The organism is Pseudomonas sp. JUb42 (assembly GCF_024807945.1).
Taxonomy (GTDB): Bacteria; Pseudomonadota; Gammaproteobacteria; order Pseudomonadales; family Pseudomonadaceae; genus Aquipseudomonas.
Map to the genome: position 1 here is coordinate 1 of NZ_JANUFD010000021.1, position 57,142 is coordinate 57,142.

Sequence of the window (57,142 nt, forward strand, 5' to 3'; positions counted from 1 at the left end):
CGCCGTGCCTTCAAGCAGGCGTTTGGCAGGTCGATGCTGCACTACCTGCGCGACCGTCGCATGGAAGTGGCTCGTCAACTGTTGTGCGAACGCAAATGGCAGGTGGCGCAGGTTGCGTACCGTGTCGGCTACGCAGACCCGGCCAACTTCACCCATGCCTACAAGGCGCGGTTCGGGTATCCGCCGGGGATGGAGTGAGCGGCGTATTGAATCAACCGGGGCTAAGCCGACTTGTTTGAGCACCTCTGCGGCCACTTGGGACCCATCGTACAGCCGAACGACCTGTGCTGCAGCAGCCCGCCGTGCTCGAATTTCGTGAGTGCCATGGTCGTTTTTCGTGACTACTGGCTGTCTTTGAGAATGATGTGTGTGCTTGCTTGAAAAGCGATGTTGTCAGCGGTCGCATGGGTTTAAGGCTTATCCCGCAGAAGCGAGGCTGAATGATCTGGCTCAGTTTCAAACGCATTAAACCCTCGGTCGATTTCCTAGCTAATTACTGCGCCTGGCGAACACGCTTGCAGACGACGCCCAGCAAGAGCTGGCCGTGCAGCGTATATGTTGCCGAAACGCTACGGCGCTCCGCTTCGTCTGTAGCGTCGAGGCGACCATATTCAGGGCCTTCACATAAAGAGTCTTCCAACGCTCTAGGGCGAGCTCGATGCGTGCCAAGTCGGCGGCAAGGTCGGCCCAATCAACCAGCAAAGGCGCTGCGACGATGGGCGTTATCTCGGTCATGGTTACTTTTCCTAGCCAACGACGCATTGTTTGAAATTGGCCCAACCACTGACCGGGGAGGTAAAGAAATTGAGCGTTGCATCACCAAATCGAAAGAAGGCGTAACAGGCCATGACCAGCACTGCCACGGCAAAAATGATGGAAAGCAAGTCCCTGGTGGTGAAACGATTACGATTGTCAGCTTTGTGGGTCATGAGTCAATTCCTAGAACAGTTCAGTTACTGACAATGGGGCTTAGCTAATACTGCGGTAGCTGTGGCAGCCACCTGCGGATCGCCGCTTGCGGCCAATTTATGCAGCTCAGCAGTGCATGAGTCGCGGACAATTTCGGCAGAGTGATCCTGAGCAAATCGATTAACTGCAATCCCTGTAGGCGCATCAATTAGTAGGCCACCAAGAAACACACCGGCGACCAACGCTGGAAAGGGAATGCTGAAGACAACTGGTTCAAACTTACTCATGAAACATTCCTGCTCGACCTAGGGGAGCAAAAAGTGTCCCTCTCCTACGTCCTCGGCCCCGGTTTTTTAGGCCAGGGCTTGAGGGTGCATCTGAGCGCTTTCCTCGATCTAAGCGCGCTGATCGCGCAGGGCTGCCAACGCGGCATCGATCTTCGCGTCAGCCACCTCGAACTCAGCGGCCTCTTCGCTTCCAGGCACGAACGAAACCGACTCATTGATCAGAAGGATCCGCATGCGACCGTGCGAAGCTTGAGGTTGGGTGCGGTGAGAAATGAGGTTCAACTCGTCACTGATGACCGTCAGAAGGATTAACGACCTAGCCGCGCAAAGTGGTGCTTGAGGCTGGCGGTCAATCCTCATCGCGGTGGGCTGCCTGGTGATCGGCCCAATTACAATTTCATCCACGCCGCCCTGGCGCTTGAAACTGTGGATATCCTGCTCTAGACACTTCTCTGTTCCCGAGAGGCGCTCGCCGTTCTTTGTGGCGATCCAACAAGCACGGTACTTACCGTAAAGGGATCCTGAATAGTCCGCGGCAAGCACCTGCTCTACTTTCTCCTTTACTTGAGCGTTAAGCAGTAAAAAACCACGTCTATCAGGTGGCAAATCTATTTAGATCGTAAGCGTCCGCCGAAGTCACCTTGCACGACTTAGGCAGATACCCACTGATGCGGCAGCAGTTGCTCAATCTCACTCGCTCGCTGCGTCGGTAACCGCGCCAGCACATCTTTAAGATAGGCATACGGATCGTGCCCATTCATGCGCGCCGATTGGATCAAACTCATGATCGCCGCCGCCCGCTTGCCGCTGCGAAGCGACCCGGCAAACAACCAGTTGGAACGTCCAAGTGCCCACGGCCGAATCTGGTTTTCGACTGCGTTGTTGTCTATGGGTACAGCCCCATCCTCCAGGTAGCGCGTCAGCGCTACCCAGCGTTTAAGGCTGTAATCCAGGGCTTTGGCTGTTGCTGAGCCGTTAGGCACAAGATCGCGCTGGGTCAACATCCAGTCGTGCAGTGCTTTCGCCAATGGTGCTGCTTTTTCTTGCCGGACTCGCCAACGATCCTCGTCACTCATGTCTCGCGCTTGGCGTTCAACCTCGTACAAGCCGCCAATCGAGTGCAGCGCCTGCTCTGCCAACTGGCTTTTATTCGCCACGTGCAGATCGAAAAACTTACGGCGGGCGTGGGCCATGCAGCCGATTTCGGTCATGCCCTTCTCGAAGCCTGCTTTGTAGCCAGCAAAGTCATCGCACACCAGCTTGCCGTTCCACGTGCCGAGGAAGTTACGCGCATGCTCACCGGCCCGGCTCGGGCTGAAGTCATAAACCACAGCTTTAATTGCCGAGAACGGTGTGGTGCAGTAAGCCCAGACATAAGCGCGGTGAGTTTTCTTCTGCCCGGGCGCAAGCATTTGCACAGGCGTCTCGTCGGCATGGACGACTCGCTGTGCCAAGACAGCTTCTCGCAAGGCATCAACCAACGGTTGAAGCTGCACACCGGCCTGCCCAACCCATTGCGCCAGTGTTGAGCGAGGGATCGCTAAACCGGCGCGCCCGAAAATTTTCTCCTGCCGATACAGCGGCAAGTGGTCAGCAAACTTCGCCACCATCACGTGAGCCAGCAGGCCTGCGGTTGGGATGCCCTTGTCGATCACCTGGGCCGGTACCGGCGCCTGGATCAGTGTTTCGCACTGACGGCAGGCCCACTTTCCACGCACGTGTTGTTCGACGGTGAACACGCCTGGCGTGTAATCCAGCTTCTCGCTGACGTCCTCGCCGATGCGCTGGAGCTGGCAACCGCAGGAGCACTGGGTGTTTTCTGGCTCATGATGAATGACGGTGCGTGGAAACTGTGGCGGCAACGGCGTGCGCTTTGGCTTTTGGCGCGCCTCTGCTGGAGCTGGAGCGGGAAGCAGTGCCGTCAGCTCGGCGTCGATAGCCTCAAGATCGATGTTAAGCAGATCGTCGAGCAAGCTGCCTTGCTCAGGACTGATCTGCTCGCTGCGCTTGGCAAACCGGTGCCGCTTGAGGAGTGCGATCTCGTGGGTCAACTGCTCGATGATGGTGTCATCGCGGTGGCTCTTTCTGCCCATGGTGTCGACCTTCGACAGCAACTGCGCAGCGAGAACGCGCAGCTGGTCGGGGGTCATTTGGTCGAGGTTGGGTAAGGAAGTCATGCCGTGGATTTTACCAATGCAGACCGTCTGCGGCAGCAGGCTCAGACGTTAATTACAGCCTTTTAAAGGATCGTTATTGCACCGCCCGCGCCAACGCGCTGCCAATGCAGACCAAGTATCAGGGCCTGAAGTTGCTCGGCATCCAGCTCCAACTCGCTACCTTGTCGAATGCCTGGCCAGTGGAATTTGCCTTGGTTCAACCGGCGTGCCGCCAGCCAGACACCAATCCCGTCGTGCACCAGCACTTTCATTCGGTTGGCCCGTCGATTGGCAAAGATATAAGCGCAGTGCGGCTTCGCCGCACCGAACACCGTGACAACTCTGGCCAAGGCGGTCTCGGTGCCGGCGCGCATATCCATGGGCTCGGTGGCGAGCCAGATGGCGTCGATGCGGATCATTGAGTGAGGCCACGGATAAAACGGGCGCACCCGTCGGGATCGGCCAGTGGCCACTTCACGGTGAGGTTTTGATGGCCGAAAGGAACGTCGATACTGACGGACATGTGCAGATCGGCCTGGGGTGGGGATGGTAGTTTTATCGGAACAAAAGCGGGCAATGTTGTCGCCTCACAATCACGATAAAGAGGTATCCATTTGCGAACCAGATTGGCGTTGATGCCGTGGCGCAGGGCTACGCTGGCCATCGACATGCCAGGTTGCAGGCATTCCTGGACGATCTGAGCTTTAAAGGGCTTGGGGTAAGAAGTTCTCTGGCGCATGGCAATCCCGATGATAAGGGCGATGGTGTCCACGTATTTTTTAAGTGGAGAACATCGTCCTTATTGCAGGGATCGGGTAGGTGACTTCGCCGGACGGTTACGTTGTACCTGTTCGCGCCGCGTGTGCTGGAGTGGCTGGGCGTGTCCAGTTATTACCTGCCGCTGTTCTACGTCGACCTGATCGGCGTGAGCATCCAGGTGGTGTTCATGGCCCTGCTCAACGTATTTTTCTACCTCGACAAACGCGCCATCGCCTTGCAGCTGTGCCTGCTGTTCGTGGTCCTCAACACCGCCCTGACCCTGTTCAGCCTGCACCTGGGGCCGAGCTTCTTCGGCTACGGTTTCACCCTGTCGCTGCTGGTCTGCGTGCTGCTGGCGCTGCAACGCCTGACCATCACCCTGGATGACCTGGAGTACGACACGTTTATGTTGTCGAGGTAAATGCAGGTGCACTGAATTTTATGGGCGCGAACTTGTGGGAGCGAATTCATTCGCGAAGAGGCCAGTGCAATCGACGCATTTCTATCGTCTGGACTACCGCCTTCGCGAATGAATTCGCTCCCACACTGGCTTTTGTTTGTTGTGCGATTGGGCTTACAGACGCTTCTCTGCGGCCTGATAGACCTCTTTGTCACGTCTGGCGCCTACTGCAACGATGAGGATTTCAAGAACACCTTGATCGACCCTGTAGACGATCCGGGTGTCTCCAACCCTGATACGCCTGCATCCCGCCAGGCTGCCCCGAAGAGGGGTTCCCAGTTTGTCCGGCTCTCCATTTTCAATCCGTTCGGCAATAACCTTCAGGATTCGTGAAGCGGTCGCGTTGCCGAGGCAGTCAAAATCGTCTTGAGCGTCTGGATGGAACGTAACAACCCAAGCCATCCTTATTCCTTAGACGCGTATCGCGCTTGCATGTCACTCAGGGAGATGGCTTTGGTTTTATCAAAAGTACTGAGCCGTTCACGAGCGACAGCGTCTACGCGCAAATCATCAAGCTCATCCAATAGCTCCTGATAGGCGTCGACATTGATGATGACTGCTGCTGGCTCGTTGTCTTTGAAGATAACCAGGCGCTCTGTTGCTCGACTGGAAACTTCCTTCAGGCGAGCGCTAAAGGTTCTTACCATCGTAGTGACTGATACGGCTTGATCAGCTCGGTCCAGAAGCGCTGACATGTTTTTTCTCCAGCTCGGGATGCCATGGCACACAAATTATACGTATTTAAATACACATTAAAAAACGTATTATGATGCGTACTATAGACCAATTCCGATAGGTAGAAAAGCCAGCCTTCTGGCCAGCCTGTTTCTACAAGGTGGCCTCAGTCAATTAGCTAAAGCACCCAATCTTATTTTGCAATCGGATCCAACCCACTGGCCTTGATCGCCTTCGCCGCTTCTTGCGACGCAAGGAAATCCAGCAGTTGGCGGGCCTGTTCGGGGTGGGTGGTGCGGCTGACGATGCCACCGGCGTAGAGGGTCATCTGTTGGGCTTGATCAGGGATCAGGCCGACGATGTCGATGCCCTCCACCGGCTTGAGTTCGCTCAGCTGCTGGAAGCCGATCTGCGCCTCGCCACGGGCCACGACTTCACCCACGGGCGTGGCCGGAATCATCTTGCTCTTGTCCTTGAGGCGGTCGCCGATGTGCATCTGGTTGAACAGCACCCGGGACAGGTAAACGCCACTGGCGCTGTCCGAATAGGCGATGCTCTTGGCGTCGAGCAGGGTCTGCTTGAAAGCTTCCATGGTACTGATATCGGGCTTTGGATCACCGTGGCGGATGGCCATGGCGATATAGGATTTACCCAGTTCGACGCGGCTTTTCGGGTCGACCAGGCCGTCCTTGATCAGCCGGTCCAGGGCGCTGCTGACCATCAGCACCACATCGGCCGGCTCCTTGCGCGCCAGGCGGTTGGGGATGGCCTGGGGCGTGGCGCCCATGGACGGCGCGGTCTGGGCCACCAGACGCACGCCGGTGCGTTGTTCGTAGTCGGCACTCAGGGCCTGAAAGGCGGACATGATGCCGCCGGAGCTCAAGATGACCAGTTCGACGGGTTTCGGGGCTGTAGCGGCATTGACGAAAGCCGCAGGTACCAAGGTGATTGCAGCGCCGAGCAAAAAGGGAAGCAGTTTTTTCATGTGAACAAGAGCCTGACTGTGAAAGGAACGCGGGGGCGATTATGTGGCAAAGTCGCCTCGGGTGTACGGATATCGAAAATGCAGACAATAGCCGCGTTACAGAGCAAGGCAGCAGAGTCATTTCACTGAGCTAAGTTTCATGAAACCTGCGCCGCCCGTTCAGCGGTACGGGGTTTCACCGCTCGTCGCTTGTGGCCTCAGCCCACGGGCAGCGATGCCACACTGCCTGTAAAGGGGAATCGGACTCCCCGGCCCAGGACCTGCCAATGATCGATGATCATTTCCCAGGGGCCTCGTGCAGTATTCATGGTCGTTCGCGTGTAGATGAAAGTTCAGAGCGCCCGGTTTCACCCAGCCCGGCCGGACCCGATCCGGCGGCGGCAGCCATCCCCGCACTATCTCTCCCCGCCGACCGGACTGCCTCGTCAGGGCCGCGCATTGCCATTTTGTTATGCACCTACAATGGCGGGTCCTTCCTTGAGCAGCAGTTGCAGTCGATCCAGCGCCAGAGCTGGCCGAACTGGCAAGTGGTGGTGTCCGACGACGGCTCGAGCGACAGCACTCTGGACATTGTCAGGCGCTATCAACAGGCCTGGGGGCAGGAGCGATTGCGGCTATATGCCGGGCCTCGTCGCGGCTTTGCGCATAATTTCATGTCGCTCACCTGCCGCGCCGATATCGACGCCGATGCCTATGCCTGGTGCGATCAGGACGATATCTGGCGCGAAGACAAACTGCAGGTCGCCGTGGCCTGGCTGCGGGGCATTGCTGCCGGAACGCCGGCGCTGTATCTGGGGCGCACTGAACTGTTCAGCGAGGCCGAGCAATCATTGGGTTATTCGCCGCTGTTCCGCCGCCCGCCCTCGTTCGCCAACGCTCTGGTGCAGAGCATTGGCGGTGGCAACACCATGGTTTTCAACCGTACGGCCTGCCAGCTGCTGCGCTTGAGCGGCAGTTGCCAGGCGATCGTGTCCCATGACTGGTGGGCCTATCTGCTGGTCTCCGGCGTCGGTGGCCAGGTGCGTTACGACGCTACGCCCTACGTACTGTATCGCCAGCATGGCGGCAATCTGGTCGGCGCCAACGCCAGCTGGACGGCCCGCTGGGTGCGCCTGCGCATGCTGTTTCAGGGCCGCTTCAAGAACTGGAACAGCATCAACATCGAAGGCCTCGAGCGCCTCGAACAACAACTGACCCCCAGCAACCGCCAACGCCTGGAGACCTTCAAGCGCCTGCGTCATCAGGGGCTGGTGTTACGGCTGTTCAACCTGTTGCGGTGCGGGGTGTATCGGCAGACGTTGCTGGGCAATATCGGCCTGGTGGTGGCGGTGGTTTTGAAGCGGCTGTAAGGGCGAGCTACAAGCATTTTCCCTGAGCTGAAATGGAATTTTGTAGGCGTTGCCGAAGGCTGCGAACGCGTTTACCTGATACACCGCTATCGCAGCCTTCGGCAGCTCCTACAGGGAGAACTGTTCCCATTTTAGTCGTCGGGTTTTGGTAGGCGTTGCGCCAAAGCCACATGCTGCCCACCTGCCACCCCTACCGTCCGGCGTAACCATTTGTGTATCAAGAGGTTGCAGGCCTAATCTGCAAACTGGTCAAAACCCCGTCACTAAGGCAATGAACACAACCACTGAAACCGATATTTCCGGTCTCAGGTGTTACGACAAGGTTGTCGATGCTGTCACCTACACCGTTCCACGCGGCATCACCCGGGAAGCCAGGGGCCGTGTGTGGATTGTGCGAGTCCTGAAAAACAAAGAGCCGCTGGTACACGCCCGCTTTACCGATGCGCGCTTTGGCGGTACGCGTCGGGCGCTGGACGCGGCCATCATTCACTTGCTGCACAGCGGTCTGGCCTGGCGCAGTGAGGATGTCCTGTCGTTGAACGAACGTGCCGTGGTGCACTGGCGCAAGCGCAGCGGTGTGGGTTTGTGTGCGGTGGCGTATGTCAGTCGCACGGCCGAGGATCGGGCCCACGCCGGGCGCGGTGAAACCCTGTTTCTGGCGACGTTCCGGCGCATCGCCAGCGGGCGCGGAATGGACAAGTTTCGCGGCAAGTTGATCGAGGTCCTGGAGCTGGCCTATGCGCTCAAACATGACGGCGAAAAAGCGCCCTATGTCGAGCAGAAAAAACTGCGCCGCGAGGCGGATAAAGTGCTTGAAAGTGAAGCGTTTGAGCGCTTTCTCGAGGCCGGTCAGCGCAAGGTCGATCAAATCGTCGTGACTGAGTATCTGGATGCTGTCGAACCGCCATAAACGCCTCAAGAAACGGGGTGCGCAGCCGATGTTTCAAGCATCAATCCAGCCCATAAAAATGAGCGCATCTCCAATGTTCAATCAACGTTTGAAAAAAGAGTTAGCGACCCTTCAGGAGGAGCTTTCGTCTGTCCAGCAAGTGCGTGCCAGCCTGGACAGCGAAATGTTGGTCGTTCACCTCGATGCCCAGGGACGGATTGAGTCAGTAAATGCCAATTTCGAAAAAGAAATGAGCTATCGGGCAGCCGATATTGTGGGGCGCTCCCCGGAAGATCTGGTGCCGGCCCACGTCAAGCAACTGGACTTTTTCCAGCGCCTCAAAGCCGCCCTCAGCCGCGGCGAACACCTCAATGGTGCCGTGCGTCTGTTGCGCGGTAATGGCGAAGAAGCCTGGCTGCGCTCGATTCTGCAACCGGTGCGCGACAGCAATGGCCGGGTGAAATCCTTCACCCTGCACTCCAGCGATCTGACCCGCACCATCGAAAGCTCCCGCGAACACGAAAACCTGATCGCCGCGCTGCAGCGCTCCACCGCCGTCATCGAGTTCAACCTGGACGGCATCGTGCTGGACGCCAACTCGCGCTTCCTCGGCGCCGTGGGTTACTCGCTGGAGCAGGTCAAGGGCAAGCATCACCAGATGTTCTGCGAGCCAGAGGAATACAACTCGGCGGCCTACAAGACCTTCTGGGAAAAACTGCGCCGTGGCGAGTTCGTCACCGGCCGCTTCAAACGCGTCGACAGCCGTGGCCATACCGTCTGGCTGGAAGCGTCCTATAACCCGATTTCCGATGCCCATGACCGCCTGTACAAAGTGGTCAAGTTCGCCACCGTCATCACCGACCAGGTCAACCGCGAAAACGCTGTGGCTGAAGCGGCGAACATTGCGTTCAGCACCTCGCAGCAGACCGATGGCACCGCGCAGAAAGGCGCCGGTGTGATTCAGGAAACCGTCGACGTCATGCGCGAACTGGCCCAGCACATGGAACAGGCAGCCGAGAGCATCGCCGCCCTGGACAAGCAGTCGCAGATCATCGGCTCGATCATCAGCAGCATCAGTAGCATCGCCGACCAGACCAACCTGCTGGCCCTCAACGCCGCCATCGAAGCAGCCCGTGCCGGTGAGCAGGGTCGTGGTTTTGCCGTGGTAGCGGACGAGGTTCGGCAACTGGCCTCGCGTACCAGCAAGGCCACCGAAGAAATCGTTGGTGTCGTGGCACAGAACCAGAAACTGGCCGAACAGGCGGTAGCGATCATCGTCAATGGCAAGCAACAGGCGCAACAAGGCCTCGAACTGGCCAGCCAGGCAGGCTCGGTGATCGTCGATATTCAGGACGGCGCGCAGCGTGTGGTCAGTGCCGTAGGGCAGTTCGCCAATCAGCTGTCGAGTTAAGGGCGGAATTTTGAAGCGAGGGGTTTTGCGCAGGCAAAATTAAGCCCGGCAAAAGCCGGGCTGGAGAGACAAGCGCCTGGGGATCAGCTCAGGCGGCTTGCACCGATATGGTCAGCACCATCAGCAGCGACACGGTTTGCACCAACGCGGTCAGCACCATCAGCGGCTACGCGGTTAGCACCAACGCGATCAGCACCATCAGCAGCGACGCGGTTTGCACCAACACGGTCAGCACCATCAGCGGCTACGCGGTTAGCACCGACGCGATCGGCACCATCAGCAGCGACGCGGTTTGCGCCAACGCGGTCAGCACCATCAGCGGCGACGCGGTAAGCACCGACACGATCAGCACCATCAGCAGCTACGCGGTTTGCACCTACATGATCAGCGCCGTTTTCGGCAACGACTTGGGCGTTCAGTGGGTCATGACCAGTGATGGCTGGAAGAGCGAAGGCGCTGGAAGCCAGAACAGAGAAGGCCAGGCCGAAGATCAGTTTGGAAGTTTTCATGAGGGTTGCTCCAGATCGGTTAGAAGTTGTTGTTAACTCGGTATGGAGGTAATGCTACGCCGCTGGGATTTATTAAGAAGTCAATGCGATTGGTACCGATCATTGCTGAAATTGATAGTGTTTAGGGAACGAATTGTGGGGTGAATTCGCCAAGGCATTCCAGGCGACGAATATCTATCGAATGTGCCCGCCCCTTCGCGGATAAATCCGCTCCCACAAGGGCGCACATCCCGGTTCCACCGCGCTTGCCGCTATCTGTAGGAGTGGCTTTAGCCGCGAGCACGTCCTCCCGGCCAAAGCCGGTCCTACAGGGGGGGCGTTATTGCGCGACAGCGCTGTGAGCCTCACTCCACCTGCCGATACCTCACGCAATACCCCAACCCACACACCTGCTGCGCATACCGTTCGAGCACGAAGGCATCCAGCGTTGGAAAGCGCTGGCGCATGTCGCGGCCGTCGATGCGGTAGGAGGGAAAGGTGGTGGAGTAGACGATGGCGCTGGGGGCGGTGGTGTTCAGGGCCTGGATCAGTTCGGCTTCGTAGTCGGCGTTGGCGTAGACCGGGTAGGTGAAGCGGGTGCAGGCGGGGCGGTCGAGCAGGGCGTTGATCACGCCGTTGTTGGCCAGGTCGAAGACGCAGCCGACTTGCCGTTCCTGCAGGCGCGCAGCGGCCCAGCCGGCGCCTGGGGTCAGTGTTGCGCTGTTGCTCGGTGGCGTATTGAGGCGGGCCAGCCACTGGTACTGACCTTCACGCAGGTGCTTGCCGTGGCTGTAGAGCAGCGCCGACGCCGAGAGGGTGAGCAAGGCCAGCAGGGTCAGGTGGCTCAGGCGCAGGTCGCGGGCGTCTTGATGGGGCGTGCAGGCGTAGGCCGTCAGGCAGGTGATCAGGAAGAAGCCCAGGTTGTGCTGCAGGACGGTCAGGGCGGCGCTGACACCGATCAGGATCGGCAACAGCAGCACCGCGCGACCAAGCTGCAGATCCTTGCGCGGCAGGCTCAGCAACAGGCACAGCGGCGCCCACAGCGCACTGTAGATATGTTCGACGTCGGCGCGGTTCAGGCCGATCTTGAGCATGATCACCGTGAGCAACAGCAGCACGCAGCGCAGCGTCAGACGCTCCAGGGAGCGCCGCTCGCGCCAGGCCGAGCGCAACCCCAGGGCCATGACGAACAGACCAATGGCGGCGGCGAACAGACTGAGGATCAGCGCCTCGCCGCGCCAGCCGTAACCCCACTGGGCCGAGGTGGCGAGCAGCACGCGCAGGTTGTCCAGATAGCCGGGCAGCGAGAACGGCCCGGACACCATGCCCAGGCCAAGCAACGTCAGGGCCGCGCCCAGGGCCACCCACCACTTGCTGCGTCGCTTGATGGCCAGGATCAGCAACGGCGGCCCGAAGGCAAAGGCGCCGGCAATACCGCGATCAAACGACCAGAACAGCCCGAAGCCCAGCAGCGCCCCGAGAAGCAGGCGCAGGATCGTGGCTGCCGGCACTCGCCAGGGCCGCTCATGCAGCAGCACGAAGACATACAGCGCCGCCAGTAGGATCAGGTCGCGATAGCCGACGAAAAATCCCGCCGCCAGGGCCGTGGCCAGCAGCAGCGTGCCGCGCCAGGGTCGCTGACGGGACAGCTCGTCAGCGATCAGCAGCAACAGCGCGGCGGCAAGGATATTGAGCACGGCATACAGCGCCACGGTCGGCAGCAGATAGTGGTCATCACCCCAGATCAACCGCGCCAGCCAGGCGGGCAGCACATCGACGACCCCATGAATGCTCAGGGCCCGAAAGGGCGGCGCGGTGGTGCCGAAATAGCTGACGGCGGTGGCGAAGAACTCGCCTTCGTGGAAGGGATCTTCAAGGATCAGGCTGCCCTTGAGGTGGGGCGCGATAATGAACAGCACGCACAACAGGCTCAGGGCCAGGGCGCGCCAGGGTCGATGCAGCTCGGCCATAGCGGGACATCCTCAGGGGTTGTAGTGGCCCAGGCAGGCCTTGAGCAGCACCTGGACGAGCGACAGGTTGCCGCGCACGTTGCTGATCTTGGTCGGCACCTCGCCCTTGGGGTAACGCCGCGCACTGGGCAGCTCAACGCAGCGGTAGCCCAGACGCGGCGCGCGATAAGACAGGTAAGCGAGCAGCTCGTAGGTCATGAACACCTGGCGAAATGGCGCGACGGCCGGGTCCAGCAGCAGGGCGCGGCTGTAGGCACGAAAACCCTGGGTGGTGTCGGTCCAGTCAAAGCCTGAGGCTAGGCTCAGCAGCGGCGCGTGAATGAAGCGAATGGCGAAGTCCCGCGACGTGGGGGTGTTCTCGGCCTGACCACCGGCGATAAAGCGCGAGGCCTGGACGAAGTCCACACCGTCGCGCAGGGCGTCGATAAAACCGGGGATGGCCGCCGGGTCGTCCTTGTCGTTGCCATCAATGGTGACGATGCCGGCATAACCCTGATCCAGGGCAAAGGCGTAGGCGCAGCGCAACTGGGCGCTGAGCTTGCCGGGCCCGGTCTTGCGCAGCAGGCCACTGACGCCCAGAGCCTGCAGGGCTGACAGCTCAAGCGAACCATCGCTGCTGCCGCCATCGACGATGATGATGTCGGCGACGGCGGCGATGTTCAGGGTGACCATGCGCTGCAGCAGGCGGGTGATGCGCGGGCCTTCGTTGATCACCGGAATGACCACGCACCACGGCTGTTGGCGACCGCTCCAGAGCGGCGTATCGAAGGTCGGTACTTGCCAGGCGGTACGCTGTGCCTGTGTGGGTTCGGCACTGGAGAGAGCAGGGGGCATGGGGTTTCCTCAGGCGACATGGGCGGTGATCAGCGCCACCCCGGCCATGACCAGGACGATCCCGGCGATGGTCGTCCAGTAGAAGGGCTCGCGAAAAATCAGCGCCGAAGACAGCGCCACCGTGGCAATCGCGCCGGCGGTCAGCACCGGGTGGGCGACGTTCAGGGGCAGCCGTACCAGCGCCGCGGCATACAACAGGAAGGCCGCGCCATACAGCACCAGGCCCAGCCAGAACGGCCAGTTGCTCAGGGCGGCGATGGGCTCTTTGAGGGACGGGAACTGGCGCGGCGGCATCATGGCCATCTTCACCAGCACGCTGGCCGAGGCGTTACAGAGAATGCCGCTGAGCAGGATCAGCCACTTCATGACGCGGTACTCCCGTAATGCCGCTGCGCTACCTCCACAGCCCGCTCGATGGACCATTCGGCCGGTTCGTGGGGGCTGCTGAGCATTTCGATGCTGACCACATGAGCAGGCAGATAGCGGCGGATGGCCTCGGCCATGCGTGGGTGATTGGTGCTGCCATCGCCCAGGGGCCGCAGATTCGGTTCGCTGGCATGGATATGGCCGATCTGCCCGGCATGGCGCTGCAGGATGTGCCAGGGGTCTTCGTGGTTGATGGCCAGGGCACCGGTGTCCAGTTGCATGCGGATGGCCGGGTGAGCGACCGCCCGGACCACTGCGGCGGTGCTGTGGCTGTCGGTCATGAAGTTGGCGCCGTAACAGACCGGATTGGGCTCAAGGCAGATGCATACGCCATGGGCCAGGGCAATGTCGCCCAGGGCCTGGAAAAAATCCGTGGCGCGCCGCTGCGTCTGCTCATCATCGAGGCCGCTGCGATCGCGGTTCTTCGGCGAGCCGAACACCAGTCGGTTGGCGCCTATCCCTGCGGCAATCCGGCAGACCGCTTCCAGGTGATACAGCATGGCCAACTGGCTGGCCGAGTTGCCGAACAGGTTCAGGCCAGTGGTGCCGAACAACAGCGACTGCATGCCGACGATGTTGATGCCGTGGTCAGCCCACCAGCACCTGACTCGGGCAATGTCGCTGTCCTGGGCCTTGAGCGGGTCGGGGAAGTATTTGCCCGGGGCAATATCGATGGCATCGACGCCCTTGCGGGCCAGCAGTGCGGCAATCAAAGGGTCCTGGTGGACTTCCCAGGCAATGTTGGATATCGCCAGTCTCATGGATGCACGTCTCTTACGGCGGGAAGGGTTCGCGGCTCGGACTGCGCGTAGGCGCGGATGGCCTGCACGGTGTCGCGAAAGCTGTAGGGGTAGCGGCCACGGCTGCCGAACACCTGGGCATGGCGGCTTTGCAGGTCGTAATGGGCCACAGGGCCGACTAGGCGATTGCTGAAGGTGCGGCCAAAACCCAGGCGCGCGACCTCGCCGACGCTGATCGGTTGCGCGCTCAGGTGCAGGCGCTGCAGGCGGGCGTCGAGGGCGGTCTGGATGTCCCAGCTCAGGTTGACCATGGGGTAGAACTGGAACAGCGCGCGGCTGTCGATGGCGTCCAGGTTATTGCCGTTGTGCAGGTCGAAGATCACGTTTTTGCGCAGCCCCGGGCCGACCAGGCCGGGCAGGCGAACGATCAGCGCCTCAGGGAAATGCGCCTCGACGAACTGCTCCAGGCGATAGCGATGCAAGCCATAGGCATGCAGACCGTTTTCCAGCACTGGGCTGTTCTCATCGACGCCATGGGGTTCGCGAAATACGTCCACGGTGCTGATCAGCACGAACTGGCGGCAGCTCACCGTGCGCAAATGGCCGATCAGATTTTCGATGGCCTGCCAGTCGGCCTCGGGGTTCTGGTTGGCCCGCCATTTCTGCCCGGGCGCGGCGGCGCAGATCACTCGTTCGAAGGCGCGGCCGCAGATATCGCCGATGTTGTTGGCGCGATAGCGCTGATCGAACGTCTGTTGCCGCAGCAGGGTGCTGCCCACGAATCCGGTGTAGCCGAGCAAGGCGGTGGTCATGTGGCTGCTCACTCAATCAGGGCGGGTAAAAGGCTCGGCGTCGAGCTTTTCCAGCACGTCGTAGATGTTGTCGATCTTGCCGCCCAGCACCGAATAGCTGCCGGGCAGGTGCGCGTGTTTTTCAAAGAGGATCGGGCGGGCGTCGTTGCTCTCGTTCATCACCAGCACGGTTTTGACTTCGAACAGCGACTCGACATAACGAGCGCCGCGCACCGCCGGGATATAGCGCTCGACGTCGCGCAGCATATGGTCGACGCGGCTCTGGCGCGGGTAGTGCTGCAGCTTGTCGTAGGGGTTGCGTCCTGGCTCGTCCTGCCAGTGCAGATGCGGGGTGTAGCGCACATGGGAAAGGCTGTGCAGGCCCTTGGCCGGAAACGGCATCATGGAGAAGAACGGCCCGTCCATCAGGGTGATGCCCAGGCTGTCCAGAGCCGCAGGCATCTGCAGCAACGGCATCTCGGTGATTTCCTGTTTGAGCTGGGCCTGAATGCCGGGAAAGTCGCCGCCCAGCTGATTGAGGCCGCTGTAGGTGCAGTTGAAGGCATAACGGCAGTGCAACCGCGACTCGTCGCCATCGGCCCGGCGCAGCACCGCCTCGATGCCGCCTTCGCTACCGCGATACAGCGCCGTGACCTGGGTCTGGCAGCGCACCTGGACCTCACACTCGCGCAACGCCTGCTCAGCCCACTGCGCCAGCTTGCTGGAGTCGAAGGCGAACTCCTGAACCTCGAACACCGCCTCGATCAAGCGTGGTTCGAACAGGCCGCGCAGCGCCGGGCTGGCTGGCTGGATCGGCGCGCCGATATCGCGACAGAAGCGCTCGAACTGCCGCGCCGTGACCTTGGAATTGCGTCGGGCAATGGCGTAGAGCTTGGTGAAGTCCTGCTTGATGATCGCGGGCCAGTCGCTGACAAAACGCGGCAGATTGACCCGGCTGCGGTAGGCCGTGGTGAAGCTGCGCGGGTAGTGATAGCCGTTATGCACCCGCGCCTGATTGTTGAAGGAGGCGCGTTGCATCAGCGCTGCTTCACGCTCGACCAGCACGATATGACGCAGGCCGCGCTGACGGGCCAGGTAGACGGCGATGGCGGCGCCGTAGAAACCGCCGCCAATGATCAGGGCGTCGATGGGCTGTGCGTCGTTCATCAGCGGACCTGACCGTGTAACGGCGCAGGTGGGGTGGGCGCTTCAGCGATATTGAGCTTTTCCCGCCGGGTCATGCGCGCGCTGGTGAACTCCTGACCGACGTGATAAAGCGGCCCTTCGTTGGACAGGCTGGCCATGTTCAGGATGTATTCGCCCAGCACCAGCAACACCAGGGAAATCAGGAAAAACATGCTCGACTGCAACAGCGAGACACTGACCCAGCCCGGCGCCACTTCGGTCTTGAACAGGGCGATGGCCACTACGTACACGCAATACAACAGGTTGCTCACTGCGCCGAACAGCGACAGCGCCGTGACCAGGCGCATCGGTGCGCGGGTGGTGGACACCAGCAGGCGCACGCCGCGATCGATGCTGTCGCGCAGATGCTTGGGCCGCGTGGCCTTGGGCGCGGCGCTGTAGCACAGGGACGCCCGGGCAAAACCGCCGGTGGCCGGCAGATGACGATACGACATGGCCGGATGCGGGTGCTGCAGGATGAAGTTGATCACCCGCTTGCCCAACAGCCGGTACTGCGGCGCCTCGCTGGCCAGGTGGATGCCGTTAAAGCGCTGGTAAAGCCAATGGAACACGGCAAAGGCGCAGCGATAAGCCAGGCTCTGGGGCGGCTTTTGCGCGTTGTTGGCGAACACCACATCGGCGCCGGCCATGGCCCGCTCGATCATCTGCGGGATGAAAGCGACGTCATCGTTGAGCGGATCAATCACCACCACCACATCGCCTAACGCGTTCTCCAGGCCAACCCATGACGCTGTGTCGGCATCGACTTCCTGGGTCAGGGCATAGACCTGCAGGTTGGCCAGGCCATCCTCGGCGGTCAGGCGCTTGAGCACCGCCACGCTGTCATCTTGCGACGCGTTATCGACAATGATCAGTTCAAAGTCGCTGGCCAGGGCGGCAATCACCGAGGCGGCGTGCACCAGTGTGGCTTCGAGGCTGTGGGATTGATTGCGAATCAGAAAGACGACAGATAAAAAACCAGGATAAATGTCCATATTGATCCTCAGAAAAACAGGGATCAGACACTCAGGCCGACGAGCCTCAAACTGCGTTATTTCATTGAGCGGGGAGGGTCTGTTGCGTTGTGCGTATAGCTACCGCCTGCCGACGTGTTGTCAGCAAGGCTGGCCTTTAAGAGAGGGCAGAAACAGGCTTTGCTATATCAGCGGTTGTTCAGGGAACTGTCAAATAAAAATGTCAATTTTTCGAGATTATAAATAATGGAATTTATAACGTTATGATTTAATTGAATAATAAATATTGACGCTGGTGAGGGGGCGACTTTGTTCTCCAGGTGATTTTGTTGACTCAGAGAGTGGAAAGGTTCTGTGGGAGCGGATTTATCCGCGAAGGAGCCTGGACAGACAACGGACTTGCTGTGCCTTCATACCCTCATTCGCGAATGAATTCGCTCCCACGGAATGCGCCTCCACAGAGTTCGGACTGATAGCTTTATAGATAGCTATCAGCGCGAACAGCTGATCAAGATATAGAGCTGATGGAGCCTGTGCCGAATGTCAGTCCAGAGGCCACGGTAACGCCCGTAAGTTGGATCAAGGCATCGCCGGCTTGAATACCTGCTGTCGCGTTACCAACCACAAACAGATAGCTGTTGCCGGAGTCGGTAAACACTGCACTGGAGCCCGCAACATCAGTACCCATTGCGCTGACCACTGCATCCAGTTTCTTCACCAGGGTATTGTCTGCCGGATTGAAGGTTGCCAGGCCTGTCGCCGAAATAGCCGCCGTACCTGATACTGCGCCCACCACGGCCGCTGCCACCGAAAGGGGTGACGAAGTGAAGGTGATCGTGTTGTTAGTGCCAGCGGTCCAGTCAGTAATAGTATCGGCCGCCGCGATCAAAGCGGTTGAAGTAGTGGTCGCTGTGAAGTGAGTGGACGAGAATAGAAAAACGTTAGTCCCGGCGCCACCGGTCAAGCGATCCGCTCCTGTACCTTCCATAACCGTGTCATTGCCAGAGCTGCCGATAAATGTCTGCCCGCCGCTGCCCAGGGTTACACTCGAAGCTGAGCTGGTATCGACCACTGTGCCGGCGCCATTGGCGATGCTGATGGTGCTGCCGCCGCTGCTTCCCGACAGGTGAATGGCCTCAAAACCGGTCAGGCCGCTCAGGTTGGTGTTCGCAGTCGCCGCACCCACATACAAGGCATCCGCCGGGCCGACAGCAGACAGCGTCTTGCCCGTCAGGTTGGCGGCGGTATCGCTGATCAACGAACTGGTGCTGACCGACAGGCTGATGCCGGCGGCCGTTTCCACGGTATTGACGTCGGCAAAGTTGCCCACCACGTTCCCACTGACATTCACCGCACCAGTGGTCGCGGCATCGAGGATGATCAGATCGGTGGCCGCCACGCTGCTGTCGGTCACGCTGGCAATCCAGGTGCCGGTCTTGGTGATGCCGGCAGCGCCTGCAAACGTCTTGATATCGGTCGCGGCGCCAATCACGTTGGTCACGGTACCGGCGTTGATGGTGGGTGTGCTGTGCAGATCGAGGTTGTTCAGCGCGGCGGCGGTGACGCTGGTATCGGTCAGCTTGATGCTGCCGGTGCCCAGCACGGTCAGGTTGCCCAGGTTGGCCACCGTCGTACTCAGGACGTCGGTGCTCGCCAGGCTGATACCGGTCGCGGTGGCGGCGTAATTGACGGTCGGCGAGGTGAAGCCTTCCCGGGTAAAGGTCGCGACCGAGCTGCCCACAGTACCGGACCAGGCTACGGTGATATCGCCGATGGCATAGCCACCAAACGAGACGGCGTGGGTGGTCGGGTCTTCAACGACGGTAAACAGGGTGTTGGTGGCGGTGGCCAGGGCGAAATCAGCACTGCTCAAGGCATTGGCCAGGGACGCTGGCGAAGCATCGACCTGGGTAAGAAAGCTGCGCGCCGAAGCTGCTGGAACCGCACCGCTGTAACCGCTCAGTTCCGCTGCGGTATCGATCTGCGCGGTAAAGGCCTTGGCGGCCGCCAGCTTGTTGGCCACTGCAGTGGCATCACCGACCCCGGCCGATTGCTGGATGGTCCACGAGGCCTGGGCCTGGGTCACTTTGCCGGACTCCAGTTGCGCAACCCAATAAGCCAGGCCTGCGGCTTCTGGCAGACGGCCAAAGGCATTCTGGTAGATCGCCGTGACTTTTTGCGTCGACGTGCTGCCACCGAACAGGGCTGTTGATTCAGTCGACGCCGAGAAGCCGGCAATCACCGCCGCGATGCTGCCTTTGGCGGCATCGATCTGGGCGGCCCAGTAGGCCTGCCCGACAGGATCGGCAGGGCGGCCGAAATAAGCGATATAGAGTTGTTGAACCTGATCAAAATACGTTGCAGCGGCCATCGGTCATCCTCGGTGTTCTTTTAAAAACAGTGCAGTACTGCGTCAGGGGACGGTTCTTGTAAATGCCGCCGCGTCTAGTGGCACATTAACATGCATGTTTTTGATAAAACGAGGGGCAAGCTATCAACACCGAGGCTTTATTGCGGGCAAAATTAAGCCCGGCAAAAGCCGGGCTGGAGGGACAAGCGCCTGGGGATCAGCTCAGGCGGCTTGCACCGATATGGTCAGCGCCATCAGCAGCTACGCGGTTAGCACCAACGCGATCGGCACCATCAGCAGCGACGCGGTTTGCACCAACGCGGTCAGCACCATCAGCAGCGACGCGGTTTGCACCAACACGGTCAGCACCATCAGCAGCTACGCGGTTTGCGCCAACGTGATCAGCACCATCAGTTGCGACGCGGTTTGCACCGACACGATCAGCGCCATCAGCAGCAACACGGTTTGCACCAACGCGATCAGCACCGTCAGCGGCTACGCGGTTTGCACCTACATGGTCAGCGCCGTTTTCGGCAACGACCTGGGCGTTCAGTTGGTCATGACCAGTGATGGCTGGCAGAGCGAAAGCGCTGGAAGCCAGAACAGAGAAGGCCAGGCCGAAAATCAGTTTGGAAGTTTTCATGATGGTTGCTCCAGATCGGTTAGAAGTTGTTGTTAACTCGGTATGGAGGTAATGCTACGCCGCTGGGATTTATTAAGAAGTCAATGCGATTGGTACCGACCATCGCTGAAATTGATAGTTAACTAACAGCATGATCTGCAATGAAATATCTCCCTATGGGAGCAGGCTTGCCTGCGAAAGGGTCCGTCCAGCCGACACTCTTTCAGGTCTGGCAGGCAGCCTTCGCAAGCAAGCTTGCTCCCAAAAAATCGATCTGTTGAGCCAGAAAAATTCAAAGAGTTATTTAGTCAAAAATGACTAATTATTGAGATTTTTTCTATATAATAAGTCAAATATGACTAATTTCGCTTTCGGATAATTACCGCTATGTCTCTCATCCACTTGCTCTACTCGCCAGCAGAGATCGCTCGAGATGTAGGAAAAAACGCCAGGGCAGTGCGTCTCTCGAAAAACCTTTCGCGCAAGACGCTGGCGGAGCTTTCTGGAGTCTCGGAGTCCTCGATCCAACGGTTTGAGGTCGGCGGCTCAATCACTTTGGAGGCCATGATCCTCCTGGCTACTGCGCTCGATGAGTTGAAGCCGATCACGGCCCTGTTCAATCCTCACCAGCCCAATTCATATGCAGAGTTGAAGAGCGCTGGACGCAAGCGAGGTACGAAATGACATCGCGCGGCGGTTATCCGAAGCTCAAGCGCTTTGACATCCTTGAAGTGACTAAAAACGGTGTGAAAGTAGGGGAGCTTTACAAGGAAGAAGGTAAAGGCATCTATTTCATCTACGACCAGGGCTGGCTGGCCACAGGGTTTAATTTGGCGCCTTTCTCAATGCGTTTTGACGATAAACCTCAGCTTGCCGGTGACGTTGAACTCTTCGAAGGCCTGCATGGCCCGTTCGCTGACTCCCTTCCTGACGGCTGGGGGATGCTGTTGATGGATCGATTTCTCAACAGCACCTTTGGAGATGGCACGGCCTACACCGTCACTGCGCTGGATCGCCTGGCGTATATGGGTGATCGAGCCATGGGAGCATTTGAATATCATCCTAAAGCCGATATGGAGAAGCTGAGTGGCTCGGTTGATTTAGCCGATCTTTTTGAAGCGTCAATCAAGGTATTTGAAGGTGAGACGGCGGCTGTGCTCACCAAACTGCGCCTCGCTGGTGGGTCACCAGGCGGAGCAAGGCCCAAAGCGATTGTTGCGATGTCGCCCGACGCAAAGCATGCAACTTCCGCATTTGAGCGTATTCCCGAGGGCTATGAGCACCGTCTCGTAAAATTCAGGGCTGGCGATGAGCCTGTGGAAACGGGCGCGATTGAATATGCCTACTACCTGATGGCGCGGGAGGCAGGCGTTCAAATGGCAGATTCGAGCCTTTTGAGCCTGATGGCGAACGGCAAACCTGAGCGTTTTTTTTCGACCAGACGCTTTGATCGCCAGGGCGAGAAAAAACTGCACGTCATGACTGTCTCAGCCCTCATGTATGCCAGTTTCAAGGCTCCAACAATGGATTACAGCGAGCTGTTGAAGCTGACCAACGTGCTGACTCGCAGTGCTACGGAAGTTGAAAAAATGGCTCGATTGATGATCTTCAACGCCCTGTCGCATAACCATGATGATCACACCAAGAACTTTGCATTTCTGTGCAATGAGCCCTCACAACCGGGTGAGCAGCCAGCATGGACGCTTGCGCCAGCCTATGACCTGACATTTTCACACGCGCGAGGCGAACACACGACGGCATTCTCCGGCCATGGCAAGGCCACTCGAAAGATCATTCATGAACTGTGCAAAGACTATAAATACCTGCGCCCTGATGAATATATTGCTCAGACGCTGGAAGCTCTTTCGGGATGGCGAGCGGTGTTTGAATGTGTGGATATCCCTCTGCAAGCTGGTGCTGGGATGTTCCGTGTCCTGGAACAGGATCATGAAGCTTTCGAGGACACAAAGAAGCGCCGACGATGACTACCAGTAGTTGAAAGATGCGATGAAGTAGAGGCCGTTATAGTAATCCAGGCAAAATTAAGCCCGGCAAAAGCCGGGCTGGAGGGACATGCGCCTGGGGATCAGCTCAGGCGGTTTGCACCCACGCGATCAGCACCATCAGCAGCGACGCGGTTTGCACCAACACGATCAGCACCATCAGCGGCTACACGGTTTGCGCCAACGTGGTCAGCACCGTTTTCAGCAACGCGGTTGGCATTAACGTGGTCAGCACCATCAGCAGCGACACGGTTTGCACCTACATGGTCAGCGCCGTTTTCGGCAACGACCTGGGCGTTAAGTTGGTCATGGCCATTGATGGCTGGCAGAGCGAAGGCGCTGGAAGCCAGAACGGAGAAGGCCAGGCCGAAGATCAGTTTGGAAGTTTTCATGGTGGTTGCTCCAGATCGGTTAGAAGTTGTTGTTAACTCGGTATGGAGGTAATGCTACGCCGCTGGGATTTATTAAGAAGTCAATGCGATTAGTACCTGTCATCGCTGAAATTGATAGTTAACTAACAGCATGATCTGCAATGAAATTCCCTGTAGGAGCCGCCTTGGTGGCGATGGCGCCAGGTCAGGCGCCGATATTATTGCGAGTGCTGTGCACTCGATCGCCAGCAAGCCAGCTCCTACAAAAGCCGGCCCGGTCAGCCAGTGAAATTCACACCTTGAAATGGCTGACCAACTGCTGCAGCTGATTGCCCAGTCGCGCCAGTTCGATGCTGGAAGCTGCGGTTTCTTCGCTGGCCGAGGCGGTCTGTTCGGAGACGTCGCGCACGTTAAGGATGCTACGGCTGATCTCTTCGGCCACTGAGCTTTGCTGTTCGGCGGCGGCGGCGATCTGCTGGTTCATGGCCTGGATGCTCGAGACCGTCTGGGTGATGCTGCCCAGAGACGTGCCGGCCTTGCGCGCCAGTTCCACGCTGCTGTGGGTCAGTTCGCGGCTGCTGAGCATGATGCTCGATACCTGGCGGGTGCCGTTCTGCAGGCCTGCGACCAGGCTTTCGATTTCTTCGGTGGACTGCTGCGTACGCTGGGCCAGGCCGCGGACTTCGTCGGCAACCACGGCAAAGCCACGCCCGGCTTCCCCGGCGCGAGCGGCTTCAATCGCGGCGTTGAGGGCCAGCAGGTTGGTCTGTTCGGCCACGGCCTTGATCACGTCCATGACCTTGCCGATCTTGGCGCTTTCCTGTTCTAGCTCGTTCATGGCGTCGCTGGAGCGACCGACTTCACTGGCCAGACGCTCGATCTGGGTAATCGCCTGAATCACCACCTGGTCGCCGGCGCGGGCCTGTTCATCAGCCTGGGAGGCGGCCATCGAGGCCTGCTCGGCATTGCGCGCGACTTCGTGGACGGTGGCCGACATCTCGTGCATGGCGGTGGCCACCTGGTCGGTTTCGTTCTTCTGGCTATTAACGCCGGCGCTGGTCTGCTCGGTGACGGCAGAGAGCTCTTCGGCGGCGCTGGCGATCTGGGTGACGCCATCGCGGATGCCGCCAATCAGATCGCGCAGGGTTGCGCCCATGCGCTGGATGCCCTGCTGCAGCACGCCGATTTCATCCTGGCGCGTGACGACCATGTCGTGGGTCAGGTCGCCGGAGGCAATGCGCTCGACCACTACCAGGGTATCGCGCAACGGCCGGGTGATCTGACGGGTAATCAGCACGGCGGCAAGGATGCCCAACAACAGCGCCAGAATTGTGCAGCTCAGTTGCAGGGTCCGGGCCTTGGCGCTTTCTTCATCGCGGCGAGTGATTTGCAGGTTGGACAAATCATCGCAGATCTTCACGATCAGTTGCCCCTGATCGGTCATTTCCTTACGCGCCTGGACAATATTGGCGTAGGCCGCCTTGAAGTTTTGCACCGCGGTGCGGTAGTTGGTCAGGGCGCTTTCCAGCTGTTTGAGGCGTTCGCCCTGGCTATCGCCAAAAGCGCTGTTCAGTGGCTGCAAACCCGCAATGGCGCTGTCCAACTGTTTGGCCACCAGTTGCTCGGTATCGGCGTTGACGTTGGCGGTATAGCCGCGCACTTCGTAGCGCACCATCATCAGGTCTTCACGGGCCTTGGTGATGGCCTGGTTCAGTTCGAAGCGACGGGCGTCATCAGGCGGCATCTTGGCGACATCGTCGTTGATCTGGGCGATCAGCGCGGCACCCTTGACGGCTTGCACACCCATTTCGGCGCGCATGGCGTTGCCTTCTATATAGCCTTTGCGCATGGCACTCAGGGACTTGTCGTAGTCGGTGATCACGCCGCCGAGCTGTTGCAGCAACTTGACGTTTTCCGGGCTCTTGAAGATCGACAGCACTTTCTCTTGCTGTTTACGCAGGTCAGCGCTGGCGCTTTGCACCGACTGTGCAATGGTTTCGTCGCCGTTGGCCAGCATGTATTGCAGGCGTACGACGCGCAGTTTGGTCAGCTGGCTGTTGAGGTCGGCGATATCACCCATCCAGTTGCTGCGGTTGATCATGCTGTCCAGGCTGGTCCAGCCGGCCAGTGCAAGCAGGGCAGTAAAAACCAGCACAAGGCCAAAGCCCAGGGCCAGTTTCAAGTTGACGCTGATATTGGCAAACCAGCTATTCATATGTCTCTCCAGTGTCTATTTCTTGGGCATCAGGCAGCTGGAAAATTGTTGTTATTCGGCCAGCGTAAAAGGTCGGTCAAACACTATCGGCCGAGTTTTGCGGAGCTGAAACGAATTTCCTCCTGCGCTTTAGAGCCTATCCGATGATGGCACTAAGGCCAGTTTTCCAAAGAATAAAGTCAATGTGGCATGCGGTCGCTGCTCCATTACTCCGTTTGGAGGCTATGACTTCGCCTGCTTACGGGCGTTAAGTATCTGATTGGATGCAATATTTTGATTTTTGGTGATTAGTTGGCCCTGCAATTCCCCTACACTGGGGTAAAAGTCAAAGAGCCATGAATATGCCACTGCGTACGTTGTCCCAGGCTAAAGCCTGGCTGGATGAGCAAGGAAAGTCTGTACAGGAATTTGCCCGTGAGCATGGTTTGTGTCCGGCCACGACCTACCAGGTGCTATCCGGCCATAAAAAAGGCATACGCGGTAAAGCCCATACGGCAGCGGTTTGCCTGGGTATCAAGGCCGGCAGCCGCGATGATGGCGGAACCGGCGGTCACTGATCGCGGGCTGATGACGACGACTTGATCTCTTTTCCTCTACGGCCACACGGCGGTGCAAGCTGTGGGGTAAAGTGTGGGACATATCTGATGGCCTTCCAAATTAACCCATCAAATACGGGGTAAAACTGCATATGTACGCGGAGGGATCCACCTCGTACATTACGCTGTAAACTATGCGCCTTGTGAGTGCCTTGGCCCTATCGAGCCTTTTATGAGCAAATTGACCCAGACCTTTGTCAGAACCGTGCAAACCCCGGGAAGCTATCACGATGAACGTGGTTTGTTGCTGCGTGTCGGGGCCAGTGGTAGCAAGCGCTGGGTTTTTCGCTATCAGCGTGCCGGCCGGCGCCATGACCTGGGGTTGGGCAGCTTTCCGGCAGTGTCCCTGAAGGCTGCGCGCCTGGCCCTCGACACGTTGCGCCTGCAACTGGCCCAGGGACATGACCCCTTGGCTGGGCCGAAACCCGAAGCTGCGCAGGTGCGGGTGACCTTTCGCGAGGAGGCCGAGCGCTATATCAGCACCCACCGGCCAAGCTGGAAGAATGCTCGCCACGCCCAGCAATGGCAGCATTCGCTGCGCGATCATGTCTATCCGTTGCTGGGTGAGCAGTCGGTAGAGCTGATCGACACTGATCAGGTCTTGCAGGTGCTGGTGCCGATCTGGCAGCAGATCCCGGAAACAGCGTCTCGTCTGCGCAACCGCATCGAGCTGGTGCTCGATGCCGCCAAGGCGCGCAAGCTGCGCGACGGGGAAAACCCGGCACGCTGGCGTGGCCATCTGGACAAACTGCTGCCCCGGCAAAAGCGTGTTCAGGTGCACTTTGCGGCGATGCCGGCAGCCGAGGTTGGCACCTTTATGCGCCAGCTCGATAGTCTGGACAGTACGGCGGCGCGAGCCTGCGAATTACTCGTTCTCACCGCCTGCCGCAGTGCGGAGATCTGCGGCGCGCTTTGGGATGAATTCGACCTGGTCAGCGGCATTTGGACCATCGGCGCGCAACGCATGAAGGCAGCCAGGCTACATCGCGTGCCCTTGTGCACCAGTGCGCTGCAGGTCCTGGCCCAGCAGGCTGGCAAGCATCCGCGCTATGTGTTCCCCAATGCCCGGCAGTCGGCCGCTCTGCCCGGCAATGCGCTGCGCCGGACCATGGACGAGCTCGGCGCCAGCGAATACGTACCCCACGGTTTTCGCTCGACTTTCCGCACCTGGGCCGCAGAGCAGACACAATTCCCCCGTGAAGTCTGTGAAATGGCCCTGGCGCACAGCCTCGATGACAAGGTTCAGGCCGCCTATAACCGCAGTGATCTGCTGGATAAGCGCCGTCTGCTGATGCAGCAATGGGCGGCGTTCATCCAGGAAGGGGCCGACGTCCCCCTCAGTCTTCAGGTCCGGGCAGGTTAAGCCCGAGTTGGGCGCTGTTGACCTTCTTCTTATTTATTACCGGTATGCGCGGCGATGACTGCGAGTAGGTCGACTCGACGCTGCTGGGCTTGCTCACCGGCTCGATCGCCGGTTGCTGGCCAACCAGGTCGTCGGGGTTGAGGTACAGGTTCATGCGGGGAATGACCTCGATCCGCGCCTTCTTGTCGGGCCGCTCGGCTTGCCGGGCATGGCGGTCGAAATCGCGCAGATCATGCACGACGGTAGGTTCGTCACCGGCCAGAACGAACATCGGCAGGTTGCTGTGGATCATGGCGTCGTAGCGCGAGCTGCCGGAGAAATACACCATGGCCCGTGGGTGCGGAGCGACCTTCTTGTACTTGATCAGCGTGGCCTGGTCCGACAGATTGACGATGCGCCGCAGCTCGGCACCGGCCTGGGTTTGCTCCAATGCGACGCCCTCCTTCGTGGACTGCAGCTCGGCAGCCTTGCCCAGGTACTCGCGCACCTTGCCCACGGCAATCCGTTCGCCGCCGGTGGTGTGCCCGGCCCAGGTAAACACCAGCAGCCGCGGACAGACATCGAACGCCTGACTGTGACGCGCCAGCTGCTTCATGCTGAACTGATAGCCCAGGGCCTGGCGCAGGATTTTCGAGCGGGCGGTAGGTGCCAGATTCAGTTCGATGCGGGTCTGCTCGATGGCCATCAGCAGTTGATCCTTGAGTAGATTGATCTCGCGGATGGGCTCAAGGACACTTTCACGCATCACGAAATAGCCCGGCAAACGCATCACCGTACCAGGCGCCTGCCCTGGCTCGCGCTCGAAGGTGCTCATGGCGCGCAGTGTTGCTTGGATGGCGGCCTCGCCTTCCAGTGCACGCACCTCAATCAAATCGGGGGCCTTTTGCTCGGCCAATACCGGCAGTTGCCAGACCTTACCGGCGACGACCAGCCGTGGCCAAACGAGTTGAAAAGCCTCAAGGTGCTCCACCAGTAAAGCATGGGCAGCAGTAATATCCGTCAGCATTGGATCTACCTAAAACTAATACCACCCCTATTATAGCGCCATCTATATGCACACGCCTTCTCTTCCGCTGCGCTTCCCGTGCGCTTTTCGGGGGGGAGGAAGAGCGTAATCAGAAAGGCTGTTTGTGAGGGGTGGTATTGGAATGCTTATTGTCCTTGATTAAATGTTAGCTATATATCTAGCTATCTTATTGAGCGTTTGGGTTTGCGCATTTGTTGGCGTTTAAGCTGACCCGCCCAGGTTATTGCGGCGGGTCATTCTGGGGAGCAAGGATACCTGCCCCGCAGATAGCTAACGACATAGATATCTACCGCATAGCTATCTATATAGCTATTTGAGCTGGTAGTGCTTCATCAGCAGCTGCTGAACGATGTCCGTCTCGGTGACGCGCTTGCCTGTACGCGCAGATTCTTGAGCAGCGCCGATTTTCAAAGCATTGGCGATGTCCCAGCGCAGGCGAAACAGCTTCTGCACGGTAGGCTCAGGTTTGAACGCTTCGATGACTTGGGGCTTGGGCGCCTCGACCGGTGCGCTTTCAACCTCGCTCGGCTTTTTTGCCAGGGCTTTGTCGGCCTCCCCTCCTTCGAGAAACTCCGTCGGGTCCTTCTTGAAGCTTTTGATGTCTGGCTTGGCCTTGATCATCCCAGCACCTCGGCAACGAAAGCGTTCATTTCCTGAATGGCCGCGTGATCACGCTTGAGCTCATGAACGATGGCGCCTTCACTGATGCAGCGACGGAACGCTACGCGCTCGCAGATCTTGGTTTTGAATACGCTGAAAGATTGTTCTTCCAGGAAGGTCAGCATTTCGCCGGTGTCCTTGGTACGGGTATCAACCCGCGACAGCAGCATGCGCACATCCAGGTCCGGGTTGTAGTCACGGGCCAGATCGACCACGGTCAACAGATCGGTCATGGCCGCTGCGTCAAAAGAACTGGCGCCCACTGGCACGATGACGACTTCAGCCAGCAACAGGGCTGAACGCAGGCCGACCGAATCACGGCCGCCGGCATCAACAACGACGTGTTCATAAGAGCTGGCCAACTGGCGGCCCTCGGAGTTGATCGCTTTGCCCTGCAGGCAGACGGTGGTCGGGCTCGGGCTGTATTCCGGATTATCGCGACGCCAGGCTGCCCAGCTTGCTGCGCTGGCCTGGGGGTCGCCATCGATCAGCAATGTTTTACCGCGTATGGCCAACAAGGTGGCCAAGTGCACGGCGGTGGTGGTTTTGCCGACACCGCCTTTAGTGTTCACACAAGCGAAAATGGTCAAGTGGACGTCCTGTTCAGATAGATAGCCAGATAGATAGCTGTAACTCAGGCGCCAGTATAGCTATCTATCTATATAGCTATCTATAGCCTTGGACCCTTTTAGCTTGCGGGTTTCGTCTGGTTTCTTTGCCGACCTGTCTCTGCTGTCGTGTAGGCTAGGTCTGATTTTTCAGCAGGATTTTTCCGGGAGACGATGGCTTTGCGGATTGACCTGGTTGGCGACAGATCGTGATAACCGCCAAAGCTTTTGTCGCCTAGGTCTGGGCTCAGGTTTTCCACGGCCGGATCTGTTTTCTACGGCGGAAATGAAGATTTAATGGTTTTTTCAGTCAGATGCCAGGCTGAAAACACGTCACCAAGGCCCCCACGGAGCTCTCAGGGGAGCGAGAAGCAATTATCGCTGGCACCTGCTGGTTGAAAGTCGACTTTTGCGCCTGTGCGCGGCCTCAGGAGGTTTTAGCGCTATGGCCTTTGGGCTTTTCGCTTTTGATTTTCAAACCAGAAAAAAATTGGCTTTTGCGCTCGCGTTTTTAAAATCTTTTTTTCTTGTTTTTAAAGCTTGTTTTTAAAGCTTGTTTTTAGGACCGCTACAGCCCTTGATTTACGTGGCCTCCAGCGATGCAACGACTACAGATTCCGGCTATGCGACTACAAATTCCGGCTATGACGACTACAGATTCCAGCTCTCACGACTACAAATTTCAGCTATTACGACTACAAATTCCGGCTGTTATCCACAGGCATTTGAACGAGTTACGGTTTCCTACTGCCTTCTGAGCTGCATCTGACGACTACAAATTCCGGCTATTGGCCGTTTTCCCCCGCAACGACTACAGATTCCGGCTATCCGGGACCTTCCTATCGACTACAAATTCTGGCTATGGCCGTTTGCCGGTGCTTTCCAGGGCTTACATCCTGAAACCAAATCTCGCTGGACTGATTTTTTCGGCTATCGACTACAAATTCCGGCTATCGAGGGGTTTTGCATCGACTACAGATTCCGGCTATGGCTAGGTGCCATCTTTTTACCTGTCTCTGCCGTGAGACACATCCTGTCTAACGACTACAAATTCCGGCTAGATGCATTGTCGGTCAGGCTTGGTACTATCGACTCATTCAAGAGTCGGTATGAGTCGATGACCTCCAAAGAACCCTCGCTGTTGCTGGTAACCAAAGCCAATGACCTGATCAGCGCATCCTATCGCCTGACGCTGCAGGAGCAGCGTCTGTTGCTGGCCGCCATTGCCCAGGTCGATCCGCGCAAACCCATGCCGTCCAAGATCACCGTGACCGCTGCCAGCTTCGCCGAGATCTACGGCGTGCCGATCCGCTTCGCCTACACCAACCTCAAAGAGGCGGCCGACTCACTCTACGAGCGTGATATCCAGACCTTCGATGGCAAGAACCGCACGCGCATTCGCTGGGTCTACAAGGCGGCCTATGCCGAGGGCGAGGGCCGCGTCACGCTGAACTTCACCGTGGACGTTATCCCCTACCTGTCGATGCTCAACAGCAAGCTGACCTCCTACGATCTGCGCCGGGTAGCGAACCTCAACTCCATGCACAGCTTCCGTCTGTTCGAGCTGATGATGCAGTTCAAGAGCACTGGCGTGCTGATCATCGAGGTGGAAAAACTGCGCATCCTTCTCGACCTGGGCGACAGCTACAAGCGCTTCAACAACCTGCGCCAGCGTGTCATCGCACCGTCCATTGCCGAGATCACGGCCAAGTCCGGCATCACCATCACCTACCAGACCATCACCGAAGGCAAGACCGTCAAGAGCCTGATGTTCCGCTTCCAGGAGGCGGCGCAGATGCGGCTTTCCCTGGAGGACGGCATGGAGGCTATTCCTCATGAACAGTTGGTAATTCTTGAAAATTGATTATAAATCATACGTTTATCTTGATAGCTATCTATATAGCTAGATAGCTTTAATGATGGCTGGCTAGATATCCATAGCCGGAATTTGTAGTCGATAGCTGTAGGAAAGGACGCAGCAAGATGCTTCCTTCTATATAGAAGGAAAGCCAGTGATGCTTCCGGGAACGCCTGGATGGGGCAAAAAAGGGGCATATGCCGGGTTTTTGCCGCGCTGAAGCGGTTTTATCTATCAAGATAGCTATCTATATATCTAGCTGGCTAGCTGAATTTCAATAGCCGGAATTTGTAGTCGATAGCCGAATCAAACGCCGCGCGGGGAGGCAGCAGCGATACTGTGGGAGTAAATTTTGTGGGAGCGAATTCATTCGCGAAAGCAGTATTTCAGGCGATGCACATGCTTCGGATGTACAGGCCCATTCGCGAATGAATTCGCTCCCACAGTACTCCGCTGAATCAGCCGATGAGGATTATGAGTCTGGCATCTAACGCCAAAAAATCGCATTAACAGCTACGGTTCAGCTGTAATGACATATAAAGAAAAGTTTTAATAAATAACGACTCATTACTTTATAGAGTAAGCGTTCAGAAGTGTTTCATGGCTGATACATAAGCCTGCGTCGTTAAGTCACGACGCAGGGTTTAACTCATCAATCAGCGGCCTTCTCAGCCAACACTTGTCGATAGATCTGCGCAGTGGTCGCGCACATATGCTCGGCGGTGAAAAGCTGTTGGAAGCGCAGTTCTGCGTTAGCGCCAAAAGCTGCCGCTTCGACGGGGTTGTCCCACAGCCGGGTCATTGCCGCGCGCAGGGCCGGCGGTTCGTTGGGCGGCACGGCCAGGCCGGTGTGTTCGTGCAGATTGACGAAGGTGGTGCCGGTTCCCATTTCGCAGGAAATCATGGGCTTGCCGTACATCGACGCCTCCACCAGGGAAATGCCAAAGGCCTCCGAGCGCATGTGCGACGGGAACACCAACGCGTAGCACATCTGCAGCAGGCACACCTTGTCCTCATCATCCAGGCGGCCGAGAAACTGCACATTGCGCAGTTTCAGGGTCTCGGCCATGGCCTTGAGCTCTTGCTCCTGAGGGCCGCCACCGAGAATCAGCACCGGATAATCCACGCCTTCCAGGGCCCGCAGCAGGCTGTCCAGGCCCTTGTAATAACGCAGCACGCCGACGAACAGGAAAAACTTCGGCGGCACGCGCTGGCGCCACTTCTCCTGGGTGGTCGGGGTGACGACCGGGTAGGCCGCCTGATTCAGGCCATAAGGCACGACCACGGTTTTATCGACGAACGGCTTGAGCGTGGTGCTGGTGCGCTGATAGTTGGGCGAGGCCACCAGAATGCGGTCCATGCGCGACAGAAACGCGTGCATCAAGGGCCGGTAAAGCTTGAGCAGATGGCGCTGCTTGATCACATCCGAGTGGTAGCTGAGCACCGTCGGCTTGCCGTGGCGCGTGGCGAAATGCACCAGGTCCATCAGCGGCCAGGGGAAGTGAAAGTGCACCAGATCAGCCTCGGCGGCCATCTCCTTGAAGGTGCCGAACACCTGGGCGGAGAACCCGGTGGACGCCAGGTTGAAGTTCTCTTTGACCCGCGTAACCGGGTGATCGGCCACCTGGATCTGCGCAGGGGAGGGGTTGGGGCTGAGCGTCAGGACCTGATTGTCGATGCCCAGGGCGCGACCGCCCTGGCACAGCTGGAAAATCACCTGCTCGATGCCGCCGGTGGTGTCCGGGTAATAGGTTTTGAAGAAATGCAGAATGCGCATGAAATGCTCGCAGGACAGCTGGGGCAGATCGACTTCCTGAGTGTCCACAACGGGAACAACATGGGTTACGCATTTGAAACGCAGGTTGTGTAGGAAGAAGAACAAGGAATGCCAAGATGCGCGGACTTTACCTTTCGCTTTGAAGACGTTGCAACATTAAATCTAGGAAAGATCCTACGTAGGAAAATACTGTCGTCTGATTCCACTGACAGCTTTTTCATTTATCACTCGTTAGTCGAGTGTTACACTCCCGCGCTTTTCCATACCCCGTGGCAGTTAGGAAATTATGCGTAACGTCGATGAAAACAGCTTGCAGGCTGCGTTAAAAGCTTGTAAAGGCAGTTTCATATCAGTCGGTATCTTCAGTTTGTTCGTGAATGCCCTGATGCTGGTTCCTACCTTTTATATGCTCCAGGTCTACGGGCGTGTGGTCACCAGTGGCAGCATGACCACGTTGGCCGTGCTGACCCTCATCATGGTCATTCTTACCATTACCACAGGTCTGTTGGAGTGGGTGCGTTCGCGCATCATGATTCGCGTCAGTACCAAGCTCGACGTCATCCTCGCTCGCGATGTGTACCGCGCCAGTTTCAAAATGGCTCTCGCGACCGGCGGCATGAACTCCTCGGCCCAGCCCCTGAGCGATCTGACCGCCTTGCGTCAGTTCCTGACCGGCAACGGCCTGTTCGCCTTCTTCGATGCCCCATGGCTGCCGATCTACCTGGCCGTGATGTTCATGTTCCACCCTTGGTATGGCTGGACCGCCGTGGCCAGTGCCATCGTGCTGCTGATCCTGGCCTATGCCAACGAGAAGGTCACCAGCAAGCCGATCGCCAACGCCAACCGCGAAAACATGGCCGCCAGCCTGCACACCACCAAGAACCTGCGCAATGCTGAAGTCATTGAGTCCATGGGGATGCTCAATAACTTGATCAATCGCTGGTCCCTGCGTCAGAAGAAGGTCCTGCTGCTGCAATCGGAAGCCAGTGACAAGGGCGGCAACATCACCTACGCCTCGAAAAGCTTCCGGGTCATGGTGCAGTCGTTGATCCTCGGCCTGGGTGCTTACCTGGCGGTCAACCACGAAATTTCCTCGGGCCTGATCATTGCCGGTTCCGTGCTGCTGGGCCGCGCCCTGGCGCCAATCGATCTGATCATCGGCAGCTGGAAAGGCTTCATCGCCGCCCGCGGCCAGTACAACCGTCTCAATGAAATGCTCTCCAAGCTGCAGTCGGAGCCTGAGCGCATGCCGCTGCCGGCGCCGCTGGGCAACGTCAGCGTGGAAAACATGATTGTCGGCGCGCCGAACTCGCGCGTGGCCATCATCAAAGGCATCAGCTTCGCGGTACCGGCCGGCACCATCGTCGGTGTCATCGGCCCGAGTGCCTCGGGTAAGTCGACCCTGGCCCGTGCGCTGCTGGGCATCTGGCCACCACAGCACGGTACCGTGCGTCTGGACGGTGCCGATATCAGCAACTGGGACAAGATCGAACTGGGCCCGCACATTGGCTACCTGCCTCAGGACATCGAACTGTTCGAAGGCACCGTCGGCGACAACATTGCCCGTTTCGGTGAAGTCGATCCGGAAATGGTCGTGCAGGCCGCCAAAGTGGCCGGCGTTCACGAAATGATCCTGTTGCTGCCCGAAGGCTACGACACCGTGATCGGCAGCGACGGCGTCAGCCTCTCCGGCGGTCAGCGTCAGCGCGTCGGCCTGGCCCGTGCCCTGTACGGCACACCGAAACTGATCATCCTCGACGAGCCGAACTCCAACCTCGACGAAATCGGCGAGCGCGCCCTGTCCTACGCCCTGACTTATCTCAAGGCCGAAGGCTCGACAGTGTTCGTGATTACCCACCGCACCAATATCCTCTCCCAGCTCGATCGTCTGCTGGTGATGAAGGATGGTCTGCTCAGCATGTTCGGGCCGACCGAGCAGGTGGTGGCCGAACTCAGTGCCAAAGCCAACAGCCAGAAAAACCAGGTTGCCACCGCAGGCGCAGCGCCTACCAGCGCCTGACAGGAATACGTCGATGAACCGAAATATGATTGCCACCGCCGCCGACAACTTCCATGACCTGCCCACGTCCGACGCCAAGTCGCGGCGCATTGGCTACACGATCATCTTTGTTGTCTTCGGTATCTTTGGCACCTGGGCGGCCGTTGCGCCGCTCGACAGCGCGGTCAACGCCCCGGGTGTGGTCACCGTGCAGACCTACCGCAAGACCGTGCAGCATCTGGAAGGCGGTATCGTCAAAGAGCTGCTGGTACACGACGGCGACACCGTCAAGGCCGGCGACCCGCTGATCGTCCTCGATGACTCCCAGGTGCGTGCCGAGTACGAAATCAACCGGGGTCAACTGGTTGCGGCCAAGGCCACCGAAGCGCGTCTGCGTGCTGAACGCGATGGCAAGACCAGCATCGACTTCAGCGACATGATCGAGCACGACACCCCGCGCGGCAAAGAAGCCCAGGCCACTGAGACTCAGGTGTTCAACGCCCGCCGTAACGCCCGTCTGGGCGAGATTTCGGTGCTGCAAGAGCGCGTCGGCCAGCTCAACGAGCAGATCAAGGGCCTCGGCGCCATGATCTCCACCAAGAACAATCTGGGCAAATCCTACAACGGCGAAATCAAGGAGCTGAGCGACCTGCTGGCCCAGGGCTTCGTCGACAAGCAGCGCCTGCTGGATCAGCAGCGCAAGCTGGACATGCTCAAGTCCGAAATTGCCGACCACGACTCGACCATCACCAAGACCCGTCTGCAGATCAACGAAACCCAGTTGCAGATCCTGCAACGCAACAAGGATTTCAACTCGGACGTGGTCAAGCAATTGGCCGAAACCCAGACCAAGGTCTACGACCTGCAGGAACGCGTCGCGGCCTACCAGGACCGCCTGAGCCGTGTAGTCATTCGTGCTCCGGATGACGGCATGGTCATCGGCATGACCGTGCACACCGTCGGCGGTATCGTCCGCGCGGCCACGCCGTTGCTGGACATCGTCCCTTCGGTCTCCGACCTGATCGTCGAAGTGCATGTGCAGCCAGTGGACATCGACCGCATTGCCATCGGCAAGCCGGCGAAGATCCGCTTCAGCGCCTTCAACGCCACGACCACCCCGGAAATCGAAGGCGAAGTGATCCAGATCTCCGCCGACCGCCTGACCGACGAACGTACCGGCGCGCCTTACTACCTGGCCCGCCTGCGCGTGACGGCTGAAGGCGAGAAGAAGCTGGGTGATCGCAAACTGGTGCCAGGTATGCCGGGTGATGCCATGATCGTCACCGGTTCACGCACCATGCTGCAGTACATCCTGCAACCGGCCCGTAATGCCATCACTGAATCGATGATCGAGGAATGATTGTGCGCCGTCTGTTCCCCTGTCTGATGTTGAGCTTGCTGTCTGTGCAGATCCAGGCAGCCGAGGTCAAGATTGCTGAACCTGCGACCGCCAAGCCACCGGCCACCAGTGTCAGTGCCAAGACCTACACAGCCGACCTGCTGTCGCTGTATCGCGAGTCGCGTCTGGAGGACCCGCGGGTCCTGGCGTCCTATGCCCGCAACCTGGCAAGCCAGGCGCATGCGGACGAGGCCTTTGGTTCGTTGCTGCCGCAGATCACCGCCCAGGCGGGGGGTAACCGCATCAAGCAGACCAACGAACTGCAAGACCAGGTCTATAACAGCGAGAACTACAGCATCAGCTTGAGCCAGGCCTTATACAACAAGGCTGCCTGGGAGAACTACCAGAAGTACAAGAAAACGATCAAGCAGACTGAATCAGAGAGCGTCGAGGCCCAGGCCGAAGCGGCCCTGGACCTGGCCCAGCGTTACTTTGCCGCCCTGGCCGCAGACGACGAGCTGGAGCTGACCGAAGCTGAACTGCGCACCAACCAGGGCAGCCTTGACCGGGTCAATGCGCTGTACGCCAAGCAACTGGCCATGATCACTGACGTGCTGGATCTGCGTGCCCGGGTCGATACCCTGGCCGCCCAGGCGGTCGACGACCGTAACCAGGTGCGCGTCAGCCGCGCGGCCCTGTCGGAAATCGTCGGCCGCCCGGTCACGGAAAAACTCAGCCGTATCCGCACCGATGCCCAGTTCAAGGTTTCCGACCAGAGCCTGGACACCTGGGTGCAGAACGCCCTGCAGGAAAACCCGACCCTCAAGGCCAACATCGCTGCGGTGGATGTCGCTGAAGCCGGTGTTCGCGGCGGCAATGCCGGGCATTACCCGACCCTGGCCCTGCAACTCAGCGCGCAGAACACCAACGAAGGCTATAACAACGCCCTGGCGCCCAAGACCGACAGCTACGTAGCCGGTCTGGTCCTGCAAGTGCCGATCTACAGCGGCGGCTCGACCTCTGCCCGTGTGCGTGGCCTGGTCCAGGACCAGATCAGCGCCGAGCAGCAACTGGAAGCGACCCGTCGCCAAGTGGTCAAAGAGACCACTAACGCGTATCTGACTGCCGATTCCAACGTCGAAAAAATGCGTGCTAACGTCAACGCACTGAATTCGGCAACGCAAGCGAGCATCGCTTCGCAGAAATCTTTTGCTTATGGCGTGGTCAACGCCGTGGACGTTTTGAACGCCACCCAGGCCGAATTCAAAGCCAGGCGCGACCTGCTCAAGACCCAATACGATTTCATTACCAATCTGTTCGTTCTCAATCGCTGGGCCGGCAAGGTGTCCACCGAGAGTGTCGAGAGCGTCAACGCTTGGTTGAGCAATAACAGCACAACGGACCCAGTCCCTGTCCCCGACCGGAAGTCAAAACAATGAGCACACCCAGCAAATCCGTCATCATCACAGGCATCACCGGTCAGGATGGCGCCTACCTGACTCAGCTGTTGCTGGAGAAAGGCTACAAGGTCTACGGCACCTACCGCCGCACCAGTTCGGTCAACTTCTGGCGTCTTGAAGAAGTCGGCGTGCTGAACCACCCGAACCTGGAACTGGTCGAGCACGACCTGACTGACCTCAGCGCCAGCATCCGCCTGATGCAGAAAGCCGAGCCGAGCGAAGTGTATAACCTCGCCGCCCAGAGCTTCGTTGGCGTGTCCTTCGACCAACCGCTGACCACCGCCGAAATCACCGGCCTGGGCGCGGTCAACCTGCTCGAAGCCATCCGCATCGTTAACCCGAAGATCCGCTTCTATCAGGCGTCGACCTCGGAAATGTTCGGCAAGGTGCAGCAGGTCCCGCAGACCGAAGCCACTGATTTCTACCCACGCAGCCCGTATGGCGTGGCCAAGCTCTACGCGCACTGGATGACCATCAACTACCGCGAGTCCTACGGGATCTTCGGTTCCAGCGGCATCCTGTTCAACCACGAGTCGCCGCTGCGCGGCAAAGAGTTCGTGACCCGCAAGATCACCGACGCCGTGGCACGCATCTCCCTGGGCAAGCAGGACGTGCTGGAGCTGGGCAACATGGACGCTAAGCGCGACTGGGGTTTTGCCAAGGAATACGTCGAAGGGATGTGGCGCATGCTGCAGGCCGACGAGCCGGACACCTTCGTGCTGGCCACCAACCGTACCGAAACCGTGCGTGACTTCGTGTCGATGGCCTTCAAGGCCGTGGACATCTCGCTGGAATGGAAAGGCAGTGCCGACAACGAACACGGCATCGACACCAAGACCGGCAAGACCGTCATCCAGGTCAACCCCAAGTTCTACCGCCCGGCCGAAGTCGAGCTGCTGATCGGCGACCCGGAAAAAGCCAAGCGCGTACTGGGCTGGGAAGCCAAGACCAGCCTGGAGCAACTGTGCCAGCTGATGGTTGACGCTGACCTTGAGCGCGTCAAAAGCGGTAAATCCTTCTAAATAGTACCCACGCCGCCCGCCGTTCGAGCCCCTGGTTCGGACGGCGGGCGTGCTTGCTTGTGGTGAGTCGTATTTTTATTCAAGCAACCCTTTATATGTCTTTCCCTGTGGGAGCCGCCTTTGGTGGCGATCGAGTGCGCAGCGCTCGTAAATATTTTGCGAGTGCTGCGCACTCGATCGCCAGCAAGCCGGCTCCCACAATGGTCCGCCCATGAACCGTCTGCTATTCGACGTCACGCGCCTGCTTGAGTCCGGTCTGCACACCGGCATTCAGCGGGTCGTGCGCTGTCTGCTGGCCGCCTGCGAGCGGCAGTTTGCCGGGCAGGGTTATCAGGTGTCGGCCGTGACCTTCGCCGGGGAACACTGGCAGACTTACGCCGAACTGGCACCGCACCCGTGCCAGGGCCTGGGCGAGCATGCGCAGATGCCCGGCCAGCTGATCGAGCCGGGCGATGGCGATGTGCTGTTGATGTTCGATGCCTCCTGGTATGGCGAACCCTGGCAGGCGGTGGACGCCGCACTGGCTCGGGGCGCCCGGCTGGTGGGCATGGTCCACGACCTGTTGCCGCTGGAGCATCCCGACTGGTTCCGCGAAGGTCTGGAACAGCGCTTTGGCGATCACCTGCAACACATGGCCCGGCGTGCCGAGCGTCTGTTCGTGCCGACCGGTGCCGTGCAAGGGCGTCTGCAGCAGATGCTCGAGCGCGATGGCCACACCGTGCCCGTCGCGGTTCTGGCCCATGGCGGCGACTTCTGCAACCAGCACGCCAGCGCCGAACAGATTGCCGAGTACCAAGGCTACCTGCCGGCCCCGGCCAGCACTGACGACCCGCTGTACCTGGTACTGGGCACCCTGGAGCCGCGCAAAAACCACGCGCTGATCCTCGATGCCTTCGACACCCTGTGGACCCAGGGCCGGACCCCGCGTCTGCTGTTCGTGGGCAAGGTCGGCTGGCAGGTTGATTCCCTGGTCGAGCGTCTGCAGAATCACCCGCTGCTTGGCCAACGCCTGTTTCACGCGGCCAACCTGAGCGACCCGGCGTTGCTCTGGCTGATCCGCAACAGTACCGCGCTGGTCTACGTGCCCCGTGACGAAGGCTTCGGCCTGCCGGTACTGGAAGCAGCGATGCAAGGCTGTCCGGTCATTGCCAGCGACATTCTGGTGCTGCGCGAAGCGGGCCGTCACTGGCCTTACTTTGTCGCCCCGGACAACCTCCCCGAACTCATTCAGGCCCTCTACACCCACGTGCAGCATGAACCGGCCCCGGCCTTTCACCGCACCTGGGACGATGTGGCCCAAAAACTAGGAACCTTCCTGAACATGGCGAGCCGAGCACAATGACGTTTATCAAGGACATCCTGCGTTTTCGCGGGCTGATCTACGCCATCACCCTGCGCGAGATCAAAAGCCGGTACGCCGGTTCGACCTTCGGCCCGCTGTGGTTGATCGTGCCACCGGTATTTATGGTCACCATCTACACCGTGATCTTTGCCCGCCTGATGCAGGCGCGCCTGCCCGGCATCGAACACCAGTACGCCTACAGTATTTACCTGTGCGCCGGCCTGATTACCTGGAACCTGCTGCTGGAGCTGGTGCAGCGCGGCAAAGGGGTGTTCCTGGAACACGCCAACCTGATCAAGAAGTCGAACTTCCCCAAGTTCATTCTGTTTATTCCGGTCATCGCCGTGGCGTTGCTCAACACCGTGATGCTGCTGGTGTTGGTGCTGGGCTTCATGCTGGTGTCGGGCTATCCACTGTCGTTCAACACCCTGTTGATCTTCCCGTTGTTGGGCATCACCGTGGTGCTGGGTATTGCCGTGGGTGCGCTGCTGGCCACGTTGAACGTGTTCTTCCGCGACATCGGCCAGCTGACCGACGTGTTCTTCCAGGCGCTGTTCTGGGCCACGCCCATCGTCTACCCGCTGAGCATTCTGTCCGAGCCGGTGGCGCGCCTGCTGTCGTGGAACCCGGTGTTCTCCCTGGTGCTCAACGCGCAGAAAATCCTTTTGGGCGAGCCGATTTCGCGCATGCAGCTGGTATACCCGCTGGTGTTCGGCGTTATCGTCTTCTTCCTGGCCGTGCTGTTGTACAAGCGCAGCTACAACGACCTACTTGATCAGATCTGATATGACTATTCTCGTTGACCAGGTAGGGAAGGCCTATCCGAAACTCAAAGGCCGCTGGCACGCACTGGGCACCTGGCTGGGCCTGTGCGAGCGCGATCAGAACTGGATCATCCGCGACGTCAGTTTCAAGGTCGGGCAGGGCGAGTCCGTGGGCATCATCGGCGTCAACGGCGCCGGTAAAAGCACCCTGCTCAAACTGATCACCGGCACCGCCATGCCCACCGAAGGCACCATCACCACCACCGGGCGCATCGCTGCGCTGCTGGAACTGGGCATGGGCTTTCACCCCGAATTCACCGGCCGTCAGAACGTTGCCCTGGCCGGGCGCATGCAGGGTCTGGAGCGTGATGAAATCGTTGCGCTGATGCCCGAGATCGAAGCCTTTGCCGAGATCGGCCATTACTTCGACATGCCGGTGCGTACCTACTCCTCGGGCATGTTCGTGCGCCTGGCCTTCAGCGTGGCCACCGCCGTGCGCCCGGAAGTGCTGATCGTCGACGAAGCCCTGGCCGTGGGCGATGCCTACTTCCAGCACAAATCCTTCGCGCGGATCCGTGACTTCCGCGAGCAGGGCACCACCTTGCTGTTCGTGTCCCACGACCCGGGCGCGATCAAGAGCCTGTGCGACCGCGCCATTTTGCTGGGCGATCACAAGATGCTCATGGACGGCAAACCCGATGACGTCTTGGACTTCTACAACTCGCTGATCGCGCGCAAGGAAGAAGGCAACCTGCAGGCCCAGGCGGTCAACGCACCGTATGCCGGGCGTTCCGGCAACGGTAAGGCACGCATCGAAGAACTGACCATCAGCAGCAACGGCAAGGCCGCAGTCATGCTGGAAGTCGGCGCACCGCTGACCCTGACTTTGAAAATCAAGGCCAATCAGCCGATTTACGATTTGTCCCTGGGCTTCATGTTCAAGGACCGCACCGGCTACGACATCTTCGGCACCAACACCTGGCTGCGCGGCGAAATGCGCGACCTGGGCGTCAATGCCGGTGTCGAACAGACCGTGACCGTCGAGATCCCGGCCTTCAACGTCGGCCCCGGCAGCTACAGCCTGACCCTGGCCCTGCATGGCGGTGCCGACCATATCGAAGACAACTTCGACTGGTGGGACAAGGCTGCAGTGTTCAACGTCATGGGCCATAGCGGTTACAAACACTTCGCCGGTGTATGTGCCCTGGAAGCCAAATTTAGCCAGGCTTGAAACGCAAAGCTTCCCGGCTAAAGCCGGTCCCACAGAGTGCTGTGATCCTTTTGTGGGCCCGGCTTTAGCCGGGAAGGCCCTGTTCAAAATGCTGAATATGCAGCGGCTGTACCGACCCATTCCCGGCTGAAGCCGGTCCCACAGTGATTCTGTGTTTGCTGTTCAGCAGCTAAACACCCCCTCCCTCGACGCTGACAAGCCCACCTGCGTAGAATGGCCGCCTTCTGACTTTTGGCATGGCGCATTCCTACACGCGTCATGGACCTATCCGCTTGCATTGGCCCTACGGTCTCGAACGCCTAATAAATGACTATCGATATCAAAAAGCTCCAAAAAGCCATCGCGGCTGAAGTCAATCGTCGTGAGTACGAGCGTGTTGCTGGTAACACCGATCACTCAGCGGCAACGGCGCACCTGCCTAATGACTTGGTTCGCTCGTTTGAAGTGATTGAACTCGAGGGCTTCCTGCCGCCGCCTCTGGAAAAAGTTGCGGAGGTCGAAGCTGACTACATTTCCGCTGCTGTCGAGCAGGCCCAGGCCAACCCGGACAGTGGACCGCCAAGCCTGTACCGCCGGTTGCGTGGCCTGCCGCTGATTGGCAAGGTGGTTGGCCACCGTCGCGTCATGCATTTTCTGACCCGTGCGCAAGAGCGGCCGGGCGGAGCGTCGTTGAAAAACATCAGCATGATGATCGCTCGCGCCGTGCTGTATCGCATTCCCAAGGTGCAGGGCACCGTCAAGTTGGTGCGTGAGTTGCGCGTGATGACCGGCCACATGGCCTGGTTACAGCACCAGCTCAACGACACCAATGCCCGTCTGCGCAACGCTGGCCTGCAAATGCAGAGTCAGGTTAACCAGAGCCTCTACAGCCAGGCGCTGTCGATCGAGCAGAACGAACAATTTTTAGTCACGCGCATGGAGCGCATTGAGCAGCGCCAGCGCGAACTGGCAATACGCGAAGCCCAAGTGGGTGCGCCCGCAGCGTTCACGCTGGCTAAACCTGCCGAAGAACCGGGCATGCCGCACGAGCTGTACGTGGAGTTCGAAGCCAACTTCCGTGGCTCCAAGGAAATGATCCGCGAGCGCCTCAAGGCCAACCTGCCGTACTTCCAGCAGAACGTCGAACGCTTCAGCGAGCCGGTCCTGGACCTGGGCTGTGGCCGTGGCGAATGGCTGCAACTGCTCAAGGAAGCCGGTGTACCGGCCCTGGGCGTGGACTCCAACACCGCAATGATCCAGTGCTGCACCGACGCCGGTCTTGAAGCCTACGTCGGCGACGCCCTGCAATACCTGGCGGCCCTGCCGGCCGGTAGCCTGGGCGGCCTGACGGCGTTCCACATCATCGAACACTTGCCGCTGGATATCTTCATCAAGCTGATCGACGAAGCCAAGCGCGTTGTGCGCAGCGGCGGGGTGGTGCTGTTTGAAACGCCGAACCCGGAAAACCTCATCGTCGGCGCCTGCAATTTCTACATCGACCCGACTCACCGCAACCCGCTGCCGCCAGCGCTGGTGGGTTTTTTGCTCAAGGCGCGGGGCTTCGAGCGTGTCGAAATCGACCGCCGCCACCCCGGCGACCCGGCGCTGCTGCTGCAAGGCGGCGACGAGGGCGTGACCGGCCCGCTCAACCGACTGCTGTTTGGCGCGCAAGACTACGCCGCCATCGGTTATGCCCCCTGATCAAGACTGAGCCGAGCCCATGCATCTGATTATCTGCAATGAACGCCTGCTGTTCCGCTTTGGCGTGGACCGGGTCTTGCTCCTGCTGGCCCAGGGCCTCAAGGCGGCAGGCTGGCACATCACCTTTGTCGCCCATCGCGCCAACCATGACGTGCTCAGCCGCATCACCGACGACATCCATACTCCGCCGGAGCACAGTGGTCCCTATACCGAGCTCGACGAAGCCACCGCCGAGTGGCTGCGCAATCACCACCAGCTTTTCGCCGGCGCCGGGCACGACCCTGCCGGTACCGTCGCGCTGATTGGCGGCTGGCCGTTTTATGCCTCCATTGCGGTGTTCCGCCAATGGGGCATTCCGACGGTGGCGCTGGACTGCGGCGGCGTGCCGTACGACGACATGACCGGCCCGGCCCGCATCGTTCAGGAACGCCTGCGCGCCCAGCGCCGCGAATACCTGCCCGAAGCCCGCGTGGTCACGCCGATCAGCCATTTCGTCGCGCGCACCCAAAGCCTGCCGGACGCAGGCTACGGCGTAGACATCGAGATGATTCACCTCGGCGCCGATCACCTGGTGGGCGGTGTTGATCAAAGCCTGTGGCAAAACGGCCATCAAGCCGACGTCGCCCAAAACGGTGAAACCCACGAAGGCCCGAGCATCATCAACCTCGGTCGCTGGGAAGTCGGCAACTACAAGAACAGCGAAGGCCTGTACCCGATTGCCCGGCAGATCCTCGCCGTGCACCCGAAAGCGCGCTTCAGCGTGCTGGCCACCGCCGAAGAACTCGACGTACCGGACGACCTCAAGGCGCACATCCTGCCCCTGGGCCACCCGAGCGATGCCGACCTCAATGCCCTGATGGCCAATGCCGACCTCGGCATCAGCGTTTCGCGCTGGGAAGGCTTCAACCTGCCATTGGCGGAAATGCAGCAACTGCGCAGGCCCGTACTGGTGCTGAACATCGGCGCGCACCCGGAAGTCGTCGCCACGCCGCTGCAACTGTGCAGCGACGAAAGCGATATCGCCGCCAAAGCCCTGCAAGTCCTGGCCGGTGAGCTGTTCAGCGGCGCCGAGTGGGAGGCGCACCTGGACACCTTCCAGCAGACCTTCACCTGGCAGCGCACCATCAAGGCCTACGCCGACCTACTCGGCGGCCTCGGTGCCGTGCGTGATCTGCCGGTACCGGCGCTGATCATCGACACCAGCGCCTGCCTGATCGACACCGCCAACACCGGCGTGGCCCGTGTGGTGCGCAGCCTGTCGCGCAAGTTGCAGAACTTCGGCCAGCCGCTGTTCGTGACCTGGGATGAAAGCGTGCAAGCCTACGTGCTGCCCACCGAAGCGGAATATCAGCGCCTGGGCTGCTACGGCGGCCCGATCGGCAACCCGAGCCACTACGTCTTGCCGCGTTCCAGCGACACCCAGCGCCTGACCTTGAAAGGCCTGGGCCGTCGTCTGCGTAACGGCTGGCTGCTGCAAAGCGAAATCGTCTTCGAGCGCCAGGGCCCGGCCCGCCGTGCCGCCGCCCGTGAACTGGGCCTGCAAGTGGCGGCGATCTTCTACGACGCCATCCCCGTGACCCACTCCGAGTGGGTGGCCGACATCAGCATCCGCAATAACCACGCCGCCTACATGAACGGCCTGGCCGAGTGCGACCGCGTGCTGTCGATCTCGCCGGACGCCGGTACTCAGCTGCAAGCCCACTGGGTGCGCGAAGGCATCAGCCCGCATGCCGAAGTCACCACCTGCTGGATTCCCGGTGAACTGACCGGCTCGCCGCGCGCCACCACCCCGGCCGCTGCGCCACAGGTCGGTGAGCCGCTGCGCATTCTGTGCGTCTCGACCCTGGAACCGCGCAAAAACCACAAAACCCTGCTCGCCGCCGTCGCCCGTCTGGCCGCAGACCATCCCGAGCTGGACTGGCAACTGGACATGATCGGCAACCGCTATGCCGGTGCCGACGACATCGTTGAAGCCGTACGCGCTGCCAGTGCGGCCGACCCGCGCATCACCTGGCACGGCGTAGTCAACGACGAGATCCTCAACGACTACTACGCCAAAGCCCATATCAGCGTGTACGCCTCGCTGGTTGAAGGCTACGGCATGCCGATTGTCGAAAGCCTGTGGCACGCCCGCCCGTGCATCTGCCACAACGGCGGCGTCATGGCCGAACTGGCAGCCGAAGGCGGCTGCCGTACCGTCGACATGACCGACCCGGCGGCCCTGGCCGAGATGATTCGGACCCTGGCCGGTGATCGCGCCCAGTATCAACAACTGGCCGAAGAAGCCGTGGTACGGCCGATCCTCACCTGGCGCAGCTACGCCCGCGAACTGCTGCGTCAACTGGCCAGCCACCGCCCGCGTCCACAACTGGCGCCGCTGCCACGGCAATGGCAACACCTGCTGATCGACGCGCAACTGGAAGTTGCCCCGGATATCGGCCAATTGGCTCTGGCCGCACTGTTCGAGCGCCGCCCCGTGGATTGCGCGCTGATCATCGGCAAACAACCGGAATGGCGCACCGCCCTGATCGGCCACCACCTGCCCCAAGCGTGGCAACTGGTGGCGGGGGAGAGCGGCGCCGTCAGCAGCATCGGCCAACTCAGCCGCATCGAAGCGCCGCTGCACGACAGCCTGCCACTGCTGCTCGATGAACTGCGCGACAACGCCATTCGTATCGATTTGATCGTACTGGCCGCCGCCCAGACCACCGACGACGACCTGCTGCACAGCCTAAAAACACGCCTCGACGACCAAAGCGGCGACGGCCTTCTTTTAATAGAAGGAAACGACAGCGCCAAGGTTGCCGAACAACTGGGCCTCGTCACCCAAATCGCCATCGAACTACCCGGCCTGACCGGCTACCGGTACCCGAATGTGACGGAGTAAAGCCCTATAGCACCGCAACACCTGTAGGAGCGAGGCTTGCCCGCGAAGGCGATGGACCTGCCACAAAAGCTCCACCGGCAACCCCGGCTCCAACAGGGCAGTGCTGGCCAGATACCTATTCATGCAACCCAAAATTTTTCACAGGTGCGCTGTTCGATGAAAGTCCTGGTTATCTCCAACTTCTTCCCGCCCCATGTCATCGGCGGCGCGGAAATCATCGCCCATCACCAGGCCCTGGCCCTGGCCGCCCGTGGTCATGACGTCCGCGTGCTGGCCGGCGACAACCGCCATGGCCTGCCCAACTACCCCGTCACCCACGACACCCTCGACGGCCTGCCCATCACCCGCATCGCCCTCACACCCCTGGACTTCGCCGCCACCGGCAACAACGTCGCCCATAAAGAAGTCGAAGACATCTTCCTTAACCTCATCGAAGACTGGCACCCCGACGTCATCCACGCCCACCACATGACCGGCCTGTCCCTGGGCATCCTGCAACTGGCTCGCAGCCGCGGCATCCGCATCGCCCTGACCCTGCACGACCACTGGGGCTTCTGCATCAACAGCACCCGCATCACCACAGCCAACCGCCTGTGCCATGACAGCACCCAATGCCACACCTGCCACAGCCACATCCACGTCAATGAACGCAAAGTCCCGCAGCGCTTGCGCCAGGACTACCTGCGCTGGCAGCTCGACGCCGTTGACCACTTCATCTCCCCCAGCCACTACCTGGCCGACGCCTACATCGCCAACGGTATCCCCGCCGAACGCATGAACGTCATCGCCAACGGCATAGAACTGGAACGCTTCATCAATACCGCGCCGCCCGCGCCCGGCCAGCGCCTGAACATCCTCTTCACCGGCTACATGGGTGGCCACAAAGGCGTGCCGACCCTGCTCGAAGCCATCGCCCTGTTGCCCCACGACAAGGTCCACCTGGACATGGTCGGCGACGGCCACATGCTAGCTAGCTATATAGCTAAGATAGCTAGCATAGCCCCCAACGTCTCCGTCAAATTCTGGGGCCGCCTGCCCAACGCCCGCATTGCGGAGCGCTTCGCCCAGGCCCACGTGTTCGTGCTGCCCTCCGTCTGCCCCGAGAACCAACCCGTCACCATCACCGAAGCCATGGCCTGCGGCCTGCCCGTGGTGGCCTCGCGCATTGGTGGCATTGCTGAACTGGTCGATGAAGGCCACACCGGCTGGCTGGCCGAACCCGGCAACGCCCAGGACCTGGCCGACCGTCTGCGCTTCTATATAGATGCCCCCGAACAGATCGCCGCCCACGGCCAGGCCAGCCGCGAACGCATTCAGGCGTACGCCTTCGGTTTGCAGATCGAGCGCATTGAAAAGCTGCTCAGCACCCCCGGCACCGAGCGTACCGAAGCGCCGCTGCTGATCGCCTGCCACGGCAGCCCGCTGGACGCGACCTTCAGCAGCGTACTCAAGGAACTGGCGCCCATTCCGGCCAACCGCCCGCAACCGGCCAGCCAACCGTGCTGGGTCCCGGTGGAATGGATCACTCCTGAAACGGCCGACCTGTTGTGGCTGTCCGGCCAGACAACAGCCGACCCTGACATGGGCCTGCAACACATCGAGGCGTATCGTGCTTTGGGTAAGCCGGTGTTGTTAGATGAGCGCAACATCGCGGTGGCACGACGCACCGACGCGGTCCTGCGCGTTAGAGGGGCAGAGCAGGTGGCCTTAGGCCTTAAGCTTCTAACGGATCATGCTAAAGCTATGCCAGAAGCTTCTAACGAACCCGAGAAAAACCCCGCGTAACCCCCTATTTTCCCTAAAAATTTCTCTTTACATTCTGTTTCATTTCCTGCCTATTAGACGCCGATCAATGCCAATCTGACATTATCGGTGTCGGTAGGTGGAATTTATGCTGTAGGAATTTTCCATAGCTTTTGGCTATGCGGGAAAATTTCCTACGCTTTCATGCATTTTTTCCTACCGTAACGGCTGAGATACACCGCGACCTATGCTAGAGTGCCGCACAAGGCTGCACGGACGTGTTGGGCAGCTGGTGAACGAGACAAAGATTGTCCGTTTATGTGTCAGCTTCTTTTTATAATGAAACCTGGAGTAAACAATGGCTGCTTCCACCTACCTCGCTCAAGTACAACAACTGTACATCGCTTATTTCGGCCGCCCAGCTGACCCAATCGGTCAAGCCTACTGGGCTGGCGTTATCGATGCAGCCAACGGCAGCATCGCAGCAGTACAAGCTGGTTTCGCTGCTTCCACCGAATCCCAAGCTCTGTACGGCAACAAATCCACCATCGACAAAGTCACAGCTATCTATCAGAACGTGTTCAACCGCGCTCCTGACGCTGTTGGCCTGACCTACTGGGTCAACCAAATCGAATCCGGCAAAGTCACTCAAGCGCAAGCTTCGTGGACTATCCAGCAGAACGCTGGCGCTGGCGACGCTGCCACCGTTCAGAACAAACTGACCGCTGCTCAAGCGTTCACTGCTAACGTTGACACCGCTGCTGAAATCGCTGGCTACCAGGGCACCAACGCAGCCGCTTCGGCTCGCGCTTTCCTGGCTACCGTGACTTCTGACAACGCTACCGCTACTGCTGCTGTAGCTGCTGCTCAAACAGCTGTAACTGCTGCTGCTGTTGGTGTTTCGGGTACTACTTACACCCTGACTACCAACCTGGACAACCTGACTGGCACCAACTCCAATGACACTTTCATTGGTGATGTTGCTAGCACTTCCGGCGCTGACCAAATCAACGGCGGCGACGGCATTGACACTTTCAACCTGTTCGGCGGCGGCGCAGCTCCAGTTCTGCCAACTCTGAAAAACGTTGAGCGTCTGGTTCTGACCAACCAAACCGCAGCTTTGACTGGCCTGGACACCACTGCTATCGCCGGTTTGACCGACGTAGTTCTGGTTCAGAACGCAACCACAGCTGGTAGCACCTTTAACGTAGCTAGCGCAACTACCGTGACTTTCAGCGGCGCTACTACTGTTGCTGCTGCACAAACTGTTGTTGAGACTGCCGCTGCTACCGTTGCTAACGTTGGCGTGACTAACGGTGCAAACCTCGATGCTCTGACTCTCACCGGCGCTGCTGTTAAGACCGTGAACGTTGCATCCAACGGCACTGCTGCTAACAGCATCGCTTCCATCGGTGGTACTGCAACCGGTCAAGCTGCGTCGACTCTGAATATCTCTGGTACTCAGAAGCTGACCATCACTGGCTCGCTGCCTACTACGTTCACCACTGTGAACGCATCGGCTAACACTGGCGGCGTAACTGCTACCTTCGGTACTGCCGATATCACTGCTACTGGTGGTGCTGGTGCTGACAAGTTCATCTTCGGTACAACTCTGACTACCGCTGATAAAGTTGATGGTGGTGCTGGCATCGATACCATCAGCGTTGATGGTGCTCTGGCCGCAGCTTCCCTCGCTGGCCTGAACGCTGTTAAGAACTTCGAAGTTGTAGAGCTGACTGGTGCTACTTCCAGCTTGACTCTGGGTTCTGCTACTGGCCAACTGTCGAACACCACTATTAACAAGGTGCTGTTCAACACTACCGGTGCTGACACTGTTACTGCTGCAGATACCGCTCACACCTACGCATTCGGTACTTCTAACGCTGGTGCAGCTACTCTGAACCTGGCTGGTAGCGTTACTACTGTTAACGTTAGCCTGGAAGGCGGTGCAACTGCTGGTGTTGTCGGTACTCTGACCATCGCTCCACTGCCTGCTGACCTGACAGCTACTCCTACTCTGGTCAACACCATCAACGTTGTATCGTCGGGCACTACCGCTGGCGTTGCTAACACTGTTGGCGCTTTCACCGCCCAAGCTGGTTCGACCTTCAAAGTCACTGGTTCGCAAGACCTGACTGTTTCGGCTCTGACCAACAAAGCTACTGTTGATGCTTCGGCTTTCACTGGCAAACTGGTAATCACCGGCTCCGCTGGCGCTGACACAATCCTGCTGGGTTCTGGTGCTGATACTGTTAACATTGGCAGCGTTGTTACTGCTGGTCCGGTAACTACTTCCGGTTCCACTTACACCGCTACTGACACCATCACCAACTTCGCAAAAGCAGACACCCTGGTTCTGAGCACTACCAGCCTGGCCCCTGTCACCACTAACCTGGTTACTGCCGCGAACAACCTGGTTAAATTCGACGCTGCCACTTCGGTATCGTTCGAACAAGCTCTGGTTTCGGCTGAAGCTTCGATCACTGGCGCTGCTACTGCTGCTTGGTTCAACTACAGCGGCAACACCTATGTAGTGGCTAACACTGACACTGCTAACAGCGTTACTGCTACTGGTTCTACCGACCTGGTCGTTAAAATCACTGGCGTACAGACTCTGACTGGCGATGCTACCGGCATCCACGGTCAAGTCTAACTACCAAACTCCCTTACGGGTGTAATCCTCTCACTTCGGTGAGAGGACGGTAGCAAAAAAACCACTGGCCGATAGGCCAGTGGTTTTTTATTGGTGCTTGTAAAACTTTACTGAGCGTCTATGTGGTTAGGGTGTTAGTTCAACCCTGAAAAATTGAACGTCTCGTTGCTAAAAGATGGCTTAATTTTGCTAGCTTCTGCTTGTATTTTTCTACGCAAAAGCTCCAACAAAACTTCGATATTTTTCATAGAAAGAAGTTGAGCGTATGCCAAGGGTAGGGCGTGAGTTTCACGAAGTTTCAGAAAACTTTCATCAGACAGCTCTCCCAGCGCTTCTTCATTAATCCGATATAAACCATTAACAGTCAGCTCATCATTTCCATCGTGGAGCTTAAGAGGCCATGGAGAAATTAGATTGAAATCAGATAGAACAGTGCAAATGTTCTCTGTAAGCATTCGGAATGAATTGAATTTCTTCAGCAACTCGAAAATATTGATGATGTTGTCTGAAACCTCACCGTCGTCACTGAAAAATTCCTCGCCATTATTCGTATCGCTTATGCATTTTTCATCAATACACAATACCGTCTGTTCATCTTGACCTTGAATAGGAACCAGCTCAAATGGACTGCTTCGGTAGATAACAGGCATATACGTTGATTGCCATGCGTTATTTTCATCGACAAACAGATTTTCACCTGGTCTGAGGCCCATTACTACTGCGAGAGTAAAGCGATCATTTTGCCGAATAAACGCTATGGGCATAGATTGCAAAGCATCAGAGATTTCATTCACGAACAACGGAGTAGCGGTATCACCTCTGGCGAAACTCAAAGAGGAGTGGCGTAGCCAGCGTTTTTTACCGTGCGACTCGAGGCTGATAGGGACGTAAGCCATCTAATTACTCCTGCTGAAAACCATCGCCTGGGGCGACTTCAAAATTCGCGGCTGGTCCTTGAGAACAGAACCAGTGGGTGTCTTTTCCTACACCATCCAAGACTTCTAGTCTGACGAACTCTAAGCCCTAGGTCGATGTGTAAACGTTATAAAGTAGGCATGGCCCTTGCGCACTACTCCCCATCACTCCTATAGTTCGCAGTCGCTGCCAATTCAGCGACCGGGCTTGGCCGCTCGAAACGATCACATAGGCGCAGTTGCGCTCATGGCTTCATTGCAGGCGCTTTTTTTTGTGCCCGCGATATTGCTTCATGGCGACTGTACAAGGGACACCTCCGGGTGTGCCGGGTTGCCTGTGTTCCGGTCGGCCAACCCTTGTGCAGTTGCCACCCAATCCGCTTGGCCGCGGGCGGTGGTGATTCCTAACCAACACAGGAGTTACCCATGATCCAAGAGCATACCCCCCGCTACATCCCCCTATGCCCCAACGGCAACCCCACCCCGATCCTCTACATCGACGCCAACGCGCCTCTGGACGAATTACAGGCCTTTGCCGAGCAGTGGGTACGTTCCGTCGCCCAAGTGCTGGAAAGCCTGTGGCTGGTCAGCGGCGAATCTCTGGGAGGCCGCGACTAGGCCTATATCGCGCATCTGGCGGCGCAGGTGTTGGAAGAAGTGTGCGAGGTGATGGCCTTGATGCAACAGCGTCTGGCTCATGACGGTACAGCGCCACATAGCCGGAATCGCCGAAGGCGATCATTAACTCACGCAGCTCTGGTAAATCAGCAAACGGTCGACCGATATCCGGGCTTGTTTCCAACTGCCGGAATTGTCGCATGATGGCCTGACCCGCACGCTTGGCGGCCTCTGGGGCTTTTTCGGCGAGAAATTGCTGACACCGTTTCAGTCCTTGTGCTGCACTCGGTGTGATGATTACTCGTGGCAATCAGGCATCGCTCTTTCATCATCGGTGCCTCGGGTATCGAGCCAGGCGCGTACTTCCTCACCCGTCAGGTGCTGACCGTCTTCCTTGAAGGCCGCCCAGGATGCCAGTGCTTCCTGTTTGAGGTTTTCACGGGCTTCCTCGCGCTCGACATATTGCTGAATGGCTTCGAGCATAATCCAGTGAGGCGAGCGGCGGCGCTGGCTAGCGAGGTTCTGGACGCGACCTTTTAGCATGTCGTCGATCTTGAGAGACGTTGCCATGGTTGGCCTCCTGTCACGTAGTAATACTGGGTAGTACCTCGTGATACTTTAATCCTTCCAGTGATGCTCATCAAACGTGTGTTTCCTGAATGGCCTGTGGGCTTTGCTGCGGCTCCGCGTCCAGCTCAATAAGGTCAGGCGGGTAAATGTTGGCCATGCCAGTGAGGGGCGGCGATTGCAGGGCGCCGTTGCCCAGGTCGTCCTGGTCTTCTGACGACACCAACACCCGTGCATTGAAACGCGCAAAGCGCAGGTTGTCGCGAGCGTCGGCCCAGGCGACCCGGCAGTTGATGACATAGGCGAGCACGCCGCCGTATTCGCTGCCCAGTCTGATGGTTTGATTCCATGCCTGTTCGGTCAGTACGGCCAAGGCGCTTTTGGTGGTGGCGACAGAAGTTTCATCAGGCCGGCGAGGGTGCCCCACTATAGCGGCGGGAAGCTATTTGGCGTAGCCCAGCCACGGATTTACGATCTCTTTAGCTGCAAGATCGCGTTGTCCAGTTGACCAATATGCTTACTACTGGCGGGCCCATGTGGAGTTGCAGATCGGTCAAACCGCTTAAGCGCCGGCCCTGTTGTAGCTTGTATATAAGCCAATACCTTGCAGGCCTTTTCCGAGCATTGTCGATCAAGTGCTCAATGCCTGGCCAAGGCCTAGGCTCGTGAAAGTCGCGACTTGGCTCGCGTTGCGCAGATTTCGGTGTTGGTGCTGGAGGAGGGCTGTGAGGTGACGGCAGTGATGCAGCAGCAATGGAACAACGGATGACCAACTAAATATTTGTATGCCCACCTAGGACCACATATGGGGCGAACCTTTTGGTAGTCGCGTGACTTTTACAACAATGACTAATAAATAGCTAACATAAGTGTTTTGTTAAATTCTCAAGACTTCAAAGGCATCTGATTTTTATGATGATAATTCTCCAGAGGACTATTCCGTTTTTTTTAATGTGTTGGTCGCGTGTTTACAGAGCAGTACGTGTAGATAATAAAAAAATCATCCTCGGTATTGGTAGTATGCTTTATAGAGGTGCTCTATAGGAAGCAGGATGCGAGATGCAAGGTAAGGATGACTAGTCACAGATCGGTTGCTAGAAGGCAGCACTAGATCATCGGTGAAAAATTACTACTCAGGCCTAGTTTATGAACCTAAGCCTGGAGTACTCCTGATGTCACGTCACCTGAATAATACTAATTTGATCCTGCATAGTGAAAGTACTTTCTATAGCTGGTCTATTCAAGAGGATAAGGGGCCATTCATCTGTCAATACCTGCATCGTCTAATGGAGACGATGCAGTATGCGGTAGCTCAATACCCGCGGGTGTTTGCCTTCCGGGTAGACCTCCGCCTACCTAGTGGAGTCCAGCTACCCGAAGATGCACTCACGAACAAGGTCATTGAGCGATTTATTGAATCGTTCAAGGCTAAAATTAAACATAACCGCAACATGGCTGAACAATCGAATCCGTATGCTCATGACAGCAAGGTCCGATACGTCTGGGCACGGGAGTACGGGCAGCATGGAACACCGCATTACCATCTAGCAATCTTACTAAATGGTGATGCTTTCTGTGCCTTGGGTAAGTTCGAGCCCGACAGGAAAAACATGTTCAACCGGCTGGTGGAGTCATGGAACAGCGCCTTAGGTAAACCTGTAGGGGACGTTTCAGGTAGCGTAGAAATTCCGGCTAATCCTTATTATCACTTACGTAGGGATGATTGGAATAGTCAGGCAGAATTCTTCTACCGGACCAGCTATCTTTGTAAGTCAGCTAGCAAATACTTTGGAGACGGTGCTCATGGCTTTGGCTGTAGTCGAAGCTGAATACAACCGTAGACCTACAAAAAATAAATTAAGGTCTATCGATAGACCGCCCTGACATTGGCCAGGGCGATCTATTGGTGTGTAATAATAAAGTTAAAGGTAACCTCGTTCAGCCAACGATACGCAGCCTTCAGAGCCCACTACTACATGATCCAGAACCCGTGTACCGACCATATCCAGAACGCTCCTGAGGGTCGAGGTAAGTATGCAATCAGGTTGACTGGGTTCTGGATCGCCGGAAGGGTGATTGTGAACGATAATTACAGCTGCTGCGTTGTGCGTTAGAACAATCTTGACCACTTCCCTTGGGTACACGTTTACCTCGTTAAGAGTACCCCTGAAAAGCTCCCTGTAGCCGATGATTCGATGTTTGGTATCAAGTAGCAGTAGCGCAAATATTTCATGCTCCTCGTGCTGCAAGAGCGTTTGCAGGTGACAGAAAACCTGTTTAGGGTCAGTTAACATCCGACCTTTGGATAAACGGCTTATGGCCAGTTGTTGAGCCATACGCAGAATGTCCGCTTCAGTGACTGGGGATTCCACGACATAAGTGCCAGTCGTCTGACCGGCGATGAGCTTGTGATATTTCAAGGGGGTATTCCTGTACGGGACACGAATGTGGGTGAGTAATGTCATTACTAAGCATTAGGCTTGTCGTTGTACAGGGCGGCTTGCGACTCCAGCTTTTGAGCCAATGAGGGTTTAGCATGCACTTCGAGTTGGGCTTGAAGATCGATTGCGCTGGGTTGATCTTCATGAACCGGGAATAACGCTTCGACGATGGCTGTGGTGTCGTCCTCGCTCTCTTCAAAAGCACCATTGCTAAAGCCTTGTCGAGCCGCGTGATCCAAAGCGGACTGATCAAAGCCTATAGACTGGCGAATTGATTCCAGCTCTTTGGCTTCCAGTAGGGCGGCTTCAAGGGACATCCCACTGCGCACCGTGATATCGACGTAGAAAATCGGTGAGCTATGACTTTGACGGGAAGATTTCCCTCGCAAGCGTAGGTCCAGCGGTAGATAGGCCAGACGATTGCCTGATATTGCGTTGAAGTACTGCAGGCGTGCTGTCAGCGTGCGGATGCTATTGAATCCGGTCGTACGAAAGACGAAGCTGCCCAGCGGATCGTCGTCGCCGATGGTTACGTTCAGACGCCCATATGGCTTGCAGGCATTGCCTTGAGCAAGTGAGCAACCATCAGGAGAGGGACACGCAAACGATTGGACCCCATCCCTGGTTAAACGCTTGCAGGTCTCACCATTGCCGACGCAGAGAGGGCGGCCGGTTATTCGATCAAACAGGCTGTAGTCAGCTCGAAAGTTGAGATCAGGCTCATTGAAAAGCAGCCGGATAGGGATGTGGCGCAATTTGCCGCCTTGGCCATTGCGTAGTACGTCGTTAAGGGGATGTAGTACCCAACCGTCACGGCTCTGTACTTGAGAGGTCAGGGTGAATTCATCATCCTTTTGAGGCAGTCGCCTGCCGTTCTTTTCTATGATTTTGCCGATGGAAATTCGGCCCAGGATCGGCGGTTTGATCGCTAAACCTTTGAGCATGTGAAGTTCTCCCTAGATCTAAAGCATAAGGACGCCACGATCGCGCACGAGCGGCTTCAAGTGACGAACGCTGAGGGGTTGGTGATATGAGCGCTCAGGCGAGTAGAAAGCGCCGGGTGCCGGTTTTGGTCGTCGAATAATGGCCTTGCAAATATGGCTTTTCTTTAAGAAGACGGGGGATATCCAGAACAACACTGTCTTTGGCTTTCCTCCATGTGATGCTACCGGTGGGGAAGTTCGCGCGACTGGCATCGCCCATGGCCTGTTGTAACGATTGCTTGAGGTGAGCTTCCTGCTTTTCCTGCAAAGCAATCGATTCACGCACGTTCTGCCATTTGGAAAAGAGCGTGCAGAGCAACGTATCCTGGTTAAAATCCACGGTTTGCCCATTGTCCTGCGGATACAGGCATCGCAAAGCCTGGTCCGCTGAGACAGAGCCGTCTGCCGGCGGTGGGGTATCAGTTACGACGTAATCCCAGAACAGCCGTTCCAGCTCAATTAATTGAGCAATCATTGAATCGTCACGTTCGATTCGATGTATTTCTAGATGTTGTCCGCCGAGTAGGACGGCCACATCCGCCGCCTGCTTCCCGGTGACGGCAAGCTGGTGCATCACCTGCAGCTGTACATATTCGGGCACTCCCTCCTTCCAGAGCGATGCTCCGTTGATGCCAGCGGTTTTGCATTCGAGAATCTGTACTTCTTCTGCGCCGATCACCTCACGGTCGATATTGGCCAGCATCCAGGTAAGCGTGGGATCCGGATGTTGTAGCACTGCATTTATTCGTCGAACCCGGTGA

General features: G+C 58.3%; 54 protein-coding genes and 1 pseudogene (1 of these 55 cut by a window edge). 23 read left to right on the plus strand and 32 right to left on the minus strand.

Translation table 11 applies throughout. From position 1 onward, the window contains the following. Positions 1-198, plus strand: a 198-nt coding sequence (locus tag M2401_RS31220; protein WP_259109970.1) for a helix-turn-helix transcriptional regulator, incomplete at its 5' end; no start/stop codon positions are given. 548 nt (positions 199-746) lie between these two features. On the opposite strand, the gene M2401_RS31225 is transcribed toward M2401_RS31220, so the two are convergent. The 6 genes from M2401_RS31225 to tnpA all read right to left on the minus strand — a co-directional run bounded on the left by M2401_RS31225 (position 747) and on the right by tnpA (position 4,124). Further along, entirely contained in the window at positions 747-929 is a 183-nt protein-coding gene (locus tag M2401_RS31225; RefSeq protein ID WP_259109973.1) for a hypothetical protein, read from the minus strand. A gap of 24 nt (positions 930-953) precedes the next feature. Further along, a complete protein-coding gene (locus M2401_RS31230) occupies positions 954-1,196 on the minus strand; it encodes a hypothetical protein (protein ID WP_259109975.1) in 243 nt (80 codons plus the stop codon). Positions 1,197-1,304: 108 nt separating this feature from the next. Beyond that, complete coding sequence (locus M2401_RS31235; RefSeq protein ID WP_259109977.1) at positions 1,305-1,739, minus strand: hypothetical protein; 435 nt, start codon at positions 1,737-1,739, stop codon at positions 1,305-1,307. A 107-nt stretch (positions 1,740-1,846) separates the two neighbouring features. After that, entirely contained in the window at positions 1,847-3,373 is a 1,527-nt protein-coding gene (gene tnpC / locus M2401_RS31240; protein ID WP_259109979.1) for an IS66 family transposase, read from the minus strand. Between the two features lie 62 nt (positions 3,374-3,435). Continuing rightward, positions 3,436-3,771 carry an IS66 family insertion sequence element accessory protein TnpB gene (gene tnpB / locus M2401_RS31245; RefSeq protein WP_259109980.1) on the minus strand — a complete coding sequence of 112 codons (336 nt, stop codon included), beginning with the start codon at positions 3,769-3,771 and terminating at the stop codon, positions 3,436-3,438. After that, positions 3,768-4,124 (minus strand): IS66-like element accessory protein TnpA, encoded by a 357-nt coding sequence (gene tnpA / locus M2401_RS31250; RefSeq protein ID WP_259109982.1) that lies wholly within the window; start codon positions 4,122-4,124, stop codon positions 3,768-3,770. Before tnpA ends, tnpB begins: the two co-directional genes overlap by 4 nt. 63 nt (positions 4,125-4,187) lie before the next feature. Here tnpA and pelG point away from each other — a divergent pair. Next, a pseudogene (gene pelG, locus M2401_RS31255) lies at positions 4,188-4,532 on the plus strand (exopolysaccharide Pel transporter PelG); the annotation flags it as partial. 153 nt (positions 4,533-4,685) lie between these two features. On the opposite strand, the gene M2401_RS31260 reads toward pelG, so the two are convergent. The 3 genes from M2401_RS31260 to M2401_RS31270 all read right to left on the minus strand — a co-directional run bounded on the left by M2401_RS31260 (position 4,686) and on the right by M2401_RS31270 (position 6,231). Then, positions 4,686-4,973, minus strand: a complete 288-nt coding sequence (locus M2401_RS31260) for a type II toxin-antitoxin system RelE/ParE family toxin (RefSeq protein ID WP_259109984.1) — start codon at positions 4,971-4,973, stop codon at positions 4,686-4,688. Positions 4,974-4,975: 2 nt separating this feature from the next. Beyond that, the gene (locus M2401_RS31265; RefSeq protein ID WP_259109985.1) at positions 4,976-5,266 is read right to left on the minus strand and encodes a type II toxin-antitoxin system Phd/YefM family antitoxin; all 291 of its coding nucleotides are present in this window, start codon (positions 5,264-5,266) and stop codon (positions 4,976-4,978) included. Positions 5,267-5,439: 173 nt separating this feature from the next. Next, positions 5,440-6,231 carry a substrate-binding domain-containing protein gene (locus M2401_RS31270; protein WP_259109987.1) on the minus strand — a complete coding sequence of 264 codons (792 nt, stop codon included), beginning with the start codon at positions 6,229-6,231 and terminating at the stop codon, positions 5,440-5,442. A gap of 266 nt (positions 6,232-6,497) precedes the next feature. On the opposite strand from M2401_RS31270, the gene M2401_RS31275 reads away from it, so the two are divergent. The 3 genes from M2401_RS31275 to M2401_RS31285 all read left to right on the plus strand — a co-directional run bounded on the left by M2401_RS31275 (position 6,498) and on the right by M2401_RS31285 (position 9,880). After that, positions 6,498-7,580: a glycosyltransferase family 2 protein gene (locus M2401_RS31275; protein ID WP_259109989.1), complete on the plus strand. Its 1,083-nt coding sequence runs from the start codon at positions 6,498-6,500 to the stop codon at positions 7,578-7,580. A 271-nt stretch (positions 7,581-7,851) separates the two neighbouring features. Beyond that, positions 7,852-8,490, plus strand: coding sequence for a hypothetical protein (locus M2401_RS31280; protein ID WP_259109991.1), 639 nt, complete (start codon positions 7,852-7,854; stop codon positions 8,488-8,490). A 73-nt stretch (positions 8,491-8,563) separates the two neighbouring features. Then, positions 8,564-9,880, plus strand: coding sequence for a PAS domain-containing methyl-accepting chemotaxis protein (locus tag M2401_RS31285; RefSeq protein ID WP_259109992.1), 1,317 nt, complete (start codon positions 8,564-8,566; stop codon positions 9,878-9,880). 83 nt (positions 9,881-9,963) lie between these two features. On the opposite strand, the gene M2401_RS34370 is transcribed toward M2401_RS31285, so the two are convergent. The 10 genes from M2401_RS34370 to M2401_RS31335 form a co-directional block, all read right to left on the minus strand. Then, positions 9,964-10,389, minus strand: coding sequence for a hypothetical protein (locus M2401_RS34370; protein ID WP_310504166.1), 426 nt, complete (start codon positions 10,387-10,389; stop codon positions 9,964-9,966). Positions 10,390-10,733: 344 nt separating this feature from the next. Then, a complete protein-coding gene (locus M2401_RS31295; RefSeq protein WP_259110026.1) occupies positions 10,734-12,338 on the minus strand; it encodes a hypothetical protein in 1,605 nt (534 codons plus the stop codon). Between the two features lie 12 nt (positions 12,339-12,350). Continuing rightward, positions 12,351-13,172 carry a glycosyltransferase family 2 protein gene (locus tag M2401_RS31300; RefSeq protein WP_259110028.1) on the minus strand — a complete coding sequence of 274 codons (822 nt, stop codon included), beginning with the start codon at positions 13,170-13,172 and terminating at the stop codon, positions 12,351-12,353. 9 nt (positions 13,173-13,181) lie between these two features. Next, positions 13,182-13,538 carry a multidrug efflux SMR transporter gene (locus M2401_RS31305; RefSeq protein WP_259110031.1) on the minus strand — a complete coding sequence of 119 codons (357 nt, stop codon included), beginning with the start codon at positions 13,536-13,538 and terminating at the stop codon, positions 13,182-13,184. After that, a complete protein-coding gene (locus tag M2401_RS31310; RefSeq protein WP_259110033.1) occupies positions 13,535-14,359 on the minus strand; it encodes a sugar phosphate isomerase/epimerase in 825 nt (274 codons plus the stop codon). The genes M2401_RS31305 and M2401_RS31310 overlap by 4 nt, the downstream gene beginning before the upstream one ends. After that, entirely contained in the window at positions 14,356-15,150 is a 795-nt protein-coding gene (locus M2401_RS31315) for a pyridine nucleotide transhydrogenase (protein ID WP_259110035.1), read from the minus strand. The genes M2401_RS31310 and M2401_RS31315 overlap by 4 nt, the downstream gene beginning before the upstream one ends. Before the next feature lie 12 nt (positions 15,151-15,162). Continuing rightward, positions 15,163-16,296 (minus strand): FAD-binding oxidoreductase, encoded by a 1,134-nt coding sequence (locus tag M2401_RS31320; RefSeq protein ID WP_259110037.1) that lies wholly within the window; start codon positions 16,294-16,296, stop codon positions 15,163-15,165. Continuing rightward, the gene (locus tag M2401_RS31325) at positions 16,296-17,309 is read right to left on the minus strand and encodes a glycosyltransferase (RefSeq protein WP_259110039.1); all 1,014 of its coding nucleotides are present in this window, start codon (positions 17,307-17,309) and stop codon (positions 16,296-16,298) included. Before M2401_RS31325 ends, M2401_RS31320 begins: the two co-directional genes overlap by 1 nt. 487 nt (positions 17,310-17,796) lie before the next feature. Further along, a complete protein-coding gene (locus tag M2401_RS31330) occupies positions 17,797-19,659 on the minus strand; it encodes a DUF4214 domain-containing protein (protein ID WP_259110041.1) in 1,863 nt (620 codons plus the stop codon). 196 nt (positions 19,660-19,855) lie between these two features. Next, entirely contained in the window at positions 19,856-20,281 is a 426-nt protein-coding gene (locus M2401_RS31335; protein ID WP_259110043.1) for a hypothetical protein, read from the minus strand. Positions 20,282-20,647: 366 nt separating this feature from the next. Here M2401_RS31335 and M2401_RS31340 point away from each other — a divergent pair, with 366 nt between their 5' ends. Together M2401_RS31340 and M2401_RS31345 are read left to right on the plus strand one after the other, a co-directional pair. Further along, positions 20,648-20,944, plus strand: coding sequence for a helix-turn-helix domain-containing protein (locus M2401_RS31340; protein WP_259110045.1), 297 nt, complete (start codon positions 20,648-20,650; stop codon positions 20,942-20,944). Then, positions 20,941-22,245 carry a type II toxin-antitoxin system HipA family toxin gene (locus M2401_RS31345; RefSeq protein ID WP_259110047.1) on the plus strand — a complete coding sequence of 435 codons (1,305 nt, stop codon included), beginning with the start codon at positions 20,941-20,943 and terminating at the stop codon, positions 22,243-22,245. Before M2401_RS31340 ends, M2401_RS31345 begins: the two co-directional genes overlap by 4 nt. Positions 22,246-22,346: 101 nt before the next feature. On the opposite strand, the gene M2401_RS31350 is transcribed toward M2401_RS31345, so the two are convergent. Continuing rightward, positions 22,347-22,655 carry a hypothetical protein gene (locus tag M2401_RS31350; protein ID WP_259110050.1) on the minus strand — a complete coding sequence of 103 codons (309 nt, stop codon included), beginning with the start codon at positions 22,653-22,655 and terminating at the stop codon, positions 22,347-22,349. Between the two features lie 271 nt (positions 22,656-22,926). After that, positions 22,927-24,849 carry a methyl-accepting chemotaxis protein gene (locus tag M2401_RS31355; RefSeq protein WP_259110052.1) on the minus strand — a complete coding sequence of 641 codons (1,923 nt, stop codon included), beginning with the start codon at positions 24,847-24,849 and terminating at the stop codon, positions 22,927-22,929. A gap of 341 nt (positions 24,850-25,190) precedes the next feature. Between M2401_RS31355 and M2401_RS31360 the strand changes: the two genes are divergently transcribed. Both M2401_RS31360 and M2401_RS31365 read left to right on the plus strand, forming a co-directional pair. Then, complete coding sequence (locus M2401_RS31360) at positions 25,191-25,406, plus strand: DNA-binding protein (protein WP_259110054.1); 216 nt, start codon at positions 25,191-25,193, stop codon at positions 25,404-25,406. A gap of 211 nt (positions 25,407-25,617) precedes the next feature. Then, positions 25,618-26,808 (plus strand): site-specific integrase, encoded by a 1,191-nt coding sequence (locus M2401_RS31365; protein WP_259110056.1) that lies wholly within the window; start codon positions 25,618-25,620, stop codon positions 26,806-26,808. On the opposite strand, the gene M2401_RS31370 is transcribed toward M2401_RS31365, so the two are convergent. The 3 genes from M2401_RS31370 to M2401_RS31380 all read right to left on the minus strand — a co-directional run bounded on the left by M2401_RS31370 (position 26,783) and on the right by M2401_RS31380 (position 29,085). Next, entirely contained in the window at positions 26,783-27,814 is a 1,032-nt protein-coding gene (locus M2401_RS31370) for a DNA replication terminus site-binding protein (protein ID WP_259110059.1), read from the minus strand. The two genes, M2401_RS31365 and M2401_RS31370, sit on opposite strands and share 26 nt — an antisense overlap. A gap of 330 nt (positions 27,815-28,144) precedes the next feature. Next, a complete protein-coding gene (locus M2401_RS31375) occupies positions 28,145-28,456 on the minus strand; it encodes a hypothetical protein (RefSeq protein WP_259110062.1) in 312 nt (103 codons plus the stop codon). Further along, on the minus strand, positions 28,453-29,085 hold the full coding sequence (locus M2401_RS31380) for a ParA family protein (RefSeq protein WP_259110064.1): 633 nt from the start codon (positions 29,083-29,085) through the stop codon (positions 28,453-28,455). The genes M2401_RS31375 and M2401_RS31380 overlap by 4 nt, the downstream gene beginning before the upstream one ends. A gap of 1,135 nt (positions 29,086-30,220) precedes the next feature. Here M2401_RS31380 and M2401_RS31385 point away from each other — a divergent pair. Continuing rightward, entirely contained in the window at positions 30,221-30,967 is a 747-nt protein-coding gene (locus M2401_RS31385; RefSeq protein WP_259110067.1) for a replication initiation protein, read from the plus strand. Between the two features lie 646 nt (positions 30,968-31,613). Here the strand turns inward: M2401_RS31385 and M2401_RS31390 are convergent. Continuing rightward, positions 31,614-32,738, minus strand: coding sequence for a glycosyltransferase family 4 protein (locus M2401_RS31390; RefSeq protein ID WP_259110218.1), 1,125 nt, complete (start codon positions 32,736-32,738; stop codon positions 31,614-31,616). A gap of 286 nt (positions 32,739-33,024) precedes the next feature. Between M2401_RS31390 and M2401_RS31395 the strand changes: the two genes are divergently transcribed. The 11 genes from M2401_RS31395 (at position 33,025) to M2401_RS31445 (ending at position 50,858) form a co-directional block, all read left to right on the plus strand. Further along, entirely contained in the window at positions 33,025-34,758 is a 1,734-nt protein-coding gene (locus M2401_RS31395; RefSeq protein ID WP_259110070.1) for a type I secretion system permease/ATPase, read from the plus strand. A gap of 13 nt (positions 34,759-34,771) precedes the next feature. Further along, a complete protein-coding gene (locus M2401_RS31400) occupies positions 34,772-36,097 on the plus strand; it encodes an HlyD family type I secretion periplasmic adaptor subunit (protein WP_259110072.1) in 1,326 nt (441 codons plus the stop codon). Beyond that, the gene (locus M2401_RS31405) at positions 36,094-37,515 is read left to right on the plus strand and encodes a TolC family outer membrane protein (RefSeq protein ID WP_259110075.1); all 1,422 of its coding nucleotides are present in this window, start codon (positions 36,094-36,096) and stop codon (positions 37,513-37,515) included. The genes M2401_RS31400 and M2401_RS31405 overlap by 4 nt, the downstream gene beginning before the upstream one ends. After that, positions 37,512-38,558, plus strand: a complete 1,047-nt coding sequence (gmd, locus tag M2401_RS31410; RefSeq protein WP_259110077.1) for a GDP-mannose 4,6-dehydratase — start codon at positions 37,512-37,514, stop codon at positions 38,556-38,558. The genes M2401_RS31405 and gmd overlap by 4 nt, the downstream gene beginning before the upstream one ends. Before the next feature lie 211 nt (positions 38,559-38,769). After that, entirely contained in the window at positions 38,770-39,900 is a 1,131-nt protein-coding gene (locus M2401_RS31415; protein ID WP_259110079.1) for a glycosyltransferase family 1 protein, read from the plus strand. Next, entirely contained in the window at positions 39,897-40,685 is a 789-nt protein-coding gene (locus tag M2401_RS31420) for an ABC transporter permease (protein ID WP_259110082.1), read from the plus strand. Before M2401_RS31415 ends, M2401_RS31420 begins: the two co-directional genes overlap by 4 nt. A gap of 1 nt (position 40,686) precedes the next feature. After that, positions 40,687-41,895, plus strand: a complete 1,209-nt coding sequence (locus M2401_RS31425) for an ABC transporter ATP-binding protein (protein WP_259110084.1) — start codon at positions 40,687-40,689, stop codon at positions 41,893-41,895. A 306-nt stretch (positions 41,896-42,201) separates the two neighbouring features. After that, complete coding sequence (locus tag M2401_RS31430) at positions 42,202-43,575, plus strand: bifunctional 2-polyprenyl-6-hydroxyphenol methylase/3-demethylubiquinol 3-O-methyltransferase UbiG (RefSeq protein WP_259110087.1); 1,374 nt, start codon at positions 42,202-42,204, stop codon at positions 43,573-43,575. Positions 43,576-43,594: 19 nt separating this feature from the next. After that, positions 43,595-46,462: a glycosyltransferase gene (locus M2401_RS31435; protein WP_259110089.1), complete on the plus strand. Its 2,868-nt coding sequence runs from the start codon at positions 43,595-43,597 to the stop codon at positions 46,460-46,462. 156 nt (positions 46,463-46,618) lie between these two features. Further along, a complete protein-coding gene (locus M2401_RS31440; protein ID WP_259110090.1) occupies positions 46,619-48,247 on the plus strand; it encodes a glycosyltransferase family 4 protein in 1,629 nt (542 codons plus the stop codon). 316 nt (positions 48,248-48,563) lie between these two features. Next, entirely contained in the window at positions 48,564-50,858 is a 2,295-nt protein-coding gene (locus tag M2401_RS31445) for a DUF4214 domain-containing protein (RefSeq protein ID WP_259110093.1), read from the plus strand. A gap of 134 nt (positions 50,859-50,992) precedes the next feature. On the opposite strand, the gene M2401_RS31450 is transcribed toward M2401_RS31445, so the two are convergent. Next, positions 50,993-51,754, minus strand: coding sequence for a SapC family protein (locus M2401_RS31450; protein ID WP_259110095.1), 762 nt, complete (start codon positions 51,752-51,754; stop codon positions 50,993-50,995). A gap of 444 nt (positions 51,755-52,198) precedes the next feature. Here M2401_RS31450 and M2401_RS31455 point away from each other — a divergent pair, with 444 nt between their 5' ends. Further along, the gene (locus tag M2401_RS31455) at positions 52,199-52,390 is read left to right on the plus strand and encodes a hypothetical protein (protein ID WP_259110098.1); all 192 of its coding nucleotides are present in this window, start codon (positions 52,199-52,201) and stop codon (positions 52,388-52,390) included. On the opposite strand, the gene M2401_RS31460 is transcribed toward M2401_RS31455, so the two are convergent. From M2401_RS31460 to M2401_RS31470, 3 genes are all read right to left on the minus strand, one after another. Beyond that, positions 52,359-52,661 carry a type II toxin-antitoxin system RelE/ParE family toxin gene (locus M2401_RS31460; protein WP_310504167.1) on the minus strand — a complete coding sequence of 101 codons (303 nt, stop codon included), beginning with the start codon at positions 52,659-52,661 and terminating at the stop codon, positions 52,359-52,361. The genes M2401_RS31455 and M2401_RS31460 overlap by 32 nt on opposite strands. A 26-nt stretch (positions 52,662-52,687) precedes the next feature. Continuing rightward, positions 52,688-52,960 (minus strand): CopG family ribbon-helix-helix protein, encoded by a 273-nt coding sequence (locus tag M2401_RS31465; RefSeq protein ID WP_259110103.1) that lies wholly within the window; start codon positions 52,958-52,960, stop codon positions 52,688-52,690. 70 nt (positions 52,961-53,030) lie between these two features. Then, entirely contained in the window at positions 53,031-53,330 is a 300-nt protein-coding gene (locus tag M2401_RS31470; RefSeq protein WP_259110105.1) for a hypothetical protein, read from the minus strand. A 799-nt stretch (positions 53,331-54,129) separates the two neighbouring features. On the opposite strand from M2401_RS31470, the gene M2401_RS31475 reads away from it, so the two are divergent. Continuing rightward, positions 54,130-54,786, plus strand: coding sequence for an inovirus Gp2 family protein (locus M2401_RS31475; RefSeq protein ID WP_259110108.1), 657 nt, complete (start codon positions 54,130-54,132; stop codon positions 54,784-54,786). Between the two features lie 93 nt (positions 54,787-54,879). Here the strand turns inward: M2401_RS31475 and radC are convergent, their stop codons facing one another. From radC to M2401_RS31490, 3 genes are all read right to left on the minus strand, one after another. Continuing rightward, positions 54,880-55,377: a RadC family protein gene (gene radC, locus M2401_RS31480; RefSeq protein WP_259110111.1), complete on the minus strand. Its 498-nt coding sequence runs from the start codon at positions 55,375-55,377 to the stop codon at positions 54,880-54,882. Positions 55,378-55,424: 47 nt separating this feature from the next. After that, a complete protein-coding gene (locus tag M2401_RS31485; protein ID WP_259110113.1) occupies positions 55,425-56,342 on the minus strand; it encodes a hydrolase or metal-binding protein in 918 nt (305 codons plus the stop codon). Positions 56,343-56,436: 94 nt separating this feature from the next. Continuing rightward, a protein-coding gene (locus M2401_RS31490) for a YqaJ viral recombinase family protein (RefSeq protein ID WP_259110117.1) crosses the window boundary here: on the minus strand, positions 56,437-57,142 show its 3' portion. 299 nt of this gene lie beyond the right edge of the window; the window shows 706 of its 1,005 coding nt (coding positions 300-1,005); its start codon lies beyond the right edge, outside the window; the stop codon is at positions 56,437-56,439.

Bases quoted from the DNA above. Each gene is read 5' to 3' on its own strand.
- M2401_RS34370 (WP_310504166.1), bottom strand. From the start codon at position 10,389: ATGAAAACTTCCAAACTGATCTTCGGCCTGGCCTTCTCTGTTCTGGCT.
- M2401_RS31355 (WP_259110052.1), bottom strand. From the start codon at position 24,849: ATGAATAGCTGGTTTGCCAATATCAGCGTCAACTTGAAACTGGCCCTG.
- M2401_RS31465 (WP_259110103.1), bottom strand. From the start codon at position 52,960: ATGGCAACGTCTCTCAAGATCGACGACATGCTAAAAGGTCGCGTCCAG.
- M2401_RS31325 (WP_259110039.1), bottom strand. From the start codon at position 17,309: ATGGACATTTATCCTGGTTTTTTATCTGTCGTCTTTCTGATTCGCAAT.
- M2401_RS31415 (WP_259110079.1), top strand. From the start codon at position 38,770: ATGAACCGTCTGCTATTCGACGTCACGCGCCTGCTTGAGTCCGGTCTG.
- M2401_RS31360 (WP_259110054.1), top strand. From the start codon at position 25,191: ATGCCACTGCGTACGTTGTCCCAGGCTAAAGCCTGGCTGGATGAGCAA.
- M2401_RS31455 (WP_259110098.1), top strand. From the start codon at position 52,199: ATGATCCAAGAGCATACCCCCCGCTACATCCCCCTATGCCCCAACGGC.
- M2401_RS31295 (WP_259110026.1), bottom strand. From the start codon at position 12,338: ATGGCCGAGCTGCATCGACCCTGGCGCGCCCTGGCCCTGAGCCTGTTG.
- M2401_RS31345 (WP_259110047.1), top strand. From the start codon at position 20,941: ATGACATCGCGCGGCGGTTATCCGAAGCTCAAGCGCTTTGACATCCTT.
- M2401_RS31300 (WP_259110028.1), bottom strand. From the start codon at position 13,172: ATGCCCCCTGCTCTCTCCAGTGCCGAACCCACACAGGCACAGCGTACC.
- M2401_RS31350 (WP_259110050.1), bottom strand. From the start codon at position 22,655: ATGAAAACTTCCAAACTGATCTTCGGCCTGGCCTTCTCCGTTCTGGCT.
- M2401_RS31405 (WP_259110075.1), top strand. From the start codon at position 36,094: ATGATTGTGCGCCGTCTGTTCCCCTGTCTGATGTTGAGCTTGCTGTCT.
- gmd (WP_259110077.1), top strand. From the start codon at position 37,512: ATGAGCACACCCAGCAAATCCGTCATCATCACAGGCATCACCGGTCAG.
- M2401_RS31230 (WP_259109975.1), bottom strand. From the start codon at position 1,196: ATGAGTAAGTTTGAACCAGTTGTCTTCAGCATTCCCTTTCCAGCGTTG.
- M2401_RS31485 (WP_259110113.1), bottom strand. From the start codon at position 56,342: ATGCTCAAAGGTTTAGCGATCAAACCGCCGATCCTGGGCCGAATTTCC.
- M2401_RS31315 (WP_259110035.1), bottom strand. From the start codon at position 15,150: ATGACCACCGCCTTGCTCGGCTACACCGGATTCGTGGGCAGCACCCTG.
- M2401_RS31445 (WP_259110093.1), top strand. From the start codon at position 48,564: ATGGCTGCTTCCACCTACCTCGCTCAAGTACAACAACTGTACATCGCT.
- tnpC (WP_259109979.1), bottom strand. From the start codon at position 3,373: ATGACTTCCTTACCCAACCTCGACCAAATGACCCCCGACCAGCTGCGC.
- tnpB (WP_259109980.1), bottom strand. From the start codon at position 3,771: ATGATCCGCATCGACGCCATCTGGCTCGCCACCGAGCCCATGGATATG.
- M2401_RS31265 (WP_259109985.1), bottom strand. From the start codon at position 5,266: ATGTCAGCGCTTCTGGACCGAGCTGATCAAGCCGTATCAGTCACTACG.
- M2401_RS31430 (WP_259110087.1), top strand. From the start codon at position 42,202: ATGACTATCGATATCAAAAAGCTCCAAAAAGCCATCGCGGCTGAAGTC.
- M2401_RS31385 (WP_259110067.1), top strand. From the start codon at position 30,221: ATGACCTCCAAAGAACCCTCGCTGTTGCTGGTAACCAAAGCCAATGAC.
- M2401_RS31400 (WP_259110072.1), top strand. From the start codon at position 34,772: ATGAACCGAAATATGATTGCCACCGCCGCCGACAACTTCCATGACCTG.
- M2401_RS31310 (WP_259110033.1), bottom strand. From the start codon at position 14,359: ATGAGACTGGCGATATCCAACATTGCCTGGGAAGTCCACCAGGACCCT.
- M2401_RS31420 (WP_259110082.1), top strand. From the start codon at position 39,897: ATGACGTTTATCAAGGACATCCTGCGTTTTCGCGGGCTGATCTACGCC.
- M2401_RS31340 (WP_259110045.1), top strand. From the start codon at position 20,648: ATGTCTCTCATCCACTTGCTCTACTCGCCAGCAGAGATCGCTCGAGAT.
- M2401_RS31285 (WP_259109992.1), top strand. From the start codon at position 8,564: ATGTTCAATCAACGTTTGAAAAAAGAGTTAGCGACCCTTCAGGAGGAG.
- M2401_RS31335 (WP_259110043.1), bottom strand. From the start codon at position 20,281: ATGAAAACTTCCAAACTGATTTTCGGCCTGGCCTTCTCTGTTCTGGCT.
- M2401_RS31275 (WP_259109989.1), top strand. From the start codon at position 6,498: ATGATCGATGATCATTTCCCAGGGGCCTCGTGCAGTATTCATGGTCGT.
- M2401_RS31365 (WP_259110056.1), top strand. From the start codon at position 25,618: ATGAGCAAATTGACCCAGACCTTTGTCAGAACCGTGCAAACCCCGGGA.
- M2401_RS31440 (WP_259110090.1), top strand. From the start codon at position 46,619: ATGAAAGTCCTGGTTATCTCCAACTTCTTCCCGCCCCATGTCATCGGC.
- M2401_RS31270 (WP_259109987.1), bottom strand. From the start codon at position 6,231: ATGAAAAAACTGCTTCCCTTTTTGCTCGGCGCTGCAATCACCTTGGTA.
- M2401_RS31425 (WP_259110084.1), top strand. From the start codon at position 40,687: ATGACTATTCTCGTTGACCAGGTAGGGAAGGCCTATCCGAAACTCAAA.
- M2401_RS31330 (WP_259110041.1), bottom strand. From the start codon at position 19,659: ATGGCCGCTGCAACGTATTTTGATCAGGTTCAACAACTCTATATCGCT.
- M2401_RS31320 (WP_259110037.1), bottom strand. From the start codon at position 16,296: ATGAACGACGCACAGCCCATCGACGCCCTGATCATTGGCGGCGGTTTC.
- M2401_RS31280 (WP_259109991.1), top strand. From the start codon at position 7,852: ATGAACACAACCACTGAAACCGATATTTCCGGTCTCAGGTGTTACGAC.
- M2401_RS31475 (WP_259110108.1), top strand. From the start codon at position 54,130: ATGTCACGTCACCTGAATAATACTAATTTGATCCTGCATAGTGAAAGT.
- M2401_RS31390 (WP_259110218.1), bottom strand. From the start codon at position 32,738: ATGCGCATTCTGCATTTCTTCAAAACCTATTACCCGGACACCACCGGC.
- M2401_RS31395 (WP_259110070.1), top strand. From the start codon at position 33,025: ATGCGTAACGTCGATGAAAACAGCTTGCAGGCTGCGTTAAAAGCTTGT.
- M2401_RS31225 (WP_259109973.1), bottom strand. From the start codon at position 929: ATGACCCACAAAGCTGACAATCGTAATCGTTTCACCACCAGGGACTTG.
- M2401_RS31370 (WP_259110059.1), bottom strand. From the start codon at position 27,814: ATGCTGACGGATATTACTGCTGCCCATGCTTTACTGGTGGAGCACCTT.
- M2401_RS31375 (WP_259110062.1), bottom strand. From the start codon at position 28,456: ATGATCAAGGCCAAGCCAGACATCAAAAGCTTCAAGAAGGACCCGACG.
- M2401_RS31260 (WP_259109984.1), bottom strand. From the start codon at position 4,973: ATGGCTTGGGTTGTTACGTTCCATCCAGACGCTCAAGACGATTTTGAC.
- M2401_RS31435 (WP_259110089.1), top strand. From the start codon at position 43,595: ATGCATCTGATTATCTGCAATGAACGCCTGCTGTTCCGCTTTGGCGTG.
- M2401_RS31305 (WP_259110031.1), bottom strand. From the start codon at position 13,538: ATGAAGTGGCTGATCCTGCTCAGCGGCATTCTCTGTAACGCCTCGGCC.
- M2401_RS31450 (WP_259110095.1), bottom strand. From the start codon at position 51,754: ATGGCTTACGTCCCTATCAGCCTCGAGTCGCACGGTAAAAAACGCTGG.